Source organism: Burkholderia sp. JPY481, assembly GCF_038900515.1.
Classification (GTDB): Bacteria; Pseudomonadota; Gammaproteobacteria; order Burkholderiales; family Burkholderiaceae; genus Paraburkholderia; species Paraburkholderia youngii.
On record NZ_JAYMRT010000009.1, the window covers coordinates 227,631 to 284,394 of the forward strand.

Genomic DNA, 56,764 nt, shown 5'->3' on the forward strand with positions numbered 1-56,764 from the left:
GTACGCGCCGAAAGTGGGTTGCAGCGACGCGCAGCGCAACTGCATTTCGAACGTGCGCCCCGAAGGGCTCGACTATCCCCAGGCCGCGCACAAGCTGCACTATCTGCTCACGCAGGCGAGAACGCTGAGGCTCACGGGAGTGGGTCTGAAAGACGACAGCGATGAGCTGCTGGCAAGCGCGTCGACGCAACCAGCCGTGAGCGACGGTTCAACGTAGAGGTCGCAACGAGCGTAAACCTCGCACGCCCACTCACTTGCGCAACAACCTCAACCCATTCCCGACCACCAGCAAGCTCGCACCGACATCGGCAAACACCGCCATCCACATCGTGCCGAAGCCCATCAACGTCAGCACGAGAAACATGCTCTTGATGCCCAGCGCGAGCGAGATGTTCTGCACCAGCACCGCGTACGTCGCTTTCGACAGCCGGATGAACGCCGGAATCTTGCGCAGATCGTCGTCCATCAGCGCGACGTCGGCGGTCTCGATCGCGGTGTCGGTTCCCATCGCACCCATCGCGAAGCCGATGTCGGCGCGCGCGAGCGCGGGCGCATCGTTGATGCCATCACCGACCATGCCGACCGTCGCGCCATCGCTGGACCATTGCGCGATCGCGCCGAGTTTGTCCTCGGGCAACTGATCGCCGCGCGCTTCATCGACGCCGACTTGCTGCGCGATCGCCTCGGCGGTGTGTCGGTTGTCGCCGGTCAGCATCGCGGTGCCGACGCCGAGCCGCCGCAATTCGGCGACGGCGGCGCGGCTCGTGTCCTTCACCGTGTCGGCCACCGCAAACAGCGCGAGCACGCGCTGCGCGTCGGCGAACATCACAACGGTTTTGCCCTGCCGTTCGAGCGCATCGAGACGCGCTTCGAGTTGCGGCGAGCAGCGGCCCAGTTCTTCGACCAAGCGATGATTGCCGAGCCAGTACCCGATACCGTCGATATCACCGCGCACGCCGCGTCCAGCGATCGCTTCGAACGCATCGACGTGTAGGTGTTCGACGCCGTCGTCATTTGCGGCAGCAGCAATCGCGATCGAAACCGGATGATCGGAGCGGCCCGCGAGACTTGCCGCAAGCGTGCGGTATCGCAACGTTTCACCCGTATCGCCAACCACCTCGAACTCCGTCTGCACCGGCTTGCCATGCGTAATGGTCCCGGTCTTATCGAGCGCGAGCCGGGTCAGCTTGCGCCCCTGTTCGAGGTAAACGCCGCCCTTGATCAGAATCCCCTTGCGCGCCGCGGCCGCAAGCCCGCTGACGATCGTCACCGGCGTCGAGATCACGAGCGCGCACGGACACGCGATCACGAGCAGCACCAGCGCCTTGTACACCCACGCGTGCCACGCCCCACCGAATACGATCGGCGGTATCAGCGCAACGGCGAGCGCAATCGCGAACACGATCGGCGTATAGACGCGCGCGAATTCATCGACGAAGCGCTGTGTCGGCGCCTTCGTGCCCTGCGCCTCCTCGACCGCGTGGATGATGCGCGCGAGCGTGGTATTGCCGGCGGCCGCCGTCACGCGATAGTCGAACGAGCCCGCCTGGTTGATCGTGCCGGCGAACACGGCGTCGCCGGTCGCTTTGTCGATGGGAAGGCTCTCGCCGGTGATCGGCGCCTGATCGACGCTCGAGCGGCCCGCGACGATTTCGCCGTCGAGCGCGATCCGCTCGCCCGGCTTCACGCGCACGAGCGTCCCCGGCACGACCGTGTCGACGCGAACGAACTGCCAGGCGCCATCGGGCTGCTGCACGCTGGCTTCGTCGGGCGTAAGCCGCATGAGTCCTTCGATCGCGTTGCGCGCGCGGTCGAGCGAGCGCGCTTCAATGAGCTCGGCGATCGTGAACAGCACCATCACCATCGCCGCTTCGGGCCACTGACCGAGCAAAGCCGCGCCGGTGACGGCGATGCTCATCAGCGCATTGATGTTCATGTTGCCGTTGCGCAGCGCGATCCAGCCCTTTCGATACGTCGTGAGGCCGCACGAGACGATGGCGACGATCGCCATACCCGCCACGACCCAGGTGGGCGCGCCGAGCCAGCCAGCGGCTTCTGAGGCCCCCGCGACGATGCCGGCGACGATCAGGGGCCACCATGGCTTGCGCATGGCATCCGTAATCGGTTGGGGTGCCGCGTTGGCGTTCGCACCGCTGCCGGCGTCGCTTGCGAGTTCGGGCGTGAAGTCGAGCGAGCGCAGCGCGGCGAGAACCGATTCGAGCGCCTCCGGCGCGTGGACCACGGTCAGCACGCGCTGCATCAGGTTGAAGTGCATGCCTCGCACAGCGGGCATGCGGTCGAGCTTCTTGCGGATCAGCGCTTCCTCGGTCGGGCAGTCCATCTGCAGGATGCGGATTGCGGTGCGCAGATCGTCGCCGACAGCTTCGGAAGGCGGCAGCCGCAGCGACGCCGGCGCGAACGCGGTGGAAGAGGCGCAGCAAGCGCCAGCAGCGTGATCATGGGCATGGCCGTGCTCATGATCGTGACCATCGTGATGATCATGTCCTTCATGCCGATGACCGCCGCCCACGTCGGCGCCACAGGCATGTTCACCGCCATGCGCATGCCCGCACCCGTCACCCGCGCCCCTGCCATGAGCATGATCGTGGCCCGCATCAACGTCGCCGCAACCCCCGTGCGTACCGGCTTCGTCCAGTTCCGGACGGTCCGTGGCAATACGGCTGGTATCAGGCATTGGTGGCTTCCTCGTGCGATTTGTGGTCTAGTAAACACCTTGAAGCCACTACAAGGTCAAGGCCGCGTGGAGGAGGGGGTCATGAAAATCGGCGAACTGGCGAAAATCGCCCATTGCACGACGGAAACGATCCGTTTCTACGAGAAAGAGCGCCTGCTGCCCGAGGCGGAGCGCACTGAAGCCAATTACCGCAGTTACACGGCAAAGCATGTCGAGCGCCTGCGCTTCATCCGCAATTGCCGCGCGCTCGACATGACCCACGACGAAATCCGCGCATTGCTGCGTCTGACCGACGCGCCGGCGAACGGCTGCGGCGGTATGCATGCGCTGATCGACGAGCACGTCGCGCACGTCGACACGCGCATCGAAGAACTGCAGCAGCTGAAAGCGCAACTGTCCACATTGCGCGATCAATGCCACGGCGAGCATCCGGTCGAAGACTGCGGCATCGTGCACGGCCTGACCGACATGGATGTGGCCGTGGCGCGTCCGCGGCATACGCACCTCGGCTGACGCCGCGCCGGCCTTCGAACGACGCTGTCGCATCACGACGCAGCGCCGGCGCAACCACCCCATACACGGCAAGGCCGCGCGTGCGACCTAGCCGATCGATCATCGAATCCAGTTGGAGAATCAACGTGTTCACCTGTAGAAACCAGTCCTGCGGCGCGCAGTGGGAGCAATCCGACGTCGTCATCAAGAACGAAGGCCAGGGGCTCCTGTTCCGCTGCCCGCTGTGCGGCGCGCGCAACTACGTCGAGCGTTTCGACGGCGACGACGGCGAGGTGCTGTACGAGCAGCTGCCGGGCCGCCCGGATCAAGGCCCGATGGCCGAGTAATCGCGATTCCTACAGACGACCCTATGAACAGTCCCACCCCCGCCGGCGCCGCATTCAGCGAGCTGCCGCTACCGCCCGCGACGCTCGCGAATCTGACGCAGCTCGGCTACGTCGAAATGACGCCGATCCAGGCCGCCAGTCTGCCGATCGCGCTCGGCGGCCATGATCTGATCGCCCAGGCGAAAACCGGCAGCGGCAAGACCGCGGCGTTCTCGCTGGCGCTGCTCGCGCGTCTCGACGCGCGCAAGTTCGACACGCAGGCAATGGTGCTATGCCCGACGCGCGAACTCGCCGATCAGGTCACGCAGGAAATCCGCCGACTCGCGCGTGCGGAAGAAAACATCAAGGTGCTGACCTTGTGCGGCGGCACGCCGATGCGTCCGCAGACCGCGAGCCTCGAACACGGCGCGCACGTCGTGGTCGGCACGCCGGGCCGCATCATGGATCACCTCGAACGCGGCACGCTCGTGCTGCAAGCGCTGAACACGCTCGTGCTCGACGAAGCCGACCGCATGCTCGACATGGGTTTCTTCGACGACATCGCGAAGGTCGCGCGGCAATGCCCGAAAGAGCGGCAAACGCTGCTGTTTTCGGCGACGTACCCGGAGGGCATCGCGAAGCTGAGCCAGCAATTCCTGCGAAACCCGAAGGAAGTCAAACTCGCCGAGCGGCACGACGACAGCAAGATCCGTCAGCGCTTCTACGAGGTGACCGAAGACGAGCGACTGCACGCGGTCGGCCTGCTGCTGAACCACTACCGTCCGGTCAGCACGATCGCGTTCTGCAACACGAAGCAGCAGTGCCGCGATCTGCTCGACGTCCTGCGCGCGCAAGGCTTTCATGCGCTCGCGCTGCATGGCGAACTCGATCAGCGCGAGCGCGATCAGGTGCTGATCCAGTTCGCGAACCGCAGCTGCTCAGTGCTCGTCGCGACCGACGTCGCCGCGCGCGGCCTCGACATCGCGCAACTGGAAGCGGTGATCAACGTCGACGTGACGCCGGACCCGGAAGTGCACACGCACCGCATCGGCCGCACGGGCCGCGCCGATCAGGAAGGCTGGGCGCTGAGTCTAGCGAGCATGGACGAGATGGGGCGTGTCGGCGGGATCGAGCAGGCGCACAAGCGCGACGTCGAATGGCACAAGCTGGACGAGCTGAAGGCGGCCAGCAACGAACCGCTGCTGCCGCCGATGGAAACGCTGCAGATCCTCGGCGGCCGCAAGGACAAGATCCGTCCCGGCGACGTGCTCGGCGCGCTGACCGGCGACGCCGGTTTCGCGGGCTCGCAGATCGGCAAGATCAACGTCACCGACATGTCGACCTATGTCGCGGTGGAGCGCAGCATCGCGCGCGAGGCGGTGCGCCGGCTCAGCGCGGGCAAGCTGAAGGGGCGCAAGGTCAAGGTCCGTCTGATGGACGAAGCCTGATTCACGAAGCGCCAGCTTTCCTTGAAAGTCCGATAACTCGAGAACGGCCGCGTCTGCGGCCGTTCTTGTAAGCAAACCGCTCAGCATCACATTCCTTCATACCTACGCGGTTTCCGGCATTCGCCACCGCCTCCCCACAAATCACGATCCGCTGACTTCCCGGGCGCGCAGCGGCCAACCGCGACCCATGACGAAAACGCATGCCACGCATGACAAAGTTTCGATTGTGACCATTCTTTGGCTGATGCCTAATCACCGCACTGGAAGGAACGCTCCGCCGCCGCCGTTTCGCGCGGCCGCCAGCGGCTGAAGAAAGGGAGAAAGTCTTATGCAGAGCGCCATGCAAGCCCGCTCGAAACTGCCGGACGTCGGCACCACCATTTTTACCGTGATCGGCCAGCTGGCCGCGCAGCACGATGCATTGAACCTGTCGCAGGGCGCGCCGAATTTTGCGCCGGACCCGAAGCTCGTGGACGGCGTCGCGCAGGCGATGCGCGCCGGTCACAACCAGTACGCGCCGATGGCCGGCATCGTCGCGCTGCGTGAAACGCTCGCCGACAAGGTCGAAACGCTGTACGGCGTGCGCTACGACCCCGCCAGCGAAGTGACGGTGCTCGCGAGCGCGAGCGAAGGGCTCTACTCGACGATCAGCGCGCTCGTGCATCCGGGCGACGAAGTGATCTACTTCGAGCCGTCGTTCGACAGCTACGGCCCGATCGTGCGCCTGCAGGGCGCGAAGCCGGTCGCGATCAAGCTGTCGCTCGATCGCTTCCGCGTGAACTGGGACGAAGTCGCCGCGGCGATCACGCCGAAGACGCGCATGATCATCGTCAACACGCCGCACAATCCGACCGCGACGATTTTCAGCGACGCCGATATCGAGCGGCTGAAGGCGCTCACGCGCAACACCGACATCGTGATTCTGTCCGACGAGGTCTACGAGCACGTGGTGTTCGACGGCGCGAAGCATCAGAGCATGGCGCGCCATCGCGAACTCGCGGAGCGCAGCGTGATCGTGTCGTCGTTCGGCAAGTCGTATCACGTGACCGGCTGGCGGGTCGGCTATTGCCTCGCGCCCGCCGCGCTGATGGACGAAATCCGCAAGGTCCATCAGTTCATGGTGTTCTCCGCCGATACGCCGATGCAATACGCGTTCGTCGACGCGCTCGCCAATCGCGACAGCTACCTCGGCCTGTCCGACTTCTATCAGAAGAAGCGCGATCTGCTCGCGCATGCACTGCGCGAATCGCGCTTCGAACTGTTGCCGAGCGAAGGCAGTTTCTTTATGCTCGCCCGGTTCCGCGGCTTCTCCGATGAGAGCGACAGCGATTTCGTGCTGCGCCTGATCCGCGATGCGCGCGTCGCGACGATTCCGTTGTCTGCGTTCTACACCGACGGCACGGATTCGGGGCTGATTCGCCTGAGTTTCTCGAAGGACGACGCGACGCTGCTCGAAGGCGCGCGGCGCCTGTGTGAAATCTGAGTGCGCGAGAGCACACTTCAGGTATCGAAGTGATCAAGGTATTCGGAGAAAGAAGGGAGGCGTTATGAAAATTCTCAAGTGCTTGTTGGCGCTGGCCTGTGCCGGCGCGTCGCTCGCAACGTGGTCGGCCGCCAGCGCCGCCGATACCGCGACGCTGCGTTTCGGCCTCGAAGCGCAGTACCCGCCGTTCGAATCGAAAGGGCCGAACGGCGAACTGCAAGGGCTCGATATCGACGTGGGCAACGCGGTCTGCGCGGCCGCGCATATGACGTGCAAGTGGGTCGAAACCTCGTTCGACGGCCTGATTCCGGCGCTGCAGGGTCGCAAGTTCGACGCGATCAATTCGGCGATGAACGCGACCGAACAGCGCCGCCAGGCGATCGATTTCACGACCGTCGTCTATCGCGTGCCGTCGCAGCTGATCGCACGCAGCGACAGCGGTCTGCAGCCGACGCCTGAGTCGCTGAAGGGCAAGCGCATCGGCGTGCTGCAAGGCTCGATTCAGGAGACCTTCGCGAAGGTGCATTGGGAACCGGCCGGCGTGACCGTGCTGCCGTATCAGGATCAGAACCAGGTCTATACCGATCTGACCGCGGGCCGTCTCGATGGCACGCTGGTACTCGCGCCGGCCGGACAAACGGGCTTTCTGTCGAAGCCCGAGGGCAAAGGCTATGCGTTCGTCGGTCAGCCGGTGCGTGACGACAAGATTCTTGGCAGCGGCATCGCATACGGCATTCGCAAGGGCGATACCGCGCTGCGCAATCAGTTGAACGCCGCGATCGCGAAGGTGCAAGCCGATGGCACGGTAAAGACGCTCGCCGCGAAATATCTCGGCAATATCGACGTCAGCGCGAAGTAACCGCGTCGCGTTCGGCCGGCGGCGCCGTTTGCGGGCGGCGTCGCGCGCTCGCTTGTTGGTCGTGCGTTTGACGGCTAGGATACGTAGGCTTCGCGAAGTCGCAGACAACGGCGAAGTCGGCGGATCAACCGGAGAGCGCGCATGAGCGAGACGATCGAAGCGGCAGGCGCTGCGAACACCGCACGCGCAAAAGGCGCAGACGCACCGCGTTTCTGGCGTAGCGACGCGCTGCCGTTCATCGAAGCGCGTTCCATCGACGATGGCCGCAAGGTCTGCTACGCCAAACATTCGCACGAAACGTTTTCGATCGGCGCGGTGACGGGCGGCCGCAGCGTGTATCTGAATCGCCACGCGCGAGAATGGATCGGCGCGGGCGCCGTCGTGCTGATGAACCCCGACGATGTGCACGCGTGCAACCCGGTCGCCGGCGAGCGCTGGTCGTATCGGATGCTGCACGTCGACGTTGCGTGGTTCGCGAAACTGCAGCACGAGCTGGGCTTCAACGAGAACCATGCGTTCCGCGCATTTTCGCAGATCATGACGCTCGACGCCGCGCTGTTCGACGGCCTCAACCGGCTCAGCGCGATTCTCACCGGCAACCACGACGACATCGACACGCTGCGCAAGGAAAGCGCGGCCATCACTTTCTTCTCCAACGTGCAGCAAACGCTCAATCCGGCGAGCTTGCCCGAGCGTGCCGCGAGCGTCCAGCTCGCGCGTGCCGCGGAGTACATCGCCGAAAACTGCACGCGCGCGCTGAAACTCGACGACGTGTGCGCAGCCGCCGGGCTGTCCGCTTCGCATCTGATCCGCGCGTTCAAACTGCGCTACGGCATGACGCCGCACGCGTATCTGATCAATCGACGCATCCAGTACAGTCGCGCGCAATTGCGGCGCGGCGCGCCGATCGCCGATGTCGCGCTCGATGCCGGCTTCGCCGATCAGGCGCATTTGCAGCGAACCTTCAAGCGGCTGGTGGCAGCTACGCCGGGGCAATATCGCAGCTAGGCGTGACGCGGCGTGGTGAAGCCGCGTCGGCAAGCAGGCGCGACTCGCGTCACTCCACGAGCAGATAAATCGCACTGAGCGCGAGCAGCGCGGCCATCACGCGATTGAACACGCGGACTCGCTTCGCCTCACGCAGATGCCTGCGCAAAAACGTGCCGGCATAGGCCCAGCTCGCGATCGACAGATAGCAGATCACGAAGTACAGCGCCGCGAATTGCCAGACGAGCCCGCCGTCGCCGCCTGCCGCATATGCGCCCATGCCGGCCAGCGATGCGAGCCACGCCTTCGGATTGAGCCATTGCATCGCCGCGCCGTGCGCGAACGACGGCCCGCGCGCCGGCTTGTCCGCGCCGAGCTGGCCGTTATCGATGCTGAGCTTGTAGGCCATATAGAGCAGAAAGCCCACGCCCGCCCATTTGACGATCTCGATCAGATTGGGAAAGCGCGCGAGCAATTCGTGCAGGCCAAGGCCGATCAACAGAAGCAGCAACGTGAAGCCGACCGTCGCGCCAGTGACGTACCGCAGACTCGCGGCGAGCCCGTGCTGTGCGCCGGCGCTCAGCGCGACGACGTTGACCGGGCCGGGAGAAATGGAACTGGCGAGCGCGAACGCGGCCATCGAGAGTAATGCGGTCATTGGATGCCTCGAAACGTGAGTGTGCGAAAGAATTGCGACGCTCAACGGTAACGAGACGCTAAGGGCATGTATTGAAGGAAATTGCCCCCATTCGAAACCCAAACATAATCCGACGACGCGGTGATTGGATAACGAACACGCGTTTGAATTTAGAAGTAATTACGCGCAAAGTTACCCCAAAATTAATTTCTGAATTATTAGGCAAATGGTACCGATCGATAGCTATGATATGTCCCTATGCAGCGTGCAAGTATTCGGCCCGATAAACAGGTCGAGACCTCGAAAAACCAGCGATACAGGGCTTAACGACTGACGCGCAAAAAGTTAAATGCATCGGGCGCGCGGTGAATGCTTTGCATCAGTATCAATAGGCTGGTCCGTTTCTGCTGGAAACGACCAGTCGAATGGATAAAGGGAGTGCATGTGGGTCCCCATGTGAGCAGGCAGAAAATTGCGGACGAATTGAACGAGCTTTGTCTCGCGTTATTCGACGGCTGGTGCGAGCGCAGATGCGTGATTCCGCTCGCGTATCTGCTGCACGTCTGGCCGATCGTCGATGCGACGCAGCGCTCGTTCAAGCGATTGCGCGACAACCTGCGTGATCTCGAATGCTGGCACCTGAACGACCTGTCCGACGAAGATAGCGGGAGGATTCGCTATCTGCTGGGTGTTCTGTCCCAACAAACCGGAAGCGTAGTGAGCACTTCGACAAACTGACTCCCGCCGTTGGGAACGCAGAGCACATGATCCACAGAAGAAAGGACCGGTTTCGCGTGCTGATCGCACGGGCGCGCCGATGGCGGGTGCCGCGCGATGGCGTCATCTATGCCGGATGCGGCGTGGTGCTGGCAATGCTCTCGTTGTGCGGCTATACGCTGTATCAGAGCCGCGAGGATGCGATCGCGCGTGCACTGGATTCGACGCGCGATGTCGCGACGATCACCCAGCGCGACATCGCGCGCAATTTCGAGTTGTATTCGCTGTCGCTGCAGGCCGTCGCCGATGGCCTCGGCCGTCCGGGCGTGCTCGATTCGCCGCGGTTGTGGCGCGAGATCCTGTTCGATCGCGCGGCGACCGGGCAATACGTCGGCGCGATGGTAGTGCTCGACGCAGCGGGCAACGTCGTGATCGATTCGGAAAACGACGTGCCGCGCAGGGGAAATCTCTCTGACCGCCAGTACTTCACGATTCATCGCGAAGATCCGAACTTCGGGCTCTATGTCAGCGCGCCGTATAACTCGAGACTCAGACCCGGTTCGCGCAGCATCGCGCTGAGCCGGCGACTGTCGCGGCCGGATGGATCGTTTGCGGGAATCGTCGCGCTCGGTATCGATCAGGAGTATTTCGCGAGCCTGTTCGCTGACTTGCGGATAGGGCAGCACGGCTCGGTATCGATCGTCAGAACGGACGGCAAGATCATCGTGCGACGGCCCGACGATCGAGACGTAACTGGCACCGATATCAGCAAGACGGAGTTCTTCCAGCGGCTGCTCGCGAAAGACGAGCGCAGCTTTATCGCGCCTTCGCCGCTCGATGGCGTCGAGCGCCTCTACTCGTTCAGACGGATTCCGCAATTGCCGCTGATCGTGCTGGTCGCCGATTCGACTGCCGATATCTACGCGGGATGGTGGAAGCGCGCGCTGACGATCGGTTCGCTGATGCTGATTCTGGGGATCGGCGTGATCGTGTTGGCGGCGTGGCTCGGCGCAGAGTTGCGGCGACGACAGCGGGTGGAGCACGAGCTCGAACGACTTGCCGGCACGGATGGCCTCACCGGCTTGCCTAATCGCCGCGCACTGTGCGAAACGCTCGACCGCGAATGGCTGCGCGCGCGCCGCACCGGCAGCGTGTTGTCGCTGCTATTCGTCGATATCGATCACTTCAAAGCCTACAACGATACGTATGGTCACCAGGCCGGCGACGTCGCGCTGACCGCGGTCGCGCGCTGCATCCGCGGGGTGATCCAGCGGCCGGGCGATTGCGTCGGCCGATACGGCGGCGAGGAGTTCGTCGTGGTGCTGCCGGATACCGACGTGACCGGCGCCGGGGTGGTCGGCGAGAAAATCCGCGCTGCGATCGGCGAGCTGGGCATCGCGCACGTGGGCTGCGAATTCGGTCGGGTGACGGTCAGCATCGGCGCGACCACGTCTCGTCCGGATCGGGTGACGGATGTGGGCGCCGTCGTTCGGGCGGCCGATGAGGCGTTGTATACGGCCAAGGCCGGTGGCCGGAACATGGTCGCGCAGATGGGAGTTGGGTGACCGGTCGCTCGTGATGGTTGTGCGCCGGAAATGAAAAAGGGTTGCGACGCCTTCGCGTGCAACCCTTTTTAAATTTCCGCGTCGTGCTAACTGACGCTAACGGTCGACGACTTAGAACGGACCAGCAATCACGCGCACCAGCCCACTACGCAGCGGCGGCGCGGCTTCAGCGAACTCGAGATTCACCTTGTTGGCGACGCTCAGGATACGAGTCTGATACGTACGATAGTTCGTATCTTCGCTGTACGTTACGGTCGTGCCGCCACTGCTGCCTTGGCGCAGATTGTGTGTGGAGTCTTCGCGGCTCGCTACACCATTGCGCTGGCGCTCCTTGATTTGCACGTCCGTAATGGCGGTGTAGTACACGTCTTTAACCGCCGCGTTGGCGACCAGTTCGATCAAACCGCCAGCGAGGGCCGCGCCAGCGATCGGCGCCGCACGCGTGCTACCAAGCGATGCCGCAGTGGCTGCGCCAAGAAAGGCACCGCCAAGAGGGGCGCCATATCCGCCAAATGCTTGCTGGGCTGCGGACGGAGCCACCTTGCCGACCTGCAGGATGTTCGCCTGAAGAATGTACTGCGCGTGTTCGGGGTCCCCGACGATGCGGTATCCCTTGTCCGAGACGGCCGCTTTCACTTCGGCCGCGATGTCGAAGTCAGGCTTGTCGGAGGTATTGCGGATTTGCACGAATACCGTCTTCTTCGAATCGGCGACCGGGTCCAGGAAGATCGTGTCCGACATCTTGGTCTGGACATCGAGGTCGCGCTTGCTGATCGCAACCTGGGTCGCCGCACAGCCCGTCAGCAAGCTGCTTGTGCCGACCGAAGCCAGAAGAACTGCCGTAAGTGCAAGTTTGTTCAACTTCATAACTTCCCCTGTGTTTCTGCAGCAGATCACTACGGTCCTCTGCTGCACGCTGGCCAATCATTGGAATTTATTTCTTGTAGATGCCCGCCTCTCCATTCATGTGAGGAAAGGAAGGGCATGTGAATGTCGGCTGCTGTTTGAGAAACTTGAGGGTAAGTCGAGAAATTATGCTGATTGAATGGGGGCATCGTCGATATAACCGCGCCTAGAACGCAAAAAGCCCGGTCGGTGACCGGGCTTTTTGCTTGAATCTGGTGGTGGGGCGTGAGTGACTCGAACACTCGACCTACGGATTAAGAGTCCGCTGCTCTACCAACTGAGCTAACGCCCCAACAGAAGCGAAATTATGCAGGATCTTTTTGAGATTGCCAAGCCCTATTCGCAGTTTTATTAAAAAAATCGTATCGCCCCAACTTGAGCGTTCCCTCGACAAAGCCGCAGTCCAGAAAACATCGTCGCGTCCAACGCGGCCGGTATCATGTCGCGGACACTACGCCGCATGCAGCATTGAGGCTTTCGACCGGGATTCCCATGGACGACAAAGAGATTACCCAATTGCTCGACCGAGTTCTCGCGCCATGGGTCCGGGCGCTCACGCTGACGCCGATCAAGGTCGACGAGGAGAGCGCCACGCTGCGTCTGCCGTTCTCTGGCGAGTGGCGTCACTCGGGCGGCATGATCAGCGGCCAGGTGTTCATGGCGGCCGCGGATACGGCGATGGTCGTCGCCATCACCGCCGCGCTCGGCGGCTTCAAGCCGATGAGCACGGTCTCGCTGAACATCAACTTCATGCGCGCGGTCCGCAAGGGCGATGTGCTGATCAAGGCGCGCGTGCTGCGCATGGGCCGCAATCTCGTGTTCGGCGAAGTCGAACTGTTCGACGAAGGTGGCAACATGGCCGTTCATGCCACCACGACTTACGCGCTGCTCGGGTGAACGCCTGCCGGACCGGAGCCGGCTGGCCACACAATCCGCCCGTAGCAAGAGCAAAGGAAAGCAAGGAAAAGCAGCATGTTCGATCAGGTCGTTTTCGCCGGTGGCGGCAACCGCTGTTGGTGGCAGGCGGGTTTCTGGGACGTCGTGCAGCCGCGGCTCGACATCCGTCCGCGCGTGATCACCGGCATTTCGGCCGGCGCGGCCACCGCGTGCATGATCTACACACGCGGCGATTCCGACTGGGTCATGCGCTATTACGAGGACGCGCTGCGCCACAACACGCGCAACGCCTACTGGGGCAACCTGTTGCGCGGCGAGTCGGTGTTCCCGCATTACCGGATCTACCGGCAGGCGCTGCTCGATATCTACGGCGACAAGTTTTCCAGGCTCGCACAGGCGCCGGAGATCCGCATCGGCGTGTCGCATCTGCCGCGCTGGCTCGGCGCGCGAAGCGCGGTCGCGGCGGGACTGGTCGCGTACAACATCGAAAAATATCTGCGCAAGACGCTGCATCCGACGCTCGGTCGGACGCTCGGCTTTCATCCTGAATTCGTGCGTGCGCAGGATTGCGCGAGCGTCGACGAGTTGGCGGACCTGATCCTGCAATCGTCGAGTACACCGCCGTTCACGCCGGTTCTGCGGCGCAACGGCCGGCCGGTGCTGGACGGCGGCATGGTCGATAACGTGCCGGTCGGCGCACTAGATGCCGACACCCCCGGCAACGTGCTCGTGATGGTGACGCGTCTTTATCCGCGGCCGCAGATGTTCGTCGTGCCGCACGGCGTGCAGCAACGGCTTTATGTGCAGCCGTCGCGCAAAGTGCCGATTTCGAGCTGGGATTACACGAGTCCATCGCAGATGGTGCACGCCTATAACCTTGGCCGAGCCGACGGCGAGGTCTTTCTTGAACGCATCCCTGCATTGATGGAGGCGGGAGCGCACGAAGCGCGGTGAGTGAATGCGGCAGGGCGGGGCGGGACACACCTGACCCGCCGGCCATCACCCCATAATTACCGCCGACGCCCGCCCTGCAGGGCTTCCGGATTCGCGACACTGGCGGTATCGCCAGCGTCGAACGCGAGGATGTTCTTGAACGCCGCCGAAAAATACAGCTCGTAGCTCTCGCGCTCCACGTAGCCGATGTGCGGCGTGCAGATCACGTTTTCCATGCGCAGCAGGCTGTAGCCCTGCAGGATCGGCTCGCTCTCGTAGACGTCGATCGCGACCATCCCCGGACGGTTGTGCGACAGCGCGTTGACCAGCGCATTCTCTTCGAGCAGCTCGGCGCGGCTCGTGTTCACGAGCAGCGCGGTCGGCTTCATGCGCATCAGATCGTCCTGCTTGACGATGCCACGCGTGTCGTCGTGCAGACGCAGATGCAGCGACAACACATCGCTGGTCTCGAACAGTTCCTCACGACTCGCTGCGACGCCGTAGCCATCGGCGCGAGCGGCTTCGCGCGAATGCTCGCGGCCCCAGATCAGCACGTTCATGCCGAACGCCTTGCCGTACCCAGCGAGCAGCCGGCCGATCTTGCCGTAGCCCCAAATTCCCAGCGTCTGTCCGCGCAGCACTTGCCCCAAACCGAAGTTCGGCGGCAGCGCCGACGTCTTCAGCCCCGACTGCTGCCAGGCGCCCTGCTTAAGGTTTGCCACGTATTGCGGAATACGACGTTGGGCGGCCATTATGAGTGCCCACGTCAGTTCGGCCGGCGCGACCGGCGAACCAGTGCCTTCGAGCACGGCAATGCCGCGCTCGGTACAGGCCGCCAGATCGATGTGGCTCGCCACTTTGCCAGTCTGACTGATCATGCGCAAACGCGGCAGCTTATCGAGCAATTGCGACGTGATGCGCGTACGTTCGCGGATCAGGACGAGGGCGTCGACTTCCGCAAGACGGCTCGCAAGTTGTCCGAGACCGCGCACGGTATTGTTGAATACTTTGACTTCCTGGTCGGCCAGCAATTGAAAGCAGTCGAGCTTGCGAACGGCGTCCTGGTAATCGTCGAGGATGGCAATCTTCATGGTATGTAATTTGCGGCGCACCCGGCTGGTGCGAACCGAATGTTATGCTGACTGTCCCATCATGTGACTTAGGTCACACGCTGGTATGGCTAGATGCCCTACCGTAGAAGTTGCCGCACTAAAAAAGAACGGCAACGCTACGTGAAGGCGAATTGAGAACGTTTTTAGCAGTTTGTTGCGTGTTGAGGCAAGCCGCTTTACACAAGGTTGCAGAAGCCTTGTAGAAAGCGGGCCTCCGCCTGGCAAGCTGTGTGGCCCGGGACGATCTGCGCAATCATGCGCCGGCAGTCGGAAGTTGGCACGTCGGCGTGATGAATTCAATGCCTCTCGCATGCAGCGTCCCAGGGCTTGTACCGTTTTTCTTTGCTTCAAACGGAGACAAGTCGATGAATCTTCCCTCGTTCGAAGGGCACCCCACTATCGAGGCGCCCACATGGGTCAAACACCGTAAGCTGATCGACTGGGTCCAGCGCGTCGCAGCGCTGACCAAGCCCGACCAAGTGGTCTGGTGCGACGGCTCGCAGGAAGAATATGACCGCCTGTGCGCGCAGATGGTTGAAGCCGGAACCCTGAAGAAACTCAATCCCGCCAAGCGTCCCAATTCCTATCTCGCCTGGTCCGATCCGTCCGACGTCGCGCGCGTCGAAGATCGCACGTTCATCTGCTCGCAGCGCGCCGAGGACGCCGGCCCCACCAACAACTGGATCGCTCCGGCCGAAATGCGCGCCACGCTCGACGGCCTGTTCGACGGCGCGATGCGCGGCCGCACGATGTACGTGGTGCCGTTTTCGATGGGTCCGCTCGGCTCGCCGATCGCGCACATCGGCGTCGAGTTGAGCGACAGCCCGTACGTCGTGACCAACATGCGCATCATGACGCGCATGGGCCGCAAGGTGTATGACGTGCTCGGCGAGGACGGCCAGTTCGTGCCGTGCGTACATTCGGTCGGCGCACCGCTTGCGGCGGGCGAGCAGGACGTGTCTTGGCCTTGCAACAAGACCAAGTACATCGTGCATTTCCCCGAATCGCGCGAGATCTGGAGCTTTGGCTCGGGTTATGGCGGCAACGCGTTGCTCGGCAAGAAGTGCTTCGCGCTGCGCATCGCATCGACGATGGGCCGCGACGAGGGCTGGCTCGCCGAACACATGCTGATCCTCGGCGTCACGTCGCCCGAAGGGCGCAAGCATCATGTGGCGGCGGCGTTCCCGTCGGCGTGCGGCAAGACCAACTTTGCGATGCTGATCCCGCCGGCCGGCCTGAACGGCTGGAAAATCTCGACGATCGGCGACGATATCGCGTGGATCAAGCCGGGCAAGGACGGCCGCCTGTACGCGATCAATCCGGAAGCCGGCTACTTCGGCGTTGCGCCGGGCACGAGCGAAAAGACCAACTACAACGCGCTCGCCACGTTGAAGGAAAACGTGATCTTCACGAACGTCGCGCTGACCGACGACGACGACGTCTGGTGGGAAGGCATGACGGACGAGCCGCCCGCGCACCTGATCGACTGGCAGGGTAAGGACTGGACGCCGGCCGACGCAAAGGAAACCGGCCGCAAGGCGGCGCATCCGAATGCGCGCTTCACGGCGCCGGCTTCGCAGTGCCCGTCGATCGATACGGACTGGGAAAACCCGGCCGGCGTCGCCATCGACGCGTTCATCTTCGGCGGCCGTCGCTCGACCACCGTGCCGCTCGTGACCGAGGCGCGCAATTGGGTCGAGGGCGTCTACATGGCCGCGACGATGGGCTCCGAAACCACCGCCGCGGCCGCTGGCCAGCAGGGCGTGGTGCGCCGGGATCCGTTCGCGATGCTGCCGTTCTGCGGCTACAACATGAGCGACTATTTCAGCCATTGGCTGAAGACCGGCGAGCGTCTGCAGCAGCTGAGCGCGAAGCTGCCGAAAATCTTCTGCGTCAACTGGTTCCGCAAGGGTCCGGACGGCAAGTTCGTGTGGCCCGGCTTTGGCGAGAACATGCGCGTGCTGAGCTGGATGGTCGGTCGCATCGAAGGCACCGCGCAGGGCGAAGAGCATGCGTTCGGCATTTCGCCGCACTATGGGGACATCGACTGGAGCGGCCTGAACTTCACCCGCGAACAGTTCGAGCAGGTGATTTCCGTGGACGCCGCTGCATGGCGCGATGAGCTCGTGTTGCACACGAAGCTGTTTGACACACTGCAACACGGTCTGCCGCCGGCGCTAAGCGAAGCCAAGCGGGCGCTCGAGGAAAAGCTCACGACTTGACTATGTGAGTGCCCACTCAGCATGAAAAGCCGCCCTTGGGCGGCTTTTTCTTTTGGGCCACGCTAATTGCGATCCTTTCGATTTCCGCAACGCCGGAACGACCGTTGCATCTGTTCGAACAAAAAAGACAGTGCAAGCTGCAGCGCAGCAGATTGTTTTCGGTTTGGGAACAATCGCTGGTCCGGCCCGGTTTTATCGGCTCAGTCGTACCAAAATTGACAATATTTCCTGTTTTGCGGGCAACTTCTGCACGATATTGCGAGTCGTAGGAGAATTCCAAGTTCGCTTCACTGGTTTTCACCAATTGTCAGGAAGCAGTAACAAGGCAGGGAGTTGCTCTATGGATCATTTGCAGTCGATGCGAGTTTTCGTCAAGGTGGCGGATCTCGGCAGTTTTGCCCGCGCCGCGAGCGCGATGGATATTTCCAACGCGGTTGCCACCCGTCATGTTGCCGACCTCGAAGGCCGTCTTGGTACGCGGCTGCTCAATCGCACGACCCGCAGCTTGTCGCTGACCGAATCCGGCCAGGTCTATCTCGAGCGCGCCCGTCAGATTCTCGACGAACTGGAAGACGTCGAACAGATGGTGGTCGCTCGCAATCACGAACCCGTCGGCACGCTGCGCATCGTCGCGCCCGTCGTGTTCGGGCTGCACAACCTCGCGCCCGTGCTGCAAACGTACGCGGAGCGCTATCCGAAAGTCATTCCCGACGTGACGCTGGTCGATCGTCAGGTCGATCTCGTCGAGGAAGGCTTCGATGTCGGCATCGTGATCGCGCGGCAAATGCGCAGCGCGAGCATCGTCACGCGGCGTTTGACCACGGGCTGTATGACCGTCTGCGCGACGCCGGCGTATCTGGAAAAGCATGGCACGCCGACGCGTCCGGAGCATCTGCTCGAACACCCGTGCCTGAGCCTGCCGTCCGAATACTGGGGCGATGAACGCGTGTTCACGGGGCCGGAAGGCGAGGTGCGCGTGCGGCCGTCGAACGTGATCGTCGCGAACAACACTGAAATGCTGCGGCAGTTTGCGTTGCTGGGCATGGGCATCGCGATTCTGCCGAGCTATCTGATCGGTCGCGACATGACGCGTGGCCGGCTCGTGCGTTTGCTCGGCGATTACCGTTTGCCGCAAGTCGAGATCAACATTGCATACCCGAGCCGCCGTCACCTGCCGGCCAAGGTGCGCACGTTCATCGACCATCTGGTCGAGCATTTCAGCCAGACGCCGAACAGCGTGCTCGGCGAACAGTGGATCAAGGACGGTCTGGAGCGCCCGGCGACGTCGGCCGCGTTCGAGACTGCCGAGTCCCGCGCCCCGGAAGCGTTCGATGGCGCGGAACCGCTGTCGCGGCTGCTCGATAGCGAGCTGTCGCCTGCCGTGCCGAAGCCGATGACGAAGTCGTCTAACCGCAGCCGCCCGACGGCCTTGTCGCCGTTGTAAATCGCTGAATGTCCAAGCCCGCAGCGATGCGGGCGGACAATAAAAATAAAAAGGCGCAGTCACCTGAAGTGACTGCGCCTTTTTCTATGGACAGATGCGGATGCGGATGCGGAGCAAACCGCGGGCTATGCACGGATTGTCGACCCCGGCGGCGGAATGAAGCTATCTCCGCTACCCCCGCGAGCCGCCGATCCGAATCCCCGCCTTATTAGCCGATTTTTCGCGCCGCGGTCTTTTTCGCCGGTGCCTTCTTGGCCGCCGCGGTCTTGGCGGCGGGCGCCTTCTTCGCCGCCACCTTCTTTTCCGCCGGCTCGGCCTTCACTGCCACCGCGGTATCGCCTTCGTCCGCTTCCGGCATCGCCTTCGCCGCCGAGCGAGCACCTGAAGTCTTCGCCGCCGCGGTCTTCGCCGCCGCCGGCTCCTTCTTCTCGAATTCGAAGCCGATCTTGCCGTCGTTCTGCTTGACGAGGAACGCCTTGAAGTTGCGGCCGGTACGCGACGACTTGAAGTTCGTCAGCAGATCGGTGCGCCCTTCCTCGAGCAGCTTGGCCATCTGCTCGCGGGCGATTTCCTGCTGCAGGATCACCTTGCCGGAGCGGAAGTCGCACGACTTCGGGCTCGCCACCGAGTTTTCGCAGACGTAGCTCATGCCGTGCTCGAACACGCGGCCCTGACACTTCGGACACGCGCCGACCGGCTGCTGATCGGAGAAGTCGGGCGGTTCGCCGTCTTCGCCGGCAGCGTCCTGGCCAAAGTCGAACTCGAGCTTGTAATTCTTGATCTCGTCGTCGAGCGACAGTTTCAGGATCGCCGAGAACGGCCGCCCCATCTTGCTGCGGAAGCCAGACAGCGGTCCGATCGTCTTGTTCTGCAGCAGTTCCTCGACTTCGGCGATTTCGAACTGACGGCCGCCCGGAATCTTCGAGATCGAGAACTCGCACTTCGAGCACGCGAAGCGCCGGTAGTTTTCCTTCACCTGGCCACCGCAATTCGGGCAAGGCGTCTGCAACGTCGCGTAATCGCCCGGGATCGTATCCGAATCGTATTCCTTCGCGCGTTTGACGATAGTTTGCGTCATGCGCGCGATTTCCTGCATGAACGCGTCGCGCGGCAGGTTGCCACGCTCCATCTGCGACAGCTTGTATTCCCATTCCCCGGTCAGCTCCGGCGCGGTCAGCTCCTTCACGCCGAGGCCTCGCAGCAGCGTCATCAGCTGGAAGGCCTTGGCGGCCGGAATCAGATCGCGGCCTTCGCGGATCAGGTACTTTTCGGTCAACAGACCTTCGATGATTGCCGCGCGCGTCGCCGGCGTGCCAAGCCCCTTGGCAGCCATCGCTTCGCGCAATTCGTCGTCTTCGACGAGCTTGCCCGCGCCTTCCATCGCCGACAGCAGCGTCGCTTCGTTGTAGCGTGCGGGCGGCTTGGTGACCAGTTGCTGCGCGGCGATCTTGTCGGTCTTGACCTTTTCGTCCTTCTGCACCGGCACGAGGTTCGCATCTTCGCCGCTGGTTTCGCGGCCGTAGACCTGCAGCCAGCCCGGCTCGACGAGCACCTTGCCTTCGGTCTTGAAGTGATGGCCGACCACCTCGGTGATGCGCGTCGTCACACGGTATTCGGCGGCCGGGAAGAACACCGCGAGGAAGCGTTTGACGACGAGGTCATAGAGCTTCTGTTCCGGCTCGGACAGATTCTTCGGCGCCTGCAGCGTCGGGATGATGGCGAAGTGGTCGCTGATCTTCGAGTTGTCGAAGATGCGCTTGTTCGGCTTCACCCAGCCCTTGTCGAGCACCTGTTTTGCGAACGGCAGGTAGTTGTTGCTCTCCTTGAGCATGCCGAGCGTCTGCTTGACGGTGTCCAGGTAGTCTTCCGGCAGCGCGCGCGCGTCGGTTCGCGGATAGGTGAGCACCTTGTGCTTTTCGTACAGCGCCTGAGCGAGGCCCAGCGTATTCTTCGCCGAAAAGCCGAAGCGGCCGTTGGCTTCACGCTGCAGGCTGGTCAGGTCGAAGAGGGCAGGCGACAGCTGCGTCGACGGTTTCGACTCCTCGGTCACCACGCCCATTTGGCCACGGCAGGCCGCGACGATCGTCTCTGCCGCGGGCAGCGACCACAGGCGCGAATCGCGCTTTTCCGGATCGAACTCGTCGCGCTTGAATTTCGGGTCGAACCAGCGGCCTTCGTAAAAGCCGGCCGCACAGACGAACTCCGCCTTCACTTCCCAGTAATCGCGCGGCACGAAGCGTCGAATCTTCTCTTCTCGCTCGACGACGATCGACAGCGTCGGCGTCTGCACGCGCCCGACCGTGGTCAGGAAAAAGCCGCCGCCCTTGCTGTTGAACGCGGTCATCGCGCGGGTGCCGTTGATGCCGACGAGCCAGTCCGCTTCCGAGCGGCAGCGCGCCGCGTCGGCGAGCGGCTGCATCTCTTCGTCGCTGCGCAGGCGTGCGAAACCCTCGCGGATCGAGCCGGCCGTCATCGATTGCAGCCACAGCCGTTGCACCGGCTGTTTGGCTTTCGCGTGCTGCGCAATCAGGCGGAAAATCAGCTCGCCCTCGCGCCCCGCGTCGCATGCGTTGATCAGACGGTCGATATCCTTGCGCTTCATCAGCTTGGTCAGCACCTTCAGGCGCGACTCGCTCTTCGCGATCGGATTCAGATCGAAATGTGGAGGAATGACGGGTAGGTTGGCAAAGCTCCACTTGCCGCGCTTGACTTCGTATTCGTCGGGCGCGGCGATTTCCAGCAGATGGCCCACTGCCGACGAAAGAACGTAGTCGTCGCTTTCGTAGTACTCGTCATGCTTGGTAAAGCCGCCCAAAGCGCGCGCGATGTCGTTCGCGACAGAAGGCTTTTCGGCGATGATCAGTGCTTTGGACATGACTCGATGTGAGGTTGGTAGATCCGGGTTGGTGGCCTTGAGCGCCAACATGGCGCGCGACGCTCGCTTGAGACCTCTTTCGACCCAATAACGACCGCTTTATAGCACAAGGCGCGAACCCAACGGGTCAAGTGCGATAAAAGCGCGCAATCATAATTGCGCGTCCGGCGGTTGATCAACTGCGGCAAACGCCGCGTGCGGACAGCGATGCCAGCGGCGATGCTGTCCCAGAAATGGTCGGCGACGGCCCGTGCCGCAAGCCGCGCTTCGCGAGGCTTTCCGTCTGGCCGTGCGGCGCGCGAAGCCGCCTTCAGGCGACCGCCAGCGCCGGCCGCAGCTTCGGCGCACCGGTCACGCCGGGCAGTGCGGTCAGATCCGACAGCATCCGCTCGACGATCGACACCTGTGGCAAAACCGTACCGAAAAACCGTGTCGTCACCGAGTCTTCGATCAGGACGGTCGGGAAATTCTCGACGTCCAGATCGTCGAACCGATCTGCATGAGTTTCGATGTCGATCCATGCGAAACAGACTTCCGGGTGCCGCTCGGCCAGCTGGTTGAAGGCGTCCCGGTACTCGCGACACGTTCCGCACCACTCCGCGCACAGGCATGCAACGAACAGTGTGTCGGGTTCGTTGACGCGCTCGGCGATCCGGTCCTGGTCGGTGTCGAGGTTCAGCGCGGGCATGAAGTGATTTCCTTGTGTGCTTTGTCGGATGCTTTGGCGCGAATGTAGCATGGCCGCTCGCGAAAAGTTGCCAATCCGCGTTGATGCCGGTCAGTCTCGGCTCAGTCATGATGGGCTCGCATGAAGCGGCCGCCGGGCAGCAGCGTGACCTCGCCGGCGAGTTCGAGCCGGAGCAGGGCGGCGTGCAGGGCCGCGTCCTCCATCTCGGTGCGGGCGGCGAGAATTTCAAGCGTGGTCGGTGAATGGCCCAGCGCGGCGAGCAGACGTTGGGAGTCGGGCGCGAGCTCCGGCAGTGGTCCCGGCTTGGACGACCGTGTCTCGGCGAAGGCGGCGCTCGCAGCTTGCAAAGCGGTCCCGCTCGACGAAACGCGCGAACGCGCCCGATCCGGCGGAACGGCCTGCTTCGCCGCGCGTCCCGCGTTGCTCGCCGTCCGTCGGTCAAAACCCAGTTCTTCCAGCACCTCGTCCGGCGTTTCCACGAGCCGCGCCCCCTGCTTGATCATTCGATGACAGCCGCGCGACAACGGCGCGTAAATCGATCCGGGCAACGCGAACACGTCGCGGCCCATCTCGTTGGCAAGGCGCGCGGTAATCAGCGAACCGGAGCGCATAGCTGCCTCGACGATCACGACTCCGCTGACGAGCCCGGCGATCAGCCGGTTGCGCTGCGGGAAGTTGGCGGCGCGCGCCGGCGTGCCGAGCGGCCACTCCGACAGAATCGCGCCCTGCGCCGCGATTTGCCGCGCGAGCGCCTGATGCGCGGCCGGATAGACCAGATCCGCGCCGGTGCCGACCACCGCGACCGTTCCGCCGACACCTTCCAGCCCGCCCCGATGCGCGGCGCCGTCGATGCCGAGCGCGAGTCCCGATACGACCGTCACGCCCGCCGCCGACAGCTCGTGCGCGAACCGCCGCGCATCCTCGATGCCCTGCGGCGTCGCGCTGCGGCTGCCCACCAGCGCGACCGCACGCGTATGGAGCAGGTCGAGCCGGCCCTTTATATATAGCAGCGGCGGCGGATCGGGCATCGTCAGCAGCGCGGGCGGATAAGCGGGGTCGTCGAGCGTGACGATCTGGTTGCCCGGCTGCTCGCGCCATGCGAGCACCGCCTCGAGCTGGCCGTCGAACGCCGGACCCGGCGGCGCCAGCACGGCGCGCGCCGCGGCCTCACCGGCGACCTCGGCGAGCGCATCCGGCGACTGCGCAAACAGCGCTTCCGGCAGCCCGAATGCGGCTAGCAACAGGCGCAACGCCGCGGGTTTGAGGCCCGGTGCAAGCGCCAACCGCAGCCAGGCGGTCAGTTCGATACGGGTTGCGGGCAACGTGTGCATGCGGGTCGCTCCTCTGGCGGGGCCTGCGGGCAGGCGGGCGCCATGCTAAAATTTTCATGATCTGAAATAAAACCGTGCATATAGAACGGCAATGAGCCGCGAATAGCCGCGACGCCGCGCGTGAGCGCGGGTTCGTCGTCGGGCGCGCGAGGCGCGTTGAATCGAACCGGTTCGACACCATCTATCCTCTGCGTATTACGACGGGCTCACAACCTGGCCAAATGGCCAACGCGAGCCTCCAATGGTTAGCGGCGTCTGAAATCACACTCGAAATCATGGCTTTACTGAACATCCTCAATTACCCCGACAAACGGCTGCACAAGGTGGCGAAGCCAGTCGAGGAGGTCAACGACCGTATCCGCCGCCTCGTCGCCGACATGGCCGAAACGATGTACGCGGCGCCCGGCGTCGGCCTCGCCGCCACCCAGGTGGACGTGCACGAACGCGTGATCGTGATCGACGTGTCGGAAACGCACGACGAACTGCTCGCGTTCATCAACCCGGAAATCATCTGGTCGAGCGATGAGAGGAAGTTGTCGGAAGAGGGGTGCCTGTCGGTGCCCGGAATCTACGACAACGTCGAGCGTGCCGAGAAAGTGCGCGTGCGTGCGCTCAACGAGAAGGGCGAAACGTTCGAGCTCGATTGCGAGGGGCTTCTCGCCGTGTGCATCCAGCACGAGATGGATCACCTGATGGGCCGCGTGTTCGTCGAATATCTGTCGCCGCTGAAGCAAACGCGCATCAAGAGCAAGATGAAGAAGCTCGCCCACGCGATGTAACGCGCTTTCAACTTGCCCGCCGCTCATTCATGACTCATTCGTTGCGCGTCATCTTCGCCGGTACGCCGGAATTCGCCGCGGCCGCGCTGGCCGCGATTCATCGCGCCGGGTTTGCCGTGCCGCTCGTCTTGACGCAGCCGGACCGGCCCGCAGGACGCGGCATGAAGCTGCAGGCAAGCCCGGTCAAGCGTTACGCACAGGAACATGGCCTCGCAGTCGCGCAGCCCACATCGCTGCGCCGCGCCGGCAAGTACCCCGAGGAAGCCGCCGCCGGCATCGAGCAACTGCGCGCGACGCCGCACGACGTGATGGTGGTCGCCGCCTACGGGCTGATCCTGCCGCAGGAAGTGCTCGACATTCCGCGCTTCGGCTGCATCAACATTCACGCGTCGCTGCTGCCGCGCTGGCGCGGCGCGGCGCCGATTCATCGCGCGATCGAGGCGGGCGACGCCCAAACCGGCATCACGCTGATGCAGATGGACGCCGGCCTCGATACCGGCGCGATGATCTCCGAAGTCCGCACCCCGATCTCCGCCGACGACACCACCGCCACGCTGCACGACCGCCTCGCTGAGCACGGCGCACAACTGATCGTCGACGCGCTGATCGAGCTCGAGCGCAGCGGCAAGCTGGCCTCGACCCCGCAACCGGCCGACGGCGTGACCTACGCCGAGAAAATCGCCAAGCACGAAGCGGCGCTCGACTGGCGCCGCCCGGCCGAGGCGCTTGCGCGCCAGGTACGCGCGTTCGATCCGTTCCCCGGTGGCGCCGGCACGCTCGACGACGGCAACACCGTCAAGATCTGGGCAGCCAGCGCCGTTGCCTCGCCGGCGTCGGGCAGCAGCAAGGCGCCGGGCACCATCACCGAGGTTTTTGCCGACGGCGTGCTGGTCGCTTGCGGCGAAGGCGCACTGCGTCTGACGCAATTGCAGAAGCCCGGCGGCAAGCGCCTGCCGGTGCGCGAATACCTTGCCGGTTCGCCGCTCGCAGCAGGCCAGCGCTTCGAGCTTCCCGAGGCGCAATAAGCGCGGCGCGCACGCCAGAGCATCGTCGATTCCGCCGGCGTTCCCGGCGCCCGCCGCGAGCCAGCCGCGCGTTAGAATCCTCATGCAGCAGACTAGGTTTTCGAGGGTTCATCACATGTTCGGCATCGTCCATTTCGAGTTTTTCATCGTCGCGGTTTTTCTCCTGAACATCACGCCGGGGCCGGATACCGCTTATATCGTCGGGCGCAGCGTCGCCCAGGGCCGCGGCGCGGGGCTGATGTCGGCGCTCGGCATTTCGGCGGGCTGCTGCATTCACTCGCTGGCCTGCGCGTTCGGGCTGACCGCGCTGCTGGCCGCGTCGGCCACCGCGTTCACCATCGTCAAATTCGTCGGCGCGATCTATCTGATCTATCTGGGTGTGCGCCTGATCTTCACGAAGCCGGCCGCGGGCGCACCCGCCAGCGACGCGCGTGCGCCGTCCACGCCGAAGTCACTGCGGCAGTTGTTCCTGCAAGGCTTCTGGACCAATGTGCTGAACCCGAAGGTCGTGCTGTTCTTCGTGTCGTTCTTCCCGCAGTTCGTTGCAACGGGCAGCGAACACAAGACCTTCGCGTTTTTGACGCTCGGCGCGGTCTTCGTGCTGATGAGCATGGTCTGGAACAGTTTCGTCGCGTGGATTGCGGGCAGTGTCACGCAGCGTTTCTCGGGCAAGCCGACGGTCAAGCGTTGGCTCGATCGCGGCGTCGGCAGCGCGTTCGTGGGCCTCGGCATCAAACTCGCGACCGCCTCGCGATGATTGAATTTTCCCGCATCGCCCATATCTAACATTTCTCTTACAATCTGGCGCCGCAATCGCGCGGCACGGAGATGAAGGCCACGCTCAGGGCAAGGAGTTGCAGACATGTTCAATTGGGTGAAAACCGCGATGTTGATGGCCGCGATTACGGCCCTTTTCATCGTGATCGGCGGGATGATCGGCGGGTCGCGCGGCATGATGCTTGCGCTCGTGATCGCCCTTGGGATGAATTTCTTTTCGTACTGGTTCTCCGACAAGATGGTCCTGCGCATGTACAACGCGCAGGAAGTCGACGAAAACAGTGCGCCGCAGTTCTATCGGATGGTGCGCGATCTCGCCACGCGCGCGAACCTGCCAATGCCGCGCGTCTACCTGATCAACGAAGACGCGCCGAACGCATTCGCCACTGGCCGCAATCCGGAGCACGCGGCGGTCGCGGCGACCACCGGCATTCTGCGCGTGCTGTCCGAGCGCGAAATGCGCGGCGTGATGGCGCACGAACTTTCGCACGTGAAGCACCGCGACATTCTGATCTCGACGATTTCTGCGACCATGGCCGGCGCGATTTCCGCATTGGCGAACTTCGCGATGTTCTTCGGCGGCCGCGACGAAAACGGGCGTCCCGCGAACCCGATCGCGAGCATCGCGGTTGCGCTGCTCGCGCCGATTGCGGGCGCGCTGATCCAGATGGCCATTTCGCGTGCGCGCGAATTCGAAGCCGACCGTGGCGGCGCGCAAATTTCGGGCGACCCGGAGGCCTTGGCGTCGGCGCTCGACAAGATCCATCGCTATGCGAGCGGCATCCCGTTCCCGACGGCCGAGGCGCATCCGGCCACCGCGCAGATGATGATCATGAATCCGCTCTCGGGCGGCGGTATCGCGAACCTGTTCTCGACACACCCTGCGACCGAAGAACGCATCGCGCGTCTGATGGAAATGGCGCGCACCGGGCGCTTCGACTGAGCCGCAGCGTCGTTCGGCGCGTCGAGTCTGAAGTACTGAAGAGCGGGCCCGCGAGGCTCGCTTTTTTTTCGCACCGTTCGTCGCCACCGCGCGACAGCGTCTGCCGCCGCCCCCGCACGGCGGCGCCCCACCGGCGCCACGCTACAATGTGCGCTGATTGCGCCGCGCGCACCGTGCGGCTGGCCCTTGCTCCCTTCATGACTTCAAAGCCTTCTTCGCGTTCTGCTTCCTCGTCGGCGCGCTCGCGCGAATCCCGTTTGTCGGCGCTGCATCTGTCGCCCGAATCGCTCGGGTTCGCGCTCGACTGCGCGGCTCAGGCCGTCGGCGCCGTGCGTCTCGGCGCGGCCTTGCCCGCGGCGCTGCAGAGCGTGCTCGTGTCGATGCCCGAGGGCAACGCCGCGGCGGCGCGCGGCGCGGTGCAGGACATCGCCTATCGCACGATGCGCCGTCTCGCGACCGCCGAGTGGCTGATTGCGAAGCTCGTGAAGAAAGCGCCGCCGCCGCACGTCGCGCATGTGCTGGCGTGCGCGTTCGCACTGCTCGTCGACGACGAAGCGAGCGCCGCTTACACGCCGTTTACGGTCGTCGATCAGGCGGTCAGGGCGATTGCCGCACGCCGCGAGTTCGGGTTCGCGAAGGGGCTCGTCAATGCGGTGCTGCGTAACTTCCTGCGCGAGCGCGACATGTTGCTCGCCGCCGTGCAAGCCGACGAAGCCGCGCGCTGGAACTATCCGGCGTGGTGGATCGACGCGGTGAAGCGCGCATGGCCGGAGGCATGGCAATCGGTGCTGGCCGTCGGCAACACGCAAGGTCCGCTGACGTTGCGCGTGAACGCACGCCATTCGACGGTCGACGCCTATCTGCAAGAGCTGCAACGCCAGCAGATCGCCGCGAGCAAGACGGGCGAGCACGCGGTCACCCTCGCCACGGCGATACCGGTCGAGCGCATTCCGGGCTTCAGCGAAGGGGTCGTGTCTGTACAGGACGCAGGCGCGCAACTCGCCGCGCAACTGCTCGGCGTGCGTGACGGCATGCGCGTGCTCGACGCATGCGCGGCCCCTGGCGGCAAGACCGGCCATCTGCTCGAACTCGCCAACATTCAACTCGTTGCGCTCGAAAGCGATGCGTCGCGCGCGCGCCGCATCGGCGAAAACCTGCGGCGTCTGAAGCTCGAAGCGGAAGTGCGCATCGGCGACGCGGGCAACCCCGTGCAGTGGCACGACGATCTTGATCAGCCGTTCGACCGCATTCTCGCCGACGTGCCGTGCTCTGCGTCGGGCATCGTGCGGCGTCATCCGGATATCCGCTGGTTGCGTCGCCAGTCGGATATCGCCGCGCTCGTCGCCGAACAGCGCCGCATTCTCGACGCGCTGTGGCCGCTCGTGAAACCCGGCGGTGAGCTGCTTTACGTTACCTGTTCGATCTTCCCCGAAGAAGGCGAGTTGCAGGCTCAGTGGTTTGGAAACCAGCATCAGGATGCGGTACGATTGGACGCGCCGGGGCAGCTTTTACCCTCAGTTGCCCGCGCGCCCGCCGACTCATCGGCCGGTTCTCATGCTGGACGACCCGCTGATTTCAGCGCCGGCACGAACTCAGACCACGACGGATTTTTCTACGCGCGCTTTCAGAAACGGTGACCATAAAACGCTTCTTCCCGCTTCGGCTCGCTGCCGTGCTCTGGATCGCGCTGGCCGTCTGGCTTGCAGCGCCGGGCGCGGCGCACGCTGACTCGATCGCGGTGCAGCGGGCGTCGCTGCAGGCCGACAACGGCGGCTGGAGTCTCGATGCGCATTTCGAATTCGAGCTGAACAGCAATCTCGAAGACGCGGTCAACAAAGGCATTCCGCTTTATTTCACGACCGATTTCGAACTGAGCCGGCCCCGCTGGTACTGGTTCGACGAGCAGCCAGTCAGCGTATCGCAAAGCTTGCGGCTGTCGTTCCAGCCGCTCACGCGCGAATATCGCGTGTCGAGCGTGCAATCGGGCGGCTTGCAGCTCGGCTTTTCCACGCTGAAGGACGCGCTCGCGGTGATCAAGCACGTGACCTCGTGGCACGTGATTGACCGCAATGAGGTGCGTGTCGGCGAAACCTATAACGCGTCGGTGCGCATGCAACTCGATATCGGGCTGATGCCCAAGCCATTCCAGATCGACGCGGTGAACAACCGCGACTGGAACCTCGCCTCTGATTGGAAGCGCTTCACTTTCACGGCGGCAGATCGTGCTAAATAAAGTGCGCTCATCTTCCACCAGTGTCAGCAGCATCGTCGTGCGCGTGCTGGTGTCGACGGTCGCGGTCACGGCCGTGCTGCTGCTCGTATTGCTGGCCGCCGCGAGCGCGAACACCGAATTCTTCGACCGCTATTACCAGTGGCTGTACGCGGCCAACGTCGCGGTCGCGATGATCTTTCTGCTGGTGGTGGCGACGCTCGTCGTCATCATCGTCGTGCGATTACGCACGGGCAAATTCGGTACACGGCTGCTCGCGAAGCTTGCGTTCTTCATGGCGCTGGTCGGCGTGGTGCCGGGCGGCATCATCTACATCGTGTCGTATCAGTTCGTGTCGCGCAGCATCGAGTCATGGTTCGACGTGAACGTCGAAACCGCGCTAGCGTCCGGCCTCAATCTCGGGCGCGGCATGCTCGACGCGTCGCTGTCCGATTTGCAGACGAAGGCGCGTCTGATGTCCGAGCAGATCGCGAGCGCGGATGCGGCCGGCACCACGCTGACGTTGCTGCGTCTGCGCGACCAGTTCGGCGTGCAGGACGCGACGATCGTCGAGCCGACCCGCAGCATGTCGGGCGCGACGCCGGACATGCACGTGGTCGCGCAGGCGTCCAGCAATTACGCGATGCTGCTGCCGAACGATCTGCCGACACCGCTGATGATCGAGCAGGCGCGCGGCCACGGCTATGCGGCGATCGAAGGCGAGGTGGACGGCGACGCGCATGCGCAGGGCGGCAAGGGCGCGCTGCGTCTGCGCGTGGTGCAGCGTATTCCCGATGCGAACGCATCGCTATTGCAGCCCGCCGAACGCTTCCTGCAACTGACGCAGCCAGTTTCGACGACACTCGCGCGCAACGCCGACGCGGTGCAGCGCGCGTATCGCGAGTATCAGGAGAAGGCGCTCGGCCGTACGGGCCTGCGCAAGATGTACATCGGCACGCTGACGCTGTCGCTGTTTCTCGCGACCTTCATCGCGATGATGCTCGCGCTCGCGCTCGGCAATCAGCTCGCGCGGCCGCTGTTCCTGCTCGCGCAGGGCACGAAGGAAATCACCGAGGGCGACTACACGCCGAAGCGCGAGATCAAGTCGCGCGACGAACTGGGCTTCCTCACGCAGTCGTTCAACGCAATGACGCGGCAGTTGGCGGAAGCGCGCGGGGCGGTCGAGAAAAATCGTATCGCGCTCGAGCATTCGAAGGCGTATCTGGAGAGCATCCTCGCGAACCTGACCGCGGGCGTGTTCGTGTTCGACCGACAGTTCCGGCTGACCACTGCGAATCGCGGCGCCGAGCGGATTTTCCGTCAGCCGTTCCAGACGGTGCTCGGATCGTCGCTCGATCAGATCGGCGTGCTCGGCGAATTCGGCGCGATGGTGCGCAAGGCATTCGCCGATCGCGAAGCGGCGAGCGAAGACGGCCATGACGATAACGGCCATTGGCAGCAGCAGTTCTCGGTGCCTGTACCCGGCGAGACCGAGCCGCTCACGTTGCTCGTGCGGGGCGCGCGCCTCGTCGCGGCGAACGAGCGCGATGCCGAAGACATCCAGACCTCTGGCTACGTGGTCGTATTCGACGACATCTCCGACGTGATCTCCGCGCAGCGTTCGATTGCATGGGGCGAAGTCGCACGGCGCCTTGCGCACGAGATCAAGAATCCGCTCACGCCGATTCAATTGTCGGCCGAGCGTTTGCAGATGAAGCTCGCCGACAAGCTCGCGCCGTCGGATGCGGACGTGCTGAAGCGCGGTGCGACGACGATCGTCAATCAGGTCGCCGCGATGAAGCAGATGGTCGACGATTTCCGCGACTACGCGCGCACACCGCCCGCGGTGCTCGCGCATCTGCAATTGAACGATCTGGTCAGCGAGGTGCTCACGCTGTACGGTATCGAGGAAGGCAAGGGCGCGATCCAGATTGAGCTCGCGGCCCTGCCCGCGATACGCGGCGACGCGACGCAATTGCGTCAGGTGATCCACAACCTGCTGCAGAACGCGCAGGACGCGGTCGCCGAAGTCGCGCATCCGCGTGTTTTGCTCGAGACGAGGACAGTAGAATACGGAGACCCCGACGTGCAAGGCAAGGCGCGCGTCGCGGTGCGTCTGACCGTGTCGGATAACGGACCGGGCTTTCCCGCGCGTATCCTCACGCGCGCGTTCGAGCCGTACGTGACGACCAAGGCCAAAGGTACGGGTCTGGGACTTGCGATGGTCAAGAAGATCGTCGACGAACATGGCGCGCGCATCGACATTCGCAATCGCATGAAGGCTGGCGACGTGATCGAAGGCGCGCAGATTTCGATTCTCTTCCTTCAACTGGCGGACGACCCCGCGCAGCCGGGTGCACCTGGTTCGGGTGCGCATCCGGCGCATGGTGGAGCGTCGCAGGGAACGACAAAAGCAACAGTGCAGACAAGGGCAGCGTAAATGGCAACCATCCTGGTGGTAGATGATGAAATGGGCATCCGGGAACTGCTCTCGGAGATCCTCAGCGACGAAGGACACGTCGTGGAGGCCGCTGAAAACGCGCAGGAAGCGCGCGAGTTCCGGCTGCGTCAGGCGCCGGACCTCGTGCTGCTCGACATCTGGATGCCGGACACCGACGGCGTGACGCTGCTCAAGGAATGGGCCGCGCAAGGTCAATTGACGATGCCCGTCATCATGATGTCCGGTCACGCGACGATCGACACCGCGGTCGAGGCCACCAAGATCGGCGCGCTCAACTTCCTCGAAAAGCCGATCGCGTTGCAGAAGCTGCTGAAGGCGGTCGAGCAAGGACTCGCGCGCGGCAACTCGGCGGCCGTGCCAGGCGGTGTGGCCGCGAAGCCGGCGTTGCCCGTCAGCGCATCGTCGGTCGCGTCGGCGGCCGCGTTGCCGATGCTGTCGGCCGATGGCGTCGGCGGCGGCGCGCTCGCCGCGCAAACCGCGTCGATCTCGTTCGACATTCCGCTGCGCGATGCGCGCGACGCGTTCGAGCGCGCGTACTTCGAATATCACCTCGCGCGCGAGAACGGCAGCATGACGCGCGTCGCGGAGAAGACCGGTCTGGAGCGCACGCATCTTTATCGCAAGCTGAAGCAACTCGGCGTCGATCTCGGCAAGAACAAGGGCGAGTGAGCGCCACCTGTTGCATGCGAACGCGGCTAGGCAAAATTTTTTATGAAAGGGCTTGCTGAACTGCGGATCGCTTGATATAGTTTCGTTCTTCGTTGGCCCGGTAGCTCAGTTGGTAGAGCAGCGGATTGAAAATCCGCGTGTCGGTGGTTCGATTCCGCCCCAGGCCACCAGGATTCAGCCCCAGGAAATCGCAAGATTCCTGGGGCTTTTCCGTTTGGCGGACAAGTCGTCACTTTGGCTCGCCATGCAGTTGGAACCGCGCGCGTAGGACAGCAGGCGTCGGTGACATTCGGTGCCGCGTGATAAAATCGCGCCAGTTCAAAGACTTGCCTGCAGGCGTCGCACGCGGTCGTACACCGCGCGAATGCGGTGCCGAGCGTATCGCACCGAAGCACCCAACCCTTCGCCCGACGATCGGCGGTATAAGCGCCCAGCCACGTTCACGCGCAACGCGCGACCTATACTGCTTTGGGCCGGCACAATGCCGGCACACGTCGCGCCGCGTTGCTCGCATAGCGCACCTCGCGCAGCGCGACGTGGCACTCTCATTCACGGAGTATCACGGTGATCCGCAAAGACGCTAAGCGTAGCGCGCTCGTGCTGTTTTCCGGCGGCCAGGATTCCGCCACGTGTCTCGCGTGGGCGCTCGATCGTTACGACACGGTCGAAACGATCGGCTTCGATTATGGTCAGCGTCATCGCGTCGAGCTTGAATGCCGCGAGGGGTTCCGCCAGGCTGTCGTGCGTGCGTTTCCTGCATGGGCCGATCGTCTCGGCGACGATCACACGATCGACCTGTCGCTGCTCGGCGCGATCAGCGACACCGCGATGACGCGCGAGATCGAAATCGAAGCCACGGCCAATGGGTTGCCGAACACGTTCGTGCCGGGCCGCAATCTGATGTTCATGACGATTGCCGGGGCCATCGCATATCGGCGCGGTTTGCAGGTGCTGGTCGGCGGGATGTGCGAGACGGACTTCTCGGGCTACCCCGATTGCCGCGACGACACGATGAAGGCGCTGCAGGTCGCGCTGAATCTCGGCATGGACACGCGCTTCGCGCTTGAGACACCGCTGATGTGGCTCGACAAGGCCGACACATGGCGTCTCGCACACGAGCTCGGCGGCGACGCACTGGTCGAACTGGTGCGCGTCGAAACGCACACGTGCTACCTCGGCGAACGCGCCGAGCTGCATTCATGGGGCTTCGGCTGCGGCGAATGCCCGGCATGCCGGTTGCGCAAACGTGGCTATGAGGCTTACCTCGCCGGTGAAAAAGTCACCGAGCCAGTGTGACGGTTCGCGCAAGAGCGCGCATCATTGATTCAGGAACACAGGACAGATAGCAGCATGACGTACGCGGTCAAGGAAATCTTCTACACGTTGCAGGGCGAGGGCGCGAATGCCGGGCGGCCGGCCGTGTTCTGCCGTTTCGCGGGCTGCAATCTGTGGTCGGGCCGCGAAGAGGATCGCGCGGAAGCGGTCTGCCGTTTCTGCGACACCGATTTCGTCGGCACCGACGGCGAGAACGGCGGCAAGTACCGCACACCTGACGAACTCGTCGCGATGATCGCGTCGCAATGGCCGCAAGGCGAGGGCGAACGCTTCGTCGTATGCACCGGTGGCGAGCCGATGCTGCAGATCGATCAGCCGCTCGTCGACGCGCTGCACGCGGCCGGCTTCGAGATCGCGATCGAGACCAACGGCTCGTTGCCGGTGCTCGACACGATCGACTGGATCTGCGTGAGCCCGAAGGCCGACGCGCCGCTCGTCGTGACCAAGGGCAACGAACTGAAGGTCGTGATCCCTCAGGACAACCAGCGCCTCGCCGACTACGCGAAGCTCGACTTCGAGTATTTCCTCGTCCAGCCGATGGACGGTCCTTCGCGCGATATCAACACGAAGCTCGCGATCGACTGGTGCAAGCGTCATCCGCAGTGGCGCCTGTCGATGCAGACTCACAAGTATCTGAACATTCCCTGATTTGCCGTGCTGACGATTACCCGAAAACTCGAATTCGACGCGGGCCACCGCATCCCCGATCACCGCAGCCAGTGCCGTAATCTGCACGGCCATCGCTATGTGCTCGAAATCACGCTGCAAGGCGATCTGGTCGACACCGAAGGCGCGCCCGACCGCGGCATGGTGATGGACTTCGCCGACGTGAAGTCGCTCGCAACCGAACACCTGGTCGACAAGTGGGACCACGCGTTTCTCGTCTACGAAGGCGACACGCAGGTGCGTGACTTTCTCGACAGCATGGCGGGTCACAAGACGGTCGTGATCGATCGCATTCCCACGGTCGAAAACCTCGCCGCGATTGCGTTCGATATTCTCGCGAACGTCTACGACGCGCACTACGGCGTGAATCTGCGCCTGCATAAAGTGCGTCTGTACGAGACGCCGAACTGCTGGGCCGACGTGGTCCGCGACTAGCTTCCAGCCCGAAGCCACACCCCGGCGCGCGAGCGAACTCTCGCGTTATTGTCACGGTATGATCGTTCCGACCAACACACGGAGCGAGACATGCCGGTCACCGCATCGCGTCGCAGCAGGCATCGAGGCCGTCAGCGCCCCGGTGCCTGCCTGATTCGCTATCTGGCCCCGCTTCGCATTGCAACCCTGCGCGAGGCCAGCCGATGAGCACCTTCACCAACTCCCTCAAACAACGTCTGAAGGACGACGCGCCGCTATTCGGGCTGTGGTTGTCGCTCGGCAGCGAAGCCGGCGCCGAAGCGCTCGCGCACGCCGGCTTCGACTGGCTGCTGATCGACATGGAGCACGCGCCGAACGATAGCGGTGGCGTCGAGTCGCAACTGCGCGCGATCGCCGCCGCCCATCTGCCGAGCGAGCCGGTGGTGCGCGTGCCAGCGAGCGAGCCGTGGCTCGTCAAGCGCGTACTCGACGCCGGCGCGCGCACGCTGATGTTCCCGAACATCGAATCCGCTGAAGACGCGGCACGCGCCGTGCGGCTCACCCAATATCCGACCGCCGAGGCCCTCGACGGACTGCGCGGTGTCGCGGGCGTCGTGCGTGCGGCCGGCTACGGCATGCGACGCGACTACGTGCAGACGGCCAACGCACAGATCGCGACGATTGTGCAGATCGAATCGGCGCGCGGCTTGCGGGAGGTCGAGCAGATCGCGGCGACGCCGGGCGTCGACTGCGTGTTCGTCGGGCCGGCCGATCTCGCCGCGAGCCTCGGTCATCTGGGCGACGCGAAGCACGCGGACGTGCAGGCAGCGATGGCGCGTATCGTCAGCGCGGCGGACAAGGCCGGTATTGCCGCCGGCATCTTCGCGATGGACGTGGCCAGCGCGCGGCAGCATCGCGACGCGGGCTTTCGCTTCGTGGCGCTGGCCGCCGACGTGATCTGGATGTTGCGCGCGACGCGTCAGGCATTGCAGGAGGTGAGGTCATGAACGGCAGAGTGCAGGGGGGCGCCGGGCCGAGGATTGCGCGGGTGACCGCGCAAGTGACCATTACGGCGGCGGCGCTGCTTGCGAGTACCGCATGGAGCGCCGCGCACGCACAGGATCACGTCGCAAGAGCGAACGATCCGCAGACGCAATCCGCAGTGGCCGATTACAACGCCGGCAACCTCGCCGCTGCGCTGACCGAATTCCGCGAGGCCGCCGAGCGCGGCAGCCGGCTCGCCCAATTCAACTACGCGATGATGCTGCTCAACGGCGAAGGCACGCCGGTCAACGTCGACGAAGGCAAGAAGTGGCTGCGCAAGGCCGCCGACGCGAACATGTCGCACGCGCAATATGTGTACGGCAAGATGTACGACGATGGCGAGTTCGTCGAGCGCGACCCCGTGGAGGCGCATCGCTGGTTCATGAAGGCGGCTGCGCAGGGTCATGTGCAGGCGGAGCTCGCGCTCGCGAACCAGTTCCTCGACGGACGCGGTACCGAGCGCGACAACAAGCAGGCGTTCGTCTGGTACAAGAAGGCGGCGCAGGGCGGCGACATGACCGCGCAGTATGTGACTGGCTCGTTCTACGAGCGCGGCGGCGATGGTGTCGACCGGAATCTGAATGTGGCACGCGCGTATTACGCGGCCGCGGCGGCGCAGGGCGATCCGGCCGCGCGCCTGAAGTATCAGCAGTTGAGCGCGCAGTTGCGCGATCAGAAGGAAGTGAAGCCGCAGTAATGAGGTAGCAATAAAGCAAAAGGGCGCTCGCAACGAGCGCCCTTTTGCATTTTCGATTGCTGCGTGCCGCTAGCGACGCTTAGCTCTGCATCAACCGCTTCTGTCGCGCGACACTCATGATCAGCCCGGTCGCGACACCCAATGTAGTCAGCGCGGTGCCACCGTAACTCATGAACGGCAACGGCACGCCGACCACCGGCAGAATCCCGCTCACCATGCCGATATTGACGAACGCGTACGTGAAGAACGCCATCGTCAAAGAGCCGGCCAATAATCGCCCGAACAAGGTCGCGCCGTTGGCCGCGATGTAGAGCCCGCGCGCGATCAATAGCATGTACAGCGTGAGTAGCACGATCCCGCCCGCCAAACCAAACTCTTCCGAAAACACCGCGAAGATGAAGTCGGTGTGCTTCTCGGGGATGAACTCCAGATGCGCTTGCGTACCCTTCAGCCAGCCCTTGCCGAGCGGGCCGCCCGAACCGATCGCGATCACCGCCTGAATCGTGTGGAAGCCTTTGCCGAGCGGGTCCGAGGTCGGATCGAGCAGCGTACAGATACGGTGCTTCTGATAGTCGTGCATTAGCGGCCACTGCACTTCGGGCTGACAGATCTTGTCCTGGAACGCCGCGATCGACACAACCGCGATCACGCCTGCGATCAGCACCGGTACGATCAGCTTGAAGCTCAGCCCCGCGAAGTAAATCACGAACAGGCCGGCGGCGAACACGAGCACGGCCGTGCCGAGGTCGGGCTGTTTCGCGATCAGGCCGACCGGCACGATGAGGATCGCGAAGCCGACCAGGTAGTCGTACCAGCGCATCACGCCTTCGCGGCGCTGGTAGTACCAGGCGAGCATCAGCGGTGTCGCGATCTTCAGTATTTCCGATGGCTGGATCACCACGCCGACGTTGATCCAGCGCTTCGCGCCCTTGCGCGTGAGACCGAACATCGCGACTGCGACCAGTAGCGCGATCCCGAACGTGTAAAGCGGGACCGCGAAGCGCATCAGCGTATTGGGCGGCACATTGGCGAGCCCCCACATCAGCACGAAGGTGAGCAGGATGTTGCGCAGCTGGTCTTCGACGCGGCCCGGCACGTCGAGACTCGCGCTGTACAGCGTGACGATGCCGACGCACAGCAGCAGAAACACGATCAGTGCGAGCGGACGGTCGAAGCCCGCGAACATCCGCTTGATGCGGTCGAGCCAGGCGCGCTTGTCGAATTGCATGCCTTTCTCCTTATTCGTCGATACCGCCGGTGGCGGGCTGGCGCGGTGACGCGCCCTGGACGCTGTCCTCGCGCGAGGGGGCCGCGACGCTCGGCGCCGGCTCACTGGCCGGACGGGGTTTGTGCGGGGCGCCGGACGTACGCGACGCGGATTGCTTTGCCGCGGCGGAAGCCGATGCCGGCCTGGCCGCCGACGCCGCCCGCGCCGCGCCGGCCGAAGCCGCTGCCGGTGCGCTGGCCGGCACCGTTGCCGCCGCGCCAGCCGATGCCGCCACCGGCACGGACGCGCCATTCGCGTCCGAAGCCGCAACAGCCGCCGACTCACCCGAGGCCGCCACGGCAGCCGCCGCCCCCGGCACCGGCAGTGCCTTGAAGCCCGCCGCAATCCTCAGCGGCTGGGCGCCCTCATGCTGCGTTGGCGTCTCACCGACCTGTGGCGCGGACGCTTCGGCGGTGTTCGATGCCGCCGCCGCGACGGCGGCTTCCACCACGCCGGGCTTGTTCTTGCCGACCAGGTAATAGTCGAGCACCCGGCGCGCGATCGGACCGGCCGCCTCCGCGCCCCAGCCGCCGTTTTCGACGATCAGCGCGAGCGCGATCTTCGGTTGCTCGACTGGCGCGAACGCAATGAACAGCGCGTGATCGCGCAAATTCTCGGCGATCGCGTGACCCTTGTAGTTCGCGCCCTGCAGCGAGTACACCTGCGCGGTACCGGTCTTGCCCGCCGCCTGGTACGCGGCGCCCGCGAACACCTTGGCCGCCGTGCCGTTCGTGACCACGCCTTCCATCGCGTGCTTGATGAAGTCGATATCCTGCTGCTTGACCGCGATCTTGTCGCTCGGGTCGCGCACCACCGGCCGCGTGTCCTTCGTGATCGGATTCTCGATGTCGCGCACGAGGTGCGGCTTCATCACGACGCCGTTGTTCGCGAGCGTTGCGGTGGCATGCGCGAGCTGCAGGATCGTGAACGAGTTGTAGCCCTGACCGATGCCGAGGCTGACCGTTTCGCCTTCGTACCACTTCTGCTGCTCGGGGCGGCGATACGCATGGCGCTTCCAGTCGGTCGACGGCAGGATGCCCTTCGCTTCGCCGGCGATGTCGATGCCGGTGATCTGCCCGAAACCCCACGGCTTCATGAAGTTCGCGATGTTGTTGACGCCGAGATCGTGCGCGAGCATGTAGAAGTACGTGTCGTTCGACACGACGATCGCGCGATTCATGTCCACCCAACCCTGGCCCGAGCGCACGTCGTTGCGGAACGTGTGTCCGCCGAACGTGTAGTAGCCGGGGTCCTGGAAGCCCCAGCTCGGCGTGCGCTTGTGCAGCGACAGCGCGGCGAGCGCCATGAACGGCTTGTAGGTCGAGCCCGGTGGGTAGGTGCCGTGTAGCGGCCGGTTCAGCAGCGGATGGTCGGGCGAGTTGTTCAGCTCGTCCCAGGTCTGCTGGTCGATGCCGTCGACGAATGAATTCGGGTCGAAGCTCGGCGCCGACACGAACGCGAGCACGTCGCCGGTGGACGGCTCGATCGCGACGAGCGCGCCGCGACGTCCGGCGAACGCCTGTTCGGCGACCTGCTGAAGGCCGATGTCGAGCGACAGCACGAGGTTGTTGCCCGGCGTCGCCTGGGTGCGCGACAGCGTGCGCACCGGGCGGCCGCCCGCCGTCACCTCGACTTCCTCGAAGCCGGTCTGGCCGTGCAGCTCGGTTTCGTAGCTCTGCTCGACGCCGATCTTGCCGATGTAATCGGTGCCCTTGTAGTTGTTCGCGTCCAGACGCGGATCGTAGTGGTCCGGATCGCTGTCGTTCTGATCGCTGGCGTCGTCGATGCGGTCCTGGTCGCGCTGCGAAATCCGTCCGATGTAGCCGATCACGTGCGCGGCGGTCGGCCCGAGCGGGTACTGGCGGAACAGCCGCGCGCGCACTTCGACGCCGGGGAAGCGGAAGCGCTGCGCGGTGAAGCGCGCGACTTCGTCGTCGGTCAGGCGCGTGCGGATCGGCAGACTTTCGAAATTCTTCGAGTCTTCCTGCAGTTTCTTGAAGCGGCGGCGGTCGCGCGCGTCGATCGAGACTACCGTGGCGAGGTTGTCGACCACGTTATCGAGCGTGTCGTTCAGCTTCGACGGTGTGATTTCGAGCGTGTAGGCCGAGTAGTTCTTCGCGAGCACGACGCCGTTGCGGTCGGTGATGATGCCGCGGTTCGGCACGATCGGCGCGACGGAGATGCGGTTTTCATCGGCCTGCAGCGAGTACTTGCTGTAGTGCCAGACCTGCAGGAACAGGAAGCGGAAGCCGATCAGCCCGAAGCAGACGAACACGAACAGGCCCGCCGCCGCGACGCGCAGGCGGAATTTCGTGAGCTGCTGTTGAGTGTCCTTGAATTCGGTCATGCGATTCTGCAAAAGGCCGGCGTGCGGCCATCAAGAGTGTGCGCCCAAACTGGCCCCGGGCGGCGGGCCCGATGCGGGATCAAATGGGGCGCGTATCGTCCGGGTCAGCCGGGCGGCGCTGCGGCATCAGCAGCAAGATGCTCGCGAGCGGCCACAGCGCGGCTTCGACGAAACCGTCGATCAGATAACTCCAGCCCGGAAACGCCGCACCGGTCAACAGGCGGATCACGAACGGCACCAGTTGCGCGACGACGAGTAGCGGCATCACCGCGAAGGTTTGCACGCCGAGCGACATCCACAGCACGCGGCGGTGAATCGTGATCGCCCCGTACGACAGCAGCGTGTAGGCGAGCGCGTGTTCGCCGAGCAGGCTCGCGTTGTGCACGTCCATCAGCAGGCCGAGAAAAAACGCGATGCCCATGCCGACCTTGCGCGGCTGATGCACATTCCAGAATAGCAATACGAGCGCGACGAAATCGGGCACGCCGGCGAGACGCCCCCACGGCATCAGGTTCAGCAGGAACGCGGAGGCGAGGCTGAACGCGATGAAGTACGGGTTGACCGGCTGCAGGATGTATTGCGGGCGATTCATGGCTGAGCCCCCGGCTCGGCTTGCGGCTTCGCGTTCTTCGCGGCGGCCGGTTTTTCGGCTTTTCTGTCGGCTGCGGGCTTTTCGGGCTTCTTGTCGACGGCGAGCTTTTCGGGCTTCTTGTCGGCGGCGGGTTTGGCCGGCGCCTTCTCCGTGGATTTGGCTGCCGGCTTTTCGGCCGCGGCTTTATCGGCGGCGTTCTTGTCCGCCGACTTGCCGGTGGATTTCTCCGCCGCGCCCTTGCCTTCCGCGGCTTTGACGCCCTTCTTCGCTTTCGCCTCTTTCGCGACGGTTGCCGCGTCGGGTTCGTCGGCCGGGCGCGGCGGCGCGGTGTTCTGGACGTGCAGCACCAGCACCTGACGCGCGCCGCGCACCGCCGCGACCGGCAGACTGACCACGCGGGCAAACGCGGTGTCGGCCTGCTTGTCGACGCGTACGACCTTCGCGACCGGCAGCCCCGGCGGATATACGCCGTCGAGACCGCTGGTGACGAGCTCGTCGCCGGTTTGCACGTCCGCGCTGATCGGCACGAAGCGCAGATCGAGCGTGTCGCCCTTCGGCGTGCCGTAGATCACGCTGCGCAAGCCGGTGCGCAGAATTTCGACCGGCACCGCCTGGTCCTTGTCCGTCAGCAGCGTGACTTCGGCCTGCAGCGGGAACACGCGTGTGACCTGGCCGATCACGCCGTCCTCGTCGACGACCGGCGAGCCGTTCTGGATGCCTTGTTGAGCGCCGCGTCCGATCACGACCTTCTGCGTGAACGGGTCGCGCGTGTCGTACTGGATTTCGGCGGGAAGCGATTGCGTGGTCAACTGCTGCGACAGTTGCATCAGCGCGCGCAGATGGCTGTTCTCGGCAGCGAGCGACGCGGCCGTGTTGGCCTGCTGCGACAGTTGCAGATCCTTCTCGCGCAGCTTCGCGTTTTCGTTGCGTAGCGTGGCGCTCGTCACGGCGAGATCGGCGGCGCCCATGAAGATGTCGCGCGGCACGAGCGCCGCGCGCTGCAACGGATAAAGACCCGCGCCGAGCACGCCGCGGACGATTTCGAGCGTCTGGAAGCGGGCGTCGGAGATCAGCAGGGCGAGCGCCAGCACGACGAAGAACACCAGTCGCGCGAGAGCGGAGGGGCCTTGCTTGAACAGGGGCGGCGGACTGTATTCCATGGTCGGCGCCGGGGGCGTGAGCGGTTGGGTGAGACGGCGGCGCGCTAGGCAAGCGCGGTCAGCGCGCGGAGGCTGGTCGGCCCAGCCAATGACAAAGCGGCCCGCAAGGGGCCGTGTGCCAGATCCGCGCTACTGACATGGGAGGAAGGCTCGCTTACTCGTACGAGAAAATGCTGCCGAGCTTGTCCATGCGCTCGAGCGCCATGCCCGATCCGCGCACGACGCAAGTCAGCGGATCTTCGGCGACGAGCACCGGCAGGCCGGTTTCTTCGGCCAGCAGTCGGTCGAGATCGCGCAGCAGCGCGCCACCGCCGGTCAGCATCATGCCGCGCTCGGCGATGTCCGCGCCGAGTTCCGGCGGCGTTTGTTCCAGTGCGATCTTTACCGACGACACGATCTGGTTCAGCGGATCGGTCAGCGCTTCGAGGATTTCGTTGCTGGAGATCGTAAAGCTGCGCGGAATGCCTTCCGACAGATTGCGGCCCTTCACTTCCATTTCCTTGACTTCGGAGCCCGGGAATGCGGAGCCGATTTCCTTCTTGATCGCTTCGGCGGTCTGCTCGCCGATCAGCATGCCGTAGTTGCGGCGGATGTAGTTGACGATCGCTTCGTCGAATTTGTCACCGCCGACGCGCACCGAGCCCTTGTACACGATACCGCCGAGCGAGATCACGCCGACTTCGGTCGTGCCGCCGCCGATGTCGACGACCATCGAACCCGTTGCTTCCGACACCGGCAGGCCCGCGCCGATCGCGGCGGCCATCGGCTCTTCGATCAGGTACACCTGCGAGGCGCCCGCGCCGTGGGCGGCTTCCTTGATCGCGCGACGCTCTACCTGGGTCGAACCGCACGGCACGCAGATGATGATGCGCGGCGACGGCGAGAACATGCGCGATTCGTGAGCAGTCTTGATGAACTGCTTGATCATCTGCTCGGTGACGGTGAAGTCGGCGATCACGCCGTCTTTCATCGGGCGGATCGCCTCGATGTTGCCCGGCACCTTGCCGAGCATCTGCTTGGCTTCCTTGCCGACTGCCTGAATGGTCTTCTTGCCGTTCGGGCCGCCTTCCTGGCGGATCGACACGACCGACGGTTCGTCGAGAACGATGCCCTTGCCGCGCATGTAGATAAGCGTGTTGGCGGTGCCGAGGTCAATGGCCAGATCGTTGGAGAAGTAGCTGCGCAAAAAACCGAACATTCAAAATCCTGTCTCGCTGGGGGCCGGGCCTCGCACCGTATGCGTAGGACGGCAGCGGAATAAATAACAGCTTCAACCGGGCGGTAGCGACGCCACATGAACTTGAAGCCGCGGGGGAGTCTACCGGAGGCCGTTGCAAAGCCAGGGCGGAAAACGCCGGACGTTCTTTGAATTGTCCGTAAGGCCTTGGTAAGTCGGTCCGGGTTTGGGTCGAACGCGTAATGATACCTTATAATTTTGGATGTTTTGAAGGAAACGGAGCGTACATTTTTCCGTTGCCGCTCCTTTTTTCAGATTGTCCTATCTTGTCGTAACCCGCTGTTACAGCGCGACTTTTTAACTGTTGTGGGATTCCACCCTTTCCGGTGACTGCATGGCTCTGACCCTGACCGATGTAAAACGCATCGCGCATCTCGCGCGGCTCGAACTGGCCGATTCCGACGCAGAGCACACGCGTGCCCAGCTCAATGATTTTTTCGGCCTCGTCGAGCAGATGCAGGCGGTCGATACCACCGGCATCGCCCCGCTTGCCCACCCGATCGAGCAGATCGAAGACGTCGCGCTGCGTCTGCGTGACGACGCCGTCACCGAGACGGTCGAGCGCGAGGCTTTCCAGCGCCCCGCGCCGGCCGTTCAGGACGGCTTGTATCTCGTGCCGAAGGTGATCGAATAAGACCCGCCGGGCAGACCCTCGGCCCGGCGTCGGCGCGAGTCTTTCGTGCCGCAGCCGCGCGGCGTCGCCGCGTACCTTGCCGGGCCGTCTGCCGACGGGCAACCGAACGCCTCCACGGCAGCGTCACTACGCTGCCGCGCTTTCCAGGATAAAACGCAATGCATGAAAAAAGTTTGACCGAACTGCGCGCCGCGCTCGCGGCCAAGGAATGCTCCGCAGTCGAACTGGCGCAGTTGTACCTCAAGCGGATCGACGCGGCCAACAGCCTGAACGCGTTCATCCAGGTCGATCCCGAACTGACGCTCGCGCAGGCGAAAGCCGCCGACGCGCTGCTGCACACCGGCCACGCCGGCCCGCTCGTCGGCGTGCCGATCGCGCACAAGGATGTGTTCGTCACGAAGGGCTGGCGCTCCACGGCCGGCTCGAAGATGCTCGCGAACTACGAGAGCCCGTTCGATGCGACCGTGGTCGCGCGTCTGCAGAACGCCGGCATGGTGTGCGTGGGCAAGACCAACATGGACGAGTTCGCGATGGGCTCGTCCAACGAGAATTCGTACTTTGGCGCCGTCCAGAATCCGTGGGACCGCAAGGCCGTGCCGGGCGGCTCGTCGGGCGGCTCGGCGGCCGCCGTGGCCGCGCGACTCGCGCCCGCCGCGACCGGCACCGACACTGGCGGCTCGATCCGTCAGCCGGCGTCGTTCTCGGGTATCACGGGCATCAAGCCGACGTATGGCCGCGTGTCGCGCTACGGCATGATCGCGTTCGCGTCGTCGCTCGATCAGGGCGGCCCGATGGCGCAAAGCGCCGCGGACTGCGCGACGCTGCTCAACGCGATGGCCGGCTTCGACGAGCGCGACTCGACGAGCCTGTCGCACGAGCACGAGGATTACACGCGCTACCTCGGCAAGTCGTGGCGTGACGGCGGCGCGGACAAGCCGCTCGCCGGCCTGCGCATCGGCCTGCCGAAGGAGTACTTCGGCGCCGGTCTCGCCGACGACGTGCGCGCGTCGATCGACGCCGCGTTGAAGCAGTACGAAGCGCTCGGCGCGACGCTCGTCGAGGTGTCGCTGCCGAAAACCGAACTGTCGATCCCGGTCTACTACGTGATCGCGCCGGCCGAAGCCTCGTCGAACCTGTCGCGTTTCGACGGCGTGCGCTTCGGCCACCGCGCGGCCGAGTACCGCGATCTGCTGGACATGTACAAGAAGTCGCGCGCCGAAGGCTTCGGCCCCGAAGTGAAGCGCCGCATTCTGGTCGGCACTTACGTGCTGTCGCACGGCTACTACGACGCGTACTACCTGCAGGCGCAGAAGATCCGCCGCATCATCGCGCAGGACTTCCAGGAAGCGTTCAAGCAGTGCGACGTGATCATGGGACCGGTCGCGCCGTCGGTGGCGTGGGACATCGGCGCGAAGGGCGACGATCCGGTGCAGATGTATCTGGCCGACATCTACACGCTGTCGGTGAGCCTCGCTGGCCTGCCGGGCATGAGCGTGCCGTGCGGTTTTGGCGCGGGCACGAATGCTCAGCGCCCGGTCGGTCTGCAGATCATCGGCAACTATTTCAATGAAGCCCGGATGCTGCAGGTGGCCGACGCGTTCCAGCGCGCGACCGACTGGCACCGTCAGGCACCGGCAGGAGTGTGAGCACCATGACGAAACAATGGGAAGTCGTGATCGGTCTGGAGACCCACACGCAGTTGTCGACGCATTCGAAAATCTTCTCGGGCACCGCGACCCAATTCGGCGCCGCGCCGAACACGCAGGCAAGCCCCGTCGATCTGGCCTTGCCGGGCACGCTGCCGGTGATGAACCGCGGCGCGGTCGAACGTGCGATTCAGTTCGGCCTCGCGATCGGCGCAACGGTCGCGCCGCGCAGCATCTTCGCGCGCAAGAATTACTTCTACCCGGATTTGCCGAAGGGCTACCAGATCAGCCAGTACGAAATTCCCGTCGTGCAGGGCGGTCAGGTGACGATCCAGGTGCCGGCCAATGAAAAGGCGGGCAAGGAAGCGTACGAGAAAACCATCAACCTGACGCGTGCCCACCTCGAGGAAGACGCGGGCAAGTCGCTGCACGAAGACTTCGCTGGCATGACCGGCATCGATCTGAATCGTGCCGGCACGCCGCTGCTCGAAATCGTCACCGAGCCGGAAATGCGCAGCGCGGCCGAGGCCGTTGCCTACGCGAAATCGCTGCACACGCTCGTCGTGTGGCTCGGGATTTGCGACGGCAACATGCAGGAAGGCTCGTTCCGCTGCGACGCGAACGTGTCGGTGCGTCCGCTCGGCCAGAAAGAATTCGGCACGCGCGCCGAGATCAAGAACCTGAACTCGTTCCGCTTCCTCGAAGAAGCGATCCAGTACGAAGTGCGTCGCCAGATCGAGCTGATCGAAGACGGCGGTACGGTGGTGCAGGAAACGCGTCTGTACGATCCGGACAAGCGCGAAACGCGCTCGATGCGCAGCAAGGAAGACGCGCACGACTATCGCTATTTCCCCGACCCCGACCTGATGCCGCTCGTGATCGACGCAGCATGGGTCGAGCGCGTGAAGAGCGAGATGCCGGAGCTGCCCGAAGCGATCCAGCGGCGCTTCGTGTCGCAGTACGGCCTCACGCCGTACGACGCGAACGTGCTGACCTCGAGCAAGGCGACGGCCGCGTACTATGAAGCGGTGGTCGCGAAGGTCGGTCCGGCCAACGCGAAGGTCGCGGCGAACTGGGTGATGGGCGAAGTGTCGTCGCAGCTCAATCGCGAAGGCCTCGACATTGCCGCGTGCCCGGTCTCGGCCGCACAGCTCGCGCTGGTTCTGCAACGCATTGCCGACGGTACGATCTCGAACAAGATCGCGAAGGAAATCTTCCTCGCGATCTGGGAAGAGAAGGCCACCGACGAAGCCGCCGCCGATCGCATCATCGAGGCGAAGGGCCTGAAGCAGATTTCGGACACCGGCGCGCTCGAAGCGATCATCGACGAAGTGCTCGCCGCGAACCAGAAGTCGGTCGACGAATATCGCGCCGGCAAGGAAAAGGCGTTCAACGCGCTGATCGGCCAGGCGATGAAAGCAACCAAGGGTAAGGCCAACCCTGCTCAGGTCAATGAATTGCTAAAGAAGAAGTTGTCCTGAGTTGAAGTGCCGCGGCCGGGCGTGGTCACGCCCGAGTCATCACGGGCCGTTGCCGGATCGAAGCAGGGCAACGGCCCGTTTTATTTTGCGGACCCGCTTCAGCCGGTTAAGCGCAGACCACGGAGTGTGTGCATGACAAAGCATCCCGATCTCGACGATTTCCGCGTGCCGTACTTCGACGACGGCAAGAAGAAAAACCATTTCTCGCTCGACCATTTCGATCCTAAGGCCAAGCCGTTTTCGAGCGGCTCGAAAGACGCGGACCGCGCGCGTCTGTCGGAAGTGGGCCTGCTGCTCGACAACCTGCAGGAGCGGCTGCACGCGCAGCGCAAGCGTCGCGTTCTGCTGGTGCTGCAAGGCATGGACACGAGCGGCAAGGACGGCACGATTCGCGCGGTATTTCACGAAGTCGACCCGCTCGGCTTGCGCATCGTGCCGTTCAAGGCGCCGACGCCCGTCGAGCTCGCGCATGACTTCCTGTGGCGCGTGCATTCGCAGGCACCCGCGGCTGGCGAGCTGACGATCTTCAATCGCAGTCACTACGAAGACCTGCTCGTTCCGACCGTGCAGGGCGAACTCGACGCCGACGCCTTCCAGCAGCGCTGCTGCCACATCCGTCAGTTCGAGCAGTTGCTCGCCTACAGCGGCGCGACGATCCTCAAGTGCATGCTGCACATTTCGAAGGACGAGCAGCGTGTGCGTTTGCAGGAGCGCATCGACGATCCGCTGAAGCACTGGAAATTCGACGTGTCGGATCTCGAAGCGCGCAAGCAGTGGGACGCATATCAGTCCGCGTATCGCGACGCGCTGGCCGCGACGTCGACCGAATACGCGCCGTGGTACGTGATTCCGGCCGACTCGAAGACGCATCGCAACGTGATGGTCGCCGAACTGCTGCTGCGCACGCTCAATGCGCTGAAACTCGAATATCCGCCAGCGAAGGAATCGCTGAAGGGCGTCAAGGTCGAATGAACTCGACCGCGCCCTTTGGCTCCAGAAACGAATCGAACAAAAGAGGAACGACATGTTGCGTGTGATTACCGCCAACCTCAATGGCATCCGCTCGGCGGCCAAGAAGGGCTTTTTCGAATGGTTCGGCGAACAAGGCGCCGATGTGCTGTGCGTGCAGGAAATCAAATGCTCGCAGGACGACATGACGCCGGAGTTCATGGCGCCGCACGATTTCACCGGCTATTTCCAGCACGCGGTGAAAAAGGGCTACAGCGGCGCGGGCGTCTATACGCGTCATGAGCCGGACGAAGTGGTGATCGGCTTCGGCAGCGAGGAGTTCGACCCGGAAGGGCGCTATGTCGAGCTGCGTTTCGGCAAGCTGTCGGTGGTTTCGGTGTATGTGCCGTCGGGGTCGAGCGGCGACGAGCGCCAGCAGGCCAAGTTCCGTTTCATGGACGAGTTCATGCCGCATCTCGCCGAGCTGGCGAAGGAGCGCGAGGTGATCGTGTGCGGCGACGTGAACATCGTGCACAAGGAAATCGACATCAAGAACTGGAAGAGCAACCAGAAGAATTCGGGCTGCCTGCCCGAAGAGCGCGCGTGGCTCGATAAACTGTTCGACGAAGTCGGTTATGTGGACGTGTTCCGCACGCTCGACCCGCGGCCCGAGCAGTACACGTGGTGGAGCAATCGCGGTCAGGCGTATGCGAAGAACGTCGGGTGGCGGATCGATTACCAGATCGCGACGCCGGGCATCGCAAGCAAGGCGAAGCGCACCGATGTGTTCCGCGACATCAAGTTCAGCGACCATGCGCCGCTGACCGTCGACTACGACCACAAGGTCAGCAAGTAAGCCCATCGGCCGCCGGCGCGTGCAGCGCCGTCGACTGCCAGCAGCCGGTAGAAACGGCGTCTCAGTCGCGCGCCGTCTTGCGCGCCGGACGGCCGATGCCCGCGTAATCGGGCAACTCGTCGACGTTCTTGCCGATTGCTTTCGCGTACAGCGACAGCATGTCCGGCAGCCGCTTGATGATGTCGTCGCGGCGCGCCGGTGTAAACGGGTGCACGTAGATGAAGCCCTGCTCGCGATTGCCGCGCGTCGCTTGCGCGAGCTTGTCCCACAGCGTGACCGCCGCGCGCGGATCGAAGCCGGCGCGCGACGCGATATCGCTGCCGATCACGTCGGCTTCGGTTTCGTCGGTGCTCTCGTACTTCATTTCCAGCAGACGCGAACCGATGCCGAGCGGCGCCATGCCCAGGTCGGCGAGACCGAACAGTTGCGGGATCGTGCCGGACGAATCGAGCTGGCTCGCCTGCAACTGACCGAGCCGCATGCGCGCGTGCTCGCGCAACGCGTGCGCGATCTCGTGGCCGATCAGCATGCCGACCTCGTTGTCGTTCAGGCGCACGCGATCGAGTATCCCGCTATAGACGACGATCTTGCCGCCCGGCAGGCAGTACATGCGGATGTCGTTCGAGCGCACCACCGCGACTTCCCACTTCCAGCCCTTGGCTCGCTCGTTCCATTTCAGCGAGTACGGAATCATCCGGTCGATGATCGAGCGCACGCGCGTCACGCGCGCGTCCGTGTCGCCGTACAGGCGGTTCGCGTGGCTGGCGCCGTAGACTATCTGGTTGAACTCCTCGGCGGCCTGCGCCTCGAGCATCGACGACGGGATCAGGTTGCGGAACACCATGTAGCCGCCGTAGCGAAGCTGCGGGCTCACGTAGTAGGGCGGCGGGACGGCCGGGGGGGCCGACGCGCCGGCGCTCGGAGCGCTGCCGCTAGCGCCGGACGCGCCCGCGGCACCGGCGTTGGCGCCGGTGCTGTTATTCGCGCCAGGATTGGCGCCGCCGGTGCCGCTGTTGCCGGCCGCAGCCGAGGTTGCGTTTTCTGCGCTGGCGCCGCTTGGCGCGGACTTGGCCGCAGGCGTCGGGGCCGGGTTGGCTGTTGCACCGCTCGTGGTCGCGGCGGCGGCAGCCGGCGCAGGCGCTTGCGCGCCGCTCACCGGGCTGGCGCCAGTCGCTGGGGCGCCGGTCGCATAGGCGCCCATCGGCATCGCCAGCGCGACGCTCGCGCAGCCGAGCACACGTACCGCGCGGAATGAGGCGCGGCGCGCGCGAGCCGGAAACGGTACCTTCACGACCGCTCCCTCCACGGCGCGATGCGCACCAGCAGCAGCATGCCTGGCACCGCGAGCGCGGTACAGAGGATGAAGTAGTCGAACCAGCCGATCCGCGCGACCACGAAGCCGCTCGCCGCCGACGCGAGCGTGCGCGGCACCGACGCGAGGCTCGTGAACAGCGCGAACTGCGTCGCGGTATAGCGCGGATCGGTGGTGCTCGCGATGTAAGCGGTGAACGCGGCCATCGTCAGACCGGTGGCGAAGGTCTCGAAGCCGTAGACGAGCGCGAGCGCGACCGAGCGCGGATCGAGCTGCACGCTCCAGTCGATGCCGATCAACGACAGCAGCTTCGTTGTCCCCTGGCTCAGCGCGACGGCGATGTTGTAAATCGCGGCAAGTCCGGGCGAATCGGGACCGAGATGCGCGAGCCACGCGAAGCCGAGCGTCGACACCATCTGCAGCAAACCGAAGATCCACAACCCACGGCCGATGCCGATCCTCATCAGCCAGATGCCGCCGACGATGCCGCCCGCGAGACTCGCGCCGAATGCCGTGGTCTTCGCGATCACGCCGATCTGCGTGCGCGAAAAGCCGATGTCGAGGAAAAACGACGTGGACAGCGTGGTCGCCATCGTATCGCCGAGCTTGTAGAGAAAGATGAAGCCGAGTACGAAGAGTGCACCGCGCCAGCCGTCGCGCTGAATGAATTCCCTGAACGGCTCGACGATCGCCTCGCGCAGATTCTTCGGCGGCTGGCCGTGCACCTCGGGCTCGCGCACGACCAGAGTCATCAGAACGCCAGGCAGCATGAACGCGGCCGTCACGATGAACACGGTGCTCCACGGCAGATGATCGGACAAAATCAGCGCGAGCGAACCGGGCACGAGCGCCGCGATCTTGTACGCGTTCACATGCACCGCGTTGCCGAGGCCCTGCTGCGTGTCGCTGAGCAATTCACGCCGGTACGCGTCGATCACGATGTCGGAGCTCGCGCCGAAGAACGCGACCAGCGCGGTCAGCGCGGCGACGCTCCAGATCGCTTCGCGCGGCGACACGAAACCGAGCGTCGCCATCGCGCCGGCCACGAGCAATTGTGTGAGGAGCATCCAGCCGCGCCGTCTGCCGGGCCGCCAGCCGGGCACGCGCGGCACGTAGCGGTCCATCAGCGGCGCCCACACGAATTTCCAGGTGTACGGAAACTGGATCAGCGCGAACAGGCCGATTTCCTTCAGATTGACGCCTTCCGAGCGCAGCCACGCCTGCACGAGGTAGACGAGCGTAAACAGCGGCAATCCCGACGTAAAGCCGAGAAAGACGCAAATCAGCATGCGCGTATTCAAAAACGCGCGCCAGCCGGGGTGTTCTTCGTGAGCGGTAAGTGCGGGCGCCTCGTGCGGCGGGTTCGACATGTGGATAACTGAGGTTAGCTTTTCTTGACGCGATAGACCGCAAGACTACCACGCCAGTTCACGCCCCACCGCACCACCTGTCCGTCGTGCAGCACGACACGATCGAGAATTTCGATGCCGACTTCGGGCGCGAGCGCTTCGAAGTCCTTGATCGTCAGCACGCGCACGTTCGGCGTGTTGTGCCATTGATAAGGCAGCGACTTCGACACCGGCATGCGCCCCTGGAGCACCGACAGCCGATGCGCCCAGTAGCCGAAATTCGGAAACGACACAATGCATTGCTTGCCGACCCGCACCGTCTCGCGCAGGATCGCCGCGGTCTGATGAATGGTCTGCAGCGTCTGCGACAGCACCGCGAAATCGAAGCTGCCGTCTTCGAACAGGCGCAGGCCGTCTTCGAGATTCTGCTGGATCACGTTGACGCCGTTCTGCGTCGCGGCGAGCACGCCGGCGTCGTTGATCTCGATGCCGTAACCCTGCACCTCCAGTTCCTCGTTCAGCAGCGACAGCAGCGAGCCGTCGCCGCAGCCGAGATCGAGCACTGTTGAATGCGGTTCGACCCAGCGGGCGATCGCGCGGAAGTCCGGGCGCGATGCCAGGTAATCAAGTGCTCGCTGGTTCATGCGTTGACCTCGTTTGCAATGCGTTCGTAGTAGGCGCGCAGCAGGTTGTGATAGCGTGCGTCGTCGAGCAGGAAGGCGTCGTGGCCATGCGGCGCGTCGATCTCCGCGTAGGTGACCGTGCGCTTGTGGTCGAGCAGCGCCTTCACCAGTTCACGCGAGCGAGCCGGCGCGAAACGCCAGTCGGTCGAGAAGCTCGCGATCAGATACTTCGCGGTGGTGTGCGCGAGCGCGGCGGTCAGATCGCCGTCGAAGGCCTTGGCGGGATCGAAGTAGTCGAGCGCGCGCGTGATCAGCAGGTAGGTGTTGGCGTCGAAGTAGTCGGCGAATTTGTCGCCCTGATAGCGCAGATACGATTCCACTTCGAACTCGACGTCGAAGCTGAAGTTGTAGTCATCGAGCGCGCCTTCCGCGCGACGCAGCGAGCGGCCGAATTTCTCGGCCATGTCGTCGTCCGACAGATAAGTGATGTGGCCGATCATCCGCGCGACGCGCAGGCCGCGCTTCGGCTTCACGCCGTGCGCGTAGTAGTTGCCGCCGTGGAAGTCGGGGTCCGACAGGATCGCCGAGCGCGCGACCTCGTTGAACGCGATGTTCTGCGCGGACAGCTTCGGCGTCGATGCGATCACGATGCAATGCGCGATCCGCTCGGGGTACATCATGCTCCATGCGAGCGCCTGCATGCCGCCGAGGCTGCCGCCCATCACGGCGGCGAAGCGCGTGATGCCGAACGCGTCGGCGACGCGCGCCTGCGCGTTGACCCAGTCTTCGACGGTGACGACCGGAAACGTCGCGCCATACGGCTTACCGGTGGCGGGGTCGATGCTCATCGGCCCGGTCGAGCCGAAGCACGAGCCGAGGTTGTTCACGCCGATCACGAAGAATTTGTCGGTATCGAGCGGCTTGCCGGGGCCCACCATGTTGTCCCACCAGCCGATGTCCTTCGGATTGTCGGCGTACACGCCCGCCACGTGATGCGATGCGTTTAGCGCGTGACACACGAGCACCGCATTGCTGCGCGCGGCATTGAGCGTGCCGTAGGTCTCGACCATCAGGTCGTAGCCCGCGAGCGAGCTGCCGTTGCGCAAGCGCAGCGGCTCGGTGAAATGCATTTTTTGGGGAGCGACGATGCCGATGGAGTCCATTCATTCCGCCATTGAGTCAACAGGGCGGCTAAACGGCGTCGGCGAAGCACGGAGAGAAGGGCGGTGTGCGCAGCTGACGACCTCTTTAGCCGCATTTATAGTGAACCGCGGGCCTGAGGCCCAAGGTTCGCGCGCCCGCAATCGAGTCAGCAAATCGGCGCGTGAAAGGGTGTGAAACCGGGTGCAACGTGTTCGTGATGCCTTGGCGCGGTCTGTTGTTCATCGTGGGACCGCGGCGGCGTCAGGCGCAAAGTATAGCGGAAAATTCCACGCGGCAGCGGCGCGGACGGCGCCGCGCGAAGGAGGGCGAGTCCTCGCGGACTACTGAAGAATCAGCAGCAGTTGCTCGTCCGCGTGTTCGGCGGGCGGCCGCGCGAAACCGCTGCGCACATAGCGATGCCAGCGGCCGATCACGTAGCTCACCAGCAGGCTCGCGCGAATCGCGGGATCGTAGCCGGCGGGCAGTGCGGCGCATGGCGGCGCGGTCTGCGGGTCGGTATGGCCTGTGGCGTGGTTATCAGCACGGGCAAGCGCTTCGGTTTGCGCGAGCCGCAAGCACTGCTTCAGCGATGCCTCGACCCGTTCGAGCATCTGGTTCACGCGCTCGGTCAGCCGTTCGTGCTCGCCGACCAGCGCCTCGCAGGTCAGCACGCGCGTCATGCCGGGATTTTTCGCGGGGAAGTTGAGCAGCATCAGCGCGATCGAGCGCGCCTGCAGCACGCCGTTGCTTTCGTGACCGGTGATCTGGTTGATGAGCCCGAAGAGCGTCTGCTCGATGAACTCGATCAGCCCTTCGAACATCTGCGCCTTGCTGGCGAAATGGCGATACAGCGCGGCTTCCGACACACCGAGCCGGGCGGCGAGCGCGGCGGTGGTGACCTTTTCGCTCTTCGGCGCCTCGAGCATGCTGGCGAGCGTTTGCAGGATGTGCACGCGGCGCTCGCCCGGCTTCGGACGCGTTGCGCGTGTCGCGGCGGGCGCCGCGGGGGAGGCTGCGGCTGAGGCTTCGTCAGGCTTGTCGATCGGCTGCATGGCTGTCGTCCCCCGGCTGATGTCGTTGGCGGCTTTCGTCCCTACTGTCCAGGCTTGCGTCCCTTCCATCGAACCGAGCGCGTGCCCAGTCGTAGCGATTTTAGCGAACGAATGCTGCGGTCGACATAATGCGGCCGGCCGGTGCCCGGCAGGCGCGTCGGTACGCCGGCCGCGTGCGGCTTGCGCGGCAGGTGCCCGGTGATCCACACGGTGCGGATGCCGAGCCGCCGATAATTTTTCAGGTGCGAACGCGTGTCCTCGACGAGGATCGCGTCTTTCAGCGACACGTGCGCGTCGCGCATCGCGCGGCGCAGCATCGCGTGATCGGGCTTCGCGCGCCATTGGCGGCGATCGCGCATGTGCTCGATCGCGATCACCCGCTCGAACAGCCGCTCGATGCGCAGCTCGGCGAGCACGGCGCGCGCGTAGGTTTCGGGCGCATTGGTCAGCACGATCTTGCGGCCCGGCAGCGCCGCGACCAGCCGCGCGACGCCGCGCTCGTGGCGGATCATCGAACCGAGGTCAGGGAACGTGTGCACGACCTTCAGGAAGTCGTGCGCGTCGAGCGGATGGTGGCGCGTGAGCCCGAGCAGTGCCGCGCCGTAGCGCAGCGTGTAGCCGGTGCGCAGACGGTTGGCTTCGTCGATGTCGACTTGCAGCGCGTCGATGATGTACTGGGTCATGCCGCGATTGATCGCGGGAAAAATGGCATGCGACGCACGATGCAGCGTGTTGTCGAGGTCGAACAGCCAGACTGGCTTGCCGCTCGCGATGTCAGGACGGCGGCGCCGCGAAGTGGGGGTGCGCATGGTGGAGGGTCTTCAGCCGCTGACGGGCGTTTCATGCTGCGGATGCGGATGCGGGGAGTGTGCCGCAGCGACGCTCGGCGGCGCGCATAGGCTGCCAGCCGCGAGGTGGGGCACAGGGGCGCGCCACAGTGACGCAACCCCTGTGCCGGGGATGCAGCAACGCTCAATGCGAGCGGATCATCGTGCCGAACGGCTGTTCGGTCAGAATTTCGAGCAGCACCGAGTGCTCGATGCGACCGTCGATGATGTGCACCGAGCGCACGCCGCTCTTCGCCGCATCGAGCGCGGACGAAATTTTCGGCAGCATGCCGCCGGAGATCGTGCCGTCTTCGAACAGGCCGTCGATTTCGCGCGCTGACAGGTCGGTCAGCAGATTGCCTTCCTTGTCCATCACGCCGGGGATGTTGGTCATCATCACGAGCTTTTCGGCGTTCAGCACGACCGCCAGCTTGCCCGCGACGAGGTCCGCGTTGATGTTGTACGACAGACCGTCTTCGCCGAAGCCGATCGGCGAGATCACCGGAATGAACGCGTCGTCCTGCAGTGCCTTCACGACCGCCGGGTTGATCGCTTCGACTTCGCCGACCTGGCCGATGTCGACGTACTGGCCGGGCTTTTCCCGATCCGGCATCAGCATCTTGCGCGCGTGGATCAGGCCGCCATCCTTGCCGGTCAGGCCGACCGCGTGGCCGCCGAAGTGGTTGATCAGCATCACGATGTCCTGCTGCACCTCGCCGCCGAGCACCCACTCGACGACTTCCATCGTCTCTTCGTCGGTGACGCGCATGCCCTGGATGAACGTGCCCTGTTTACCAATTTTCTTAAGCGCCTGGTCGATTTGCGGACCACCGCCGTGCACGATGACCGGGTTGATGCCGACCAGCTTCAGCAGAATCACGTCGCGCGCGAAGCCCTGCTTCAGACGCTCTTCGGTCATGGCGTTGCCGCCGTATTTGATGACCACGGTCTTGCCGTGATACTGGCGGATGTAGGGCAGCGCCTCGGCCAGAATTTCGGCTTTCAGGGTGGGCGCAATCTGCGAGAGGTCGGGAAGCTCGGACATGGCGGCAGGCTCGGGCACGGAACAGTTAAAACAGCGCGAATTGTACAGGACTGGCGCGCTGCAACAGGGTTTTCGGCAGCAGCGCGAGCGACGGGCGGTGCAGGTTTGGCGTACCGCACCATGACGGGTCACGGGACGGGTAAACGGCAAGCGTAACGCACTTGCGTGACGGCCGTGCATTGGCCGAACGGACGGCTGCACCCAGGCGTATCAGTCATGGCATCATGATCTGACCGATGCCCCCGGCCTTTCGCGCCCATCCGCAATGAAACCGTCTTCTACCCGTTCCGGGCGCAGCGCGCGCTGTCCGCGCTGCGGCAATGCCTTCGACTGCGGCATGCAGGGCGAGACAACATCTCCGTGCTGGTGCCGTGCTCTGCCGCCGCTGCCGGCGGAGCGGCTGAAGCCGGGCGGCCCGTGCTTGTGCCCGGAATGTCTCGCCGCTGAGATCGCCCAGGCGACACGCGAGGCAAGTGGCGTTGAACCCCCGTAAACGCTGCTTTTGCCAACAGCCGATCCGCACCCGGCTACGCGCCGCGATGCTGCGCCGCCAGCGCTCGCAGATCGCGCGCCACTGCTTCCAGCGCCGGCTCCCATTCGCCGAACCGC

At 64.1% G+C, this 56,764-nt stretch carries 52 protein-coding genes, 2 tRNA genes and 1 pseudogene (2 of these 55 only partly in view); 33 read left to right on the forward strand and 22 right to left on the reverse strand.

The features are described from left to right. A protein-coding gene (gene eutC, locus VSR82_RS22365) for an ethanolamine ammonia-lyase subunit EutC (protein ID WP_368587343.1) crosses the window boundary here: on the forward strand, window positions 1-217 show its 3' portion. It extends 575 nt beyond the left edge of the window; the window shows 217 of its 792 coding nt (coding positions 576-792); its start codon lies beyond the left edge, outside the window; it ends in the stop codon at window positions 215-217. A 33-nt stretch (window positions 218-250) separates the two neighbouring features. Here eutC and VSR82_RS22370 read toward each other — a convergent pair whose 3' ends face one another. Continuing rightward, window positions 251-2,695: a heavy metal translocating P-type ATPase gene (locus tag VSR82_RS22370; RefSeq protein ID WP_498858082.1), complete on the reverse strand. Its 2,445-nt coding sequence runs from the start codon at window positions 2,693-2,695 to the stop codon at window positions 251-253. 81 nt (window positions 2,696-2,776) lie between these two features. On the opposite strand from VSR82_RS22370, the gene cadR reads away from it, so the two are divergent. The 6 genes from cadR to VSR82_RS22400 all read left to right on the forward strand — a co-directional run bounded on the left by cadR (window position 2,777) and on the right by VSR82_RS22400 (window position 8,311). After that, window positions 2,777-3,208 (forward strand): Cd(II)/Pb(II)-responsive transcriptional regulator, encoded by a 432-nt coding sequence (gene cadR, locus VSR82_RS22375; RefSeq protein ID WP_368587360.1) that lies wholly within the window; start codon window positions 2,777-2,779, stop codon window positions 3,206-3,208. Between the two features lie 125 nt (window positions 3,209-3,333). Next, a complete protein-coding gene (locus VSR82_RS22380) occupies window positions 3,334-3,534 on the forward strand; it encodes a hypothetical protein (protein WP_008918000.1) in 201 nt (66 codons plus the stop codon). A 23-nt stretch (window positions 3,535-3,557) separates the two neighbouring features. Next, window positions 3,558-4,961, forward strand: a complete 1,404-nt coding sequence (dbpA, locus tag VSR82_RS22385; protein WP_410852488.1) for an ATP-dependent RNA helicase DbpA — start codon at window positions 3,558-3,560, stop codon at window positions 4,959-4,961. Window positions 4,962-5,289: 328 nt separating this feature from the next. Then, window positions 5,290-6,444, forward strand: coding sequence for a pyridoxal phosphate-dependent aminotransferase (locus tag VSR82_RS22390; RefSeq protein ID WP_498858083.1), 1,155 nt, complete (start codon window positions 5,290-5,292; stop codon window positions 6,442-6,444). Between the two features lie 64 nt (window positions 6,445-6,508). After that, the gene (locus VSR82_RS22395; RefSeq protein ID WP_429461541.1) at window positions 6,509-7,303 is read left to right on the forward strand and encodes an ABC transporter substrate-binding protein; all 795 of its coding nucleotides are present in this window, start codon (window positions 6,509-6,511) and stop codon (window positions 7,301-7,303) included. 141 nt (window positions 7,304-7,444) lie between these two features. Continuing rightward, the gene (locus tag VSR82_RS22400) at window positions 7,445-8,311 is read left to right on the forward strand and encodes an AraC family transcriptional regulator (RefSeq protein WP_429461543.1); all 867 of its coding nucleotides are present in this window, start codon (window positions 7,445-7,447) and stop codon (window positions 8,309-8,311) included. Window positions 8,312-8,360: 49 nt separating this feature from the next. On the opposite strand, the gene VSR82_RS22405 is transcribed toward VSR82_RS22400, so the two are convergent. Beyond that, entirely contained in the window at window positions 8,361-8,948 is a 588-nt protein-coding gene (locus VSR82_RS22405; RefSeq protein ID WP_429461545.1) for a LysE family translocator, read from the reverse strand. A 435-nt stretch (window positions 8,949-9,383) separates the two neighbouring features. Between VSR82_RS22405 and VSR82_RS22410 the strand changes: the two genes are divergently transcribed. Both VSR82_RS22410 and VSR82_RS22415 read left to right on the forward strand, forming a co-directional pair. Next, complete coding sequence (locus VSR82_RS22410) at window positions 9,384-9,665, forward strand: hypothetical protein (RefSeq protein ID WP_041734235.1); 282 nt, start codon at window positions 9,384-9,386, stop codon at window positions 9,663-9,665. 26 nt (window positions 9,666-9,691) lie between these two features. Then, on the forward strand, window positions 9,692-11,209 hold the full coding sequence (locus VSR82_RS22415; protein WP_429461549.1) for a sensor domain-containing diguanylate cyclase: 1,518 nt from the start codon (window positions 9,692-9,694) through the stop codon (window positions 11,207-11,209). A gap of 111 nt (window positions 11,210-11,320) precedes the next feature. On the opposite strand, the gene VSR82_RS22420 is transcribed toward VSR82_RS22415, so the two are convergent. Continuing rightward, on the reverse strand, window positions 11,321-12,124 hold the full coding sequence (locus VSR82_RS22420) for a complement resistance protein TraT (RefSeq protein WP_429461551.1): 804 nt from the start codon (window positions 12,122-12,124) through the stop codon (window positions 11,321-11,323). A 207-nt stretch (window positions 12,125-12,331) separates the two neighbouring features. After that, window positions 12,332-12,407 (reverse strand) — tRNA-Lys (locus VSR82_RS22425). A gap of 200 nt (window positions 12,408-12,607) precedes the next feature. On the opposite strand from VSR82_RS22425, the gene VSR82_RS22430 reads away from it, so the two are divergent. Both VSR82_RS22430 and VSR82_RS22435 read left to right on the forward strand, forming a co-directional pair. Next, window positions 12,608-13,012 carry a PaaI family thioesterase gene (locus VSR82_RS22430; RefSeq protein WP_429461553.1) on the forward strand — a complete coding sequence of 135 codons (405 nt, stop codon included), beginning with the start codon at window positions 12,608-12,610 and terminating at the stop codon, window positions 13,010-13,012. A 75-nt stretch (window positions 13,013-13,087) separates the two neighbouring features. Then, entirely contained in the window at window positions 13,088-13,966 is an 879-nt protein-coding gene (locus VSR82_RS22435) for a patatin-like phospholipase family protein (RefSeq protein ID WP_368587352.1), read from the forward strand. 56 nt (window positions 13,967-14,022) lie between these two features. Here VSR82_RS22435 and VSR82_RS22440 read toward each other — a convergent pair whose 3' ends face one another. Next, the gene (locus tag VSR82_RS22440; protein ID WP_176109845.1) at window positions 14,023-15,036 is read right to left on the reverse strand and encodes a D-2-hydroxyacid dehydrogenase family protein; all 1,014 of its coding nucleotides are present in this window, start codon (window positions 15,034-15,036) and stop codon (window positions 14,023-14,025) included. 386 nt (window positions 15,037-15,422) lie between these two features. Here VSR82_RS22440 and VSR82_RS22445 point away from each other — a divergent pair, with 386 nt between their 5' ends. Further along, window positions 15,423-17,279, forward strand: coding sequence for a phosphoenolpyruvate carboxykinase (GTP) (locus tag VSR82_RS22445; RefSeq protein WP_429461556.1), 1,857 nt, complete (start codon window positions 15,423-15,425; stop codon window positions 17,277-17,279). A 16-nt stretch (window positions 17,280-17,295) separates the two neighbouring features. Here VSR82_RS22445 and VSR82_RS22450 read toward each other — a convergent pair whose 3' ends face one another. Beyond that, window positions 17,296-17,580: a hypothetical protein gene (locus VSR82_RS22450; protein ID WP_429461558.1), complete on the reverse strand. Its 285-nt coding sequence runs from the start codon at window positions 17,578-17,580 to the stop codon at window positions 17,296-17,298. Between the two features lie 39 nt (window positions 17,581-17,619). Here VSR82_RS22450 and VSR82_RS22455 point away from each other — a divergent pair, with 39 nt between their 5' ends. Then, on the forward strand, window positions 17,620-18,723 hold the full coding sequence (locus VSR82_RS22455) for a LysR family transcriptional regulator (protein ID WP_368587355.1): 1,104 nt from the start codon (window positions 17,620-17,622) through the stop codon (window positions 18,721-18,723). A gap of 208 nt (window positions 18,724-18,931) precedes the next feature. Here the strand turns inward: VSR82_RS22455 and VSR82_RS22460 are convergent, their stop codons facing one another. The 3 genes from VSR82_RS22460 to dprA all read right to left on the reverse strand — a co-directional run bounded on the left by VSR82_RS22460 (window position 18,932) and on the right by dprA (window position 23,617). Next, window positions 18,932-21,598 carry a DNA topoisomerase III gene (locus VSR82_RS22460; RefSeq protein WP_368587356.1) on the reverse strand — a complete coding sequence of 889 codons (2,667 nt, stop codon included), beginning with the start codon at window positions 21,596-21,598 and terminating at the stop codon, window positions 18,932-18,934. Window positions 21,599-21,908: 310 nt separating this feature from the next. Beyond that, window positions 21,909-22,286 (reverse strand): thioredoxin family protein, encoded by a 378-nt coding sequence (locus tag VSR82_RS22465; RefSeq protein ID WP_013088044.1) that lies wholly within the window; start codon window positions 22,284-22,286, stop codon window positions 21,909-21,911. Between the two features lie 101 nt (window positions 22,287-22,387). Next, window positions 22,388-23,617, reverse strand: a complete 1,230-nt coding sequence (dprA, locus tag VSR82_RS22470; protein ID WP_429461561.1) for a DNA-processing protein DprA — start codon at window positions 23,615-23,617, stop codon at window positions 22,388-22,390. Between the two features lie 275 nt (window positions 23,618-23,892). On the opposite strand from dprA, the gene def reads away from it, so the two are divergent. The 14 genes from def (at window position 23,893) to VSR82_RS22540 (ending at window position 36,636) form a co-directional block, all read left to right on the forward strand. Further along, a complete protein-coding gene (gene def / locus VSR82_RS22475) occupies window positions 23,893-24,396 on the forward strand; it encodes a peptide deformylase (RefSeq protein WP_176122366.1) in 504 nt (167 codons plus the stop codon). 29 nt (window positions 24,397-24,425) lie between these two features. Beyond that, entirely contained in the window at window positions 24,426-25,421 is a 996-nt protein-coding gene (fmt, locus tag VSR82_RS22480; RefSeq protein WP_498858084.1) for a methionyl-tRNA formyltransferase, read from the forward strand. A 115-nt stretch (window positions 25,422-25,536) separates the two neighbouring features. Continuing rightward, entirely contained in the window at window positions 25,537-26,178 is a 642-nt protein-coding gene (locus VSR82_RS22485) for a LysE family translocator (protein ID WP_410850694.1), read from the forward strand. A gap of 105 nt (window positions 26,179-26,283) precedes the next feature. Further along, the gene (gene htpX / locus VSR82_RS22490) at window positions 26,284-27,141 is read left to right on the forward strand and encodes a zinc metalloprotease HtpX (protein WP_429461565.1); all 858 of its coding nucleotides are present in this window, start codon (window positions 26,284-26,286) and stop codon (window positions 27,139-27,141) included. A gap of 197 nt (window positions 27,142-27,338) precedes the next feature. Next, window positions 27,339-28,778: a 16S rRNA (cytosine(967)-C(5))-methyltransferase RsmB gene (gene rsmB, locus VSR82_RS22495; RefSeq protein WP_498858085.1), complete on the forward strand. Its 1,440-nt coding sequence runs from the start codon at window positions 27,339-27,341 to the stop codon at window positions 28,776-28,778. Next, on the forward strand, window positions 28,775-29,374 hold the full coding sequence (locus VSR82_RS22500; protein WP_176109835.1) for a DUF4390 domain-containing protein: 600 nt from the start codon (window positions 28,775-28,777) through the stop codon (window positions 29,372-29,374). The genes rsmB and VSR82_RS22500 overlap by 4 nt, the downstream gene beginning before the upstream one ends. Beyond that, window positions 29,364-31,790, forward strand: a complete 2,427-nt coding sequence (locus tag VSR82_RS22505) for a sensor histidine kinase (RefSeq protein WP_410850696.1) — start codon at window positions 29,364-29,366, stop codon at window positions 31,788-31,790. The genes VSR82_RS22500 and VSR82_RS22505 overlap by 11 nt, the downstream gene beginning before the upstream one ends. Beyond that, complete coding sequence (gene esaR / locus VSR82_RS22510) at window positions 31,791-32,480, forward strand: response regulator transcription factor EsaR (protein ID WP_176109833.1); 690 nt, start codon at window positions 31,791-31,793, stop codon at window positions 32,478-32,480. It abuts the gene before it with no gap. Between the two features lie 94 nt (window positions 32,481-32,574). Then, window positions 32,575-32,650, forward strand: a tRNA-Phe gene (locus tag VSR82_RS22515). A 394-nt stretch (window positions 32,651-33,044) separates the two neighbouring features. Further along, window positions 33,045-33,776, forward strand: a complete 732-nt coding sequence (gene queC / locus VSR82_RS22520; protein ID WP_498858086.1) for a 7-cyano-7-deazaguanine synthase QueC — start codon at window positions 33,045-33,047, stop codon at window positions 33,774-33,776. A 54-nt stretch (window positions 33,777-33,830) separates the two neighbouring features. Then, entirely contained in the window at window positions 33,831-34,463 is a 633-nt protein-coding gene (gene queE / locus VSR82_RS22525) for a 7-carboxy-7-deazaguanine synthase (protein WP_013088055.1), read from the forward strand. Between the two features lie 6 nt (window positions 34,464-34,469). Beyond that, window positions 34,470-34,916 carry a 6-carboxytetrahydropterin synthase QueD gene (queD, locus tag VSR82_RS22530; protein ID WP_429461573.1) on the forward strand — a complete coding sequence of 149 codons (447 nt, stop codon included), beginning with the start codon at window positions 34,470-34,472 and terminating at the stop codon, window positions 34,914-34,916. A gap of 203 nt (window positions 34,917-35,119) precedes the next feature. Further along, a complete protein-coding gene (locus tag VSR82_RS22535) occupies window positions 35,120-35,902 on the forward strand; it encodes an HpcH/HpaI aldolase family protein (RefSeq protein WP_429461575.1) in 783 nt (260 codons plus the stop codon). After that, window positions 35,899-36,636 carry a tetratricopeptide repeat protein gene (locus VSR82_RS22540; RefSeq protein WP_429461577.1) on the forward strand — a complete coding sequence of 246 codons (738 nt, stop codon included), beginning with the start codon at window positions 35,899-35,901 and terminating at the stop codon, window positions 36,634-36,636. The genes VSR82_RS22535 and VSR82_RS22540 overlap by 4 nt, the downstream gene beginning before the upstream one ends. Window positions 36,637-36,715: 79 nt before the next feature. On the opposite strand, the gene rodA is transcribed toward VSR82_RS22540, so the two are convergent. The 5 genes from rodA to VSR82_RS22565 form a co-directional block, all read right to left on the reverse strand. Beyond that, window positions 36,716-37,864 carry a rod shape-determining protein RodA gene (rodA, locus tag VSR82_RS22545; protein WP_368583221.1) on the reverse strand — a complete coding sequence of 383 codons (1,149 nt, stop codon included), beginning with the start codon at window positions 37,862-37,864 and terminating at the stop codon, window positions 36,716-36,718. Window positions 37,865-37,874: 10 nt separating this feature from the next. After that, window positions 37,875-40,250 (reverse strand): penicillin-binding protein 2, encoded by a 2,376-nt coding sequence (gene mrdA, locus VSR82_RS22550; RefSeq protein WP_429461579.1) that lies wholly within the window; start codon window positions 40,248-40,250, stop codon window positions 37,875-37,877. A gap of 79 nt (window positions 40,251-40,329) precedes the next feature. Further along, complete coding sequence (gene mreD, locus VSR82_RS22555; protein WP_176109827.1) at window positions 40,330-40,842, reverse strand: rod shape-determining protein MreD; 513 nt, start codon at window positions 40,840-40,842, stop codon at window positions 40,330-40,332. Beyond that, window positions 40,839-42,002 (reverse strand): rod shape-determining protein MreC, encoded by a 1,164-nt coding sequence (gene mreC / locus VSR82_RS22560; RefSeq protein ID WP_429461581.1) that lies wholly within the window; start codon window positions 42,000-42,002, stop codon window positions 40,839-40,841. The genes mreD and mreC overlap by 4 nt, the downstream gene beginning before the upstream one ends. 154 nt (window positions 42,003-42,156) lie before the next feature. Then, window positions 42,157-43,200 carry a rod shape-determining protein gene (locus tag VSR82_RS22565; protein WP_004189550.1) on the reverse strand — a complete coding sequence of 348 codons (1,044 nt, stop codon included), beginning with the start codon at window positions 43,198-43,200 and terminating at the stop codon, window positions 42,157-42,159. Between the two features lie 373 nt (window positions 43,201-43,573). On the opposite strand from VSR82_RS22565, the gene gatC reads away from it, so the two are divergent. The 5 genes from gatC to VSR82_RS22590 all read left to right on the forward strand — a co-directional run bounded on the left by gatC (window position 43,574) and on the right by VSR82_RS22590 (window position 48,804). Then, the gene (gene gatC / locus VSR82_RS22570; RefSeq protein WP_013088063.1) at window positions 43,574-43,873 is read left to right on the forward strand and encodes an Asp-tRNA(Asn)/Glu-tRNA(Gln) amidotransferase subunit GatC; all 300 of its coding nucleotides are present in this window, start codon (window positions 43,574-43,576) and stop codon (window positions 43,871-43,873) included. A 158-nt stretch (window positions 43,874-44,031) separates the two neighbouring features. Further along, window positions 44,032-45,519: an Asp-tRNA(Asn)/Glu-tRNA(Gln) amidotransferase subunit GatA gene (gene gatA, locus VSR82_RS22575; RefSeq protein WP_410850702.1), complete on the forward strand. Its 1,488-nt coding sequence runs from the start codon at window positions 44,032-44,034 to the stop codon at window positions 45,517-45,519. Window positions 45,520-45,524: 5 nt separating this feature from the next. Then, window positions 45,525-47,000, forward strand: a complete 1,476-nt coding sequence (gene gatB / locus VSR82_RS22580) for an Asp-tRNA(Asn)/Glu-tRNA(Gln) amidotransferase subunit GatB (RefSeq protein WP_368583225.1) — start codon at window positions 45,525-45,527, stop codon at window positions 46,998-47,000. A gap of 132 nt (window positions 47,001-47,132) precedes the next feature. After that, window positions 47,133-47,972: a PPK2 family polyphosphate kinase gene (locus tag VSR82_RS22585; RefSeq protein ID WP_429461585.1), complete on the forward strand. Its 840-nt coding sequence runs from the start codon at window positions 47,133-47,135 to the stop codon at window positions 47,970-47,972. A 52-nt stretch (window positions 47,973-48,024) separates the two neighbouring features. After that, window positions 48,025-48,804 (forward strand): exodeoxyribonuclease III, encoded by a 780-nt coding sequence (locus tag VSR82_RS22590; RefSeq protein ID WP_368583227.1) that lies wholly within the window; start codon window positions 48,025-48,027, stop codon window positions 48,802-48,804. A gap of 61 nt (window positions 48,805-48,865) precedes the next feature. Here VSR82_RS22590 and VSR82_RS22595 read toward each other — a convergent pair whose 3' ends face one another. The 7 genes from VSR82_RS22595 to argB form a co-directional block, all read right to left on the reverse strand. Further along, window positions 48,866-50,095 (reverse strand): M48 family metallopeptidase, encoded by a 1,230-nt coding sequence (locus VSR82_RS22595; RefSeq protein ID WP_429461587.1) that lies wholly within the window; start codon window positions 50,093-50,095, stop codon window positions 48,866-48,868. Then, window positions 50,092-51,486: an AmpG family muropeptide MFS transporter gene (locus VSR82_RS22600; RefSeq protein WP_429461589.1), complete on the reverse strand. Its 1,395-nt coding sequence runs from the start codon at window positions 51,484-51,486 to the stop codon at window positions 50,092-50,094. The genes VSR82_RS22595 and VSR82_RS22600 overlap by 4 nt, the downstream gene beginning before the upstream one ends. A 14-nt stretch (window positions 51,487-51,500) precedes the next feature. Further along, window positions 51,501-52,109, reverse strand: a complete 609-nt coding sequence (gene metW / locus VSR82_RS22605) for a methionine biosynthesis protein MetW (protein ID WP_368583230.1) — start codon at window positions 52,107-52,109, stop codon at window positions 51,501-51,503. After that, window positions 52,106-53,251 carry a homoserine O-succinyltransferase MetX gene (gene metX / locus VSR82_RS22610; protein ID WP_368583231.1) on the reverse strand — a complete coding sequence of 382 codons (1,146 nt, stop codon included), beginning with the start codon at window positions 53,249-53,251 and terminating at the stop codon, window positions 52,106-52,108. Before metX ends, metW begins: the two co-directional genes overlap by 4 nt. A gap of 321 nt (window positions 53,252-53,572) precedes the next feature. Then, window positions 53,573-54,283: a nucleoid occlusion factor SlmA gene (slmA, locus tag VSR82_RS22615; RefSeq protein ID WP_429461592.1), complete on the reverse strand. Its 711-nt coding sequence runs from the start codon at window positions 54,281-54,283 to the stop codon at window positions 53,573-53,575. Between the two features lie 41 nt (window positions 54,284-54,324). Continuing rightward, window positions 54,325-55,092 (reverse strand): pyrimidine 5'-nucleotidase, encoded by a 768-nt coding sequence (locus VSR82_RS22620; protein WP_368583233.1) that lies wholly within the window; start codon window positions 55,090-55,092, stop codon window positions 54,325-54,327. A 163-nt stretch (window positions 55,093-55,255) separates the two neighbouring features. After that, complete coding sequence (gene argB, locus VSR82_RS22625) at window positions 55,256-56,155, reverse strand: acetylglutamate kinase (RefSeq protein ID WP_013088074.1); 900 nt, start codon at window positions 56,153-56,155, stop codon at window positions 55,256-55,258. Window positions 56,156-56,420: 265 nt separating this feature from the next. On the opposite strand from argB, the gene VSR82_RS22630 reads away from it, so the two are divergent. Next, on the forward strand, window positions 56,421-56,648 hold the full coding sequence (locus VSR82_RS22630) for a cysteine-rich CWC family protein (protein WP_368583354.1): 228 nt from the start codon (window positions 56,421-56,423) through the stop codon (window positions 56,646-56,648). A 34-nt stretch (window positions 56,649-56,682) separates the two neighbouring features. Here the strand turns inward: VSR82_RS22630 and VSR82_RS22635 are convergent. Further along, a pseudogene (locus VSR82_RS22635) lies at window positions 56,683-56,764 on the reverse strand (tetratricopeptide repeat protein) (it continues 865 nt past the right edge of the window).

Excerpts from the sequence above, each read along its gene's own strand:
- VSR82_RS22370 (WP_498858082.1), bottom strand. The coding sequence starts at position 2,695 with ATGCCTGATACCAGCCGTATTGCCACGGACCGTCCGGAACTGGACGAA.
- cadR (WP_368587360.1), top strand. The coding sequence starts at position 2,777 with ATGAAAATCGGCGAACTGGCGAAAATCGCCCATTGCACGACGGAAACG.
- dbpA (WP_410852488.1), top strand. The coding sequence starts at position 3,558 with ATGAACAGTCCCACCCCCGCCGGCGCCGCATTCAGCGAGCTGCCGCTA.
- VSR82_RS22390 (WP_498858083.1), top strand. The coding sequence starts at position 5,290 with ATGCAGAGCGCCATGCAAGCCCGCTCGAAACTGCCGGACGTCGGCACC.
- VSR82_RS22395 (WP_429461541.1), top strand. The coding sequence starts at position 6,509 with ATGAAAATTCTCAAGTGCTTGTTGGCGCTGGCCTGTGCCGGCGCGTCG.
- VSR82_RS22400 (WP_429461543.1), top strand. The coding sequence starts at position 7,445 with ATGAGCGAGACGATCGAAGCGGCAGGCGCTGCGAACACCGCACGCGCA.
- VSR82_RS22405 (WP_429461545.1), bottom strand. The coding sequence starts at position 8,948 with ATGACCGCATTACTCTCGATGGCCGCGTTCGCGCTCGCCAGTTCCATT.
- VSR82_RS22415 (WP_429461549.1), top strand. The coding sequence starts at position 9,692 with ATGATCCACAGAAGAAAGGACCGGTTTCGCGTGCTGATCGCACGGGCG.
- VSR82_RS22430 (WP_429461553.1), top strand. The coding sequence starts at position 12,608 with ATGGACGACAAAGAGATTACCCAATTGCTCGACCGAGTTCTCGCGCCA.
- VSR82_RS22435 (WP_368587352.1), top strand. The coding sequence starts at position 13,088 with ATGTTCGATCAGGTCGTTTTCGCCGGTGGCGGCAACCGCTGTTGGTGG.
- VSR82_RS22440 (WP_176109845.1), bottom strand. The coding sequence starts at position 15,036 with ATGAAGATTGCCATCCTCGACGATTACCAGGACGCCGTTCGCAAGCTC.
- VSR82_RS22445 (WP_429461556.1), top strand. The coding sequence starts at position 15,423 with ATGAATCTTCCCTCGTTCGAAGGGCACCCCACTATCGAGGCGCCCACA.
- VSR82_RS22455 (WP_368587355.1), top strand. The coding sequence starts at position 17,620 with ATGGATCATTTGCAGTCGATGCGAGTTTTCGTCAAGGTGGCGGATCTC.
- VSR82_RS22460 (WP_368587356.1), bottom strand. The coding sequence starts at position 21,598 with ATGTCCAAAGCACTGATCATCGCCGAAAAGCCTTCTGTCGCGAACGAC.
- VSR82_RS22465 (WP_013088044.1), bottom strand. The coding sequence starts at position 22,286 with ATGCCCGCGCTGAACCTCGACACCGACCAGGACCGGATCGCCGAGCGC.
- dprA (WP_429461561.1), bottom strand. The coding sequence starts at position 23,617 with ATGCACACGTTGCCCGCAACCCGTATCGAACTGACCGCCTGGCTGCGG.
- def (WP_176122366.1), top strand. The coding sequence starts at position 23,893 with ATGGCTTTACTGAACATCCTCAATTACCCCGACAAACGGCTGCACAAG.
- fmt (WP_498858084.1), top strand. The coding sequence starts at position 24,426 with ATGACTCATTCGTTGCGCGTCATCTTCGCCGGTACGCCGGAATTCGCC.
- VSR82_RS22485 (WP_410850694.1), top strand. The coding sequence starts at position 25,537 with ATGTTCGGCATCGTCCATTTCGAGTTTTTCATCGTCGCGGTTTTTCTC.
- htpX (WP_429461565.1), top strand. The coding sequence starts at position 26,284 with ATGTTCAATTGGGTGAAAACCGCGATGTTGATGGCCGCGATTACGGCC.
- rsmB (WP_498858085.1), top strand. The coding sequence starts at position 27,339 with ATGACTTCAAAGCCTTCTTCGCGTTCTGCTTCCTCGTCGGCGCGCTCG.
- esaR (WP_176109833.1), top strand. The coding sequence starts at position 31,791 with ATGGCAACCATCCTGGTGGTAGATGATGAAATGGGCATCCGGGAACTG.
- queE (WP_013088055.1), top strand. The coding sequence starts at position 33,831 with ATGACGTACGCGGTCAAGGAAATCTTCTACACGTTGCAGGGCGAGGGC.
- VSR82_RS22535 (WP_429461575.1), top strand. The coding sequence starts at position 35,120 with ATGAGCACCTTCACCAACTCCCTCAAACAACGTCTGAAGGACGACGCG.
- VSR82_RS22540 (WP_429461577.1), top strand. The coding sequence starts at position 35,899 with ATGAACGGCAGAGTGCAGGGGGGCGCCGGGCCGAGGATTGCGCGGGTG.
- rodA (WP_368583221.1), bottom strand. The coding sequence starts at position 37,864 with ATGCAATTCGACAAGCGCGCCTGGCTCGACCGCATCAAGCGGATGTTC.
- mrdA (WP_429461579.1), bottom strand. The coding sequence starts at position 40,250 with ATGACCGAATTCAAGGACACTCAACAGCAGCTCACGAAATTCCGCCTG.
- mreD (WP_176109827.1), bottom strand. The coding sequence starts at position 40,842 with ATGAATCGCCCGCAATACATCCTGCAGCCGGTCAACCCGTACTTCATC.
- mreC (WP_429461581.1), bottom strand. The coding sequence starts at position 42,002 with ATGGAATACAGTCCGCCGCCCCTGTTCAAGCAAGGCCCCTCCGCTCTC.
- VSR82_RS22565 (WP_004189550.1), bottom strand. The coding sequence starts at position 43,200 with ATGTTCGGTTTTTTGCGCAGCTACTTCTCCAACGATCTGGCCATTGAC.
- gatC (WP_013088063.1), top strand. The coding sequence starts at position 43,574 with ATGGCTCTGACCCTGACCGATGTAAAACGCATCGCGCATCTCGCGCGG.
- gatA (WP_410850702.1), top strand. The coding sequence starts at position 44,032 with ATGCATGAAAAAAGTTTGACCGAACTGCGCGCCGCGCTCGCGGCCAAG.
- gatB (WP_368583225.1), top strand. The coding sequence starts at position 45,525 with ATGACGAAACAATGGGAAGTCGTGATCGGTCTGGAGACCCACACGCAG.
- VSR82_RS22585 (WP_429461585.1), top strand. The coding sequence starts at position 47,133 with ATGACAAAGCATCCCGATCTCGACGATTTCCGCGTGCCGTACTTCGAC.
- VSR82_RS22590 (WP_368583227.1), top strand. The coding sequence starts at position 48,025 with ATGTTGCGTGTGATTACCGCCAACCTCAATGGCATCCGCTCGGCGGCC.
- VSR82_RS22600 (WP_429461589.1), bottom strand. The coding sequence starts at position 51,486 with ATGTCGAACCCGCCGCACGAGGCGCCCGCACTTACCGCTCACGAAGAA.
- metW (WP_368583230.1), bottom strand. The coding sequence starts at position 52,109 with ATGAACCAGCGAGCACTTGATTACCTGGCATCGCGCCCGGACTTCCGC.
- metX (WP_368583231.1), bottom strand. The coding sequence starts at position 53,251 with ATGGACTCCATCGGCATCGTCGCTCCCCAAAAAATGCATTTCACCGAG.
- slmA (WP_429461592.1), bottom strand. The coding sequence starts at position 54,283 with ATGCAGCCGATCGACAAGCCTGACGAAGCCTCAGCCGCAGCCTCCCCC.
- VSR82_RS22620 (WP_368583233.1), bottom strand. The coding sequence starts at position 55,092 with ATGCGCACCCCCACTTCGCGGCGCCGCCGTCCTGACATCGCGAGCGGC.
- argB (WP_013088074.1), bottom strand. The coding sequence starts at position 56,155 with ATGTCCGAGCTTCCCGACCTCTCGCAGATTGCGCCCACCCTGAAAGCC.
- VSR82_RS22630 (WP_368583354.1), top strand. The coding sequence starts at position 56,421 with ATGAAACCGTCTTCTACCCGTTCCGGGCGCAGCGCGCGCTGTCCGCGC.